Genomic DNA, 54,260 nt, shown 5'->3' on the forward strand with positions numbered 1-54,260 from the left:
GGCTCAAGGACTGGCGTCGCGTCGCCACCCGCTACGATCGATGCCCGACCGTCTTCCTGTCCGCCATCGCCCTCGCCGCTACCGTGCTCTTCTGGCTATGAGTCCTGAGCCTAAGCCGGGTGGTCGGCTGCTCATTTCGGTGCGCGACGGCTCCGGCTCGGCGGACCGTCCGATGTGGCCGGTCTCGACCGGCGAGCTCGAGGCGTATGCACGCTCTCAGGGCCTGATGATCCTGAACATCGCCCCAGGTCGTGACCTCCAGCAGCGCTCCGAGGTGCAGTGGACGACCTGCGCCCTGCAACTTCCAGACGATGGCGCGGGCGCCCTTCCGCTGCTCCGCGGCATCATCCTCAACGACGACAAGTCGGCGACTTACAAGCTGGGACTCCTCCGGGCCATCGCCCGGATTGCCGATACGGCGCCGGCCCTCGCAGTCGAACGATTCGACGAAGACGCTGTCGATCTTCCGCTGGGCGCTGTGGCCCTCAACTGGCTGCGCATGTACTTGCCCCTCGCGGCCGCCGAGCTGCCGCAACTCCCCGGCAACCGCGGCGCCGATCGCCTGGGCTTTGCGGGAGACGCTTTCCGCCAACTGCTGGCGGACAGGGTGTCCGGCCAGGATTTGCGGATCGGCGCCAAGTTCACTGGCGCGCGGGCCAACGCGGTGGCGCAAGCCGTAGCGGATGCGCGCTCGAACATCAGCCGCATGCCAGCGCACTTCACCCGCTACCCGAATTCGCAGAAGGCCGTCTTCGACGCCGCCCCGGCGCGAGCCCCACGCTTCAGAGGGGAGATCACCATGGACGCCGAGACACTTCGCGCCTTCGGGATCATCGGCGTTCCCGGCCCTGTCTGGCGCACCTTGCAGCGCTTGGGCGCCTGGATCGAACCAGTCCTCATCACGGAGTGGGCGCGGCTGATTCAAGGCTTCCCAGCGCCGCTTCAGCAGCGCCACCGCCGCATCGGCCAGCGGCACGACCTTGGCACCGGTCTTCGAGTCCGGCAGCCGCAGGCAGCTCTTGCGCCAGTCGACCCACGCCCACTCCAGGGTCAGGATCTCGCTCTTGCGGCAGCCGGTGAGCATCAGCAGGCGCACGGCGTCGGCCATCACCTCCATCCGCGGGTCCTCTCGCTCGAACTCCGCGATGGCCTCGCTGAAGCAGGCGACTTCCTTCTCCGATAGGTAGCGCTCCCGCCTGTTGATCTTGAAGGCCTTCACGGTCTTCGTCGGGTTGTGGCTCACGCGGCCGGTCTCGATCCCCCACTGATAGCAGGCCCCGAGGACCGCCACGGCCATCGAGGCGATGCGCTTGCCGCCTTTCACCATTGAGCGGCGGCGAGGTCCGGTCTTCTCGTTGCGGGCCGTCTTCCCCTTCGATATGTCGAGCTGCATCGTGGCGACGTCCACCTTCGTCACCTCCCGCGCGAGCATGCGCCCGATCAGCGGCTTGACGTGGTTCCTGAAGAGCCCGCGGTCGGTGTCCCAGCTCGACTGCTTCTTCTCCGGCTTCAGCGCCGGACCCAGTTCCAGGTAGAGATCGGCGAGCTCGGCGACGCTCAGGGCCTGGCGCTCCTCAGCCTTGGCCTCCTGCGGATCGACGCCGTCGCGCAGGCCCTTCAGGAGATCCTTCGCCCGCTCGCGCGCCTCCTTCACGCCATAGCCCACCCGCAGGGCGCCCATGGTGTGCTTGCGCTTCTTGCCGCCGCGCCGGTACATCAGGATGAAGCTCTTGGAGCCGGTGCGCTGCACGCGGACCCCAAGGCCAATCACCTCGCTGTCCCAGACCACATATTCGCGGTCCTGCGGCTGCAGCGCCTCGATGGATTTTTCAGTCAGTTTCGGCATCGGCGGGCTCATTTTGCGGTACCACCCAGGTACCAAACGGCGCGATTTCCGCCGCTTTTCGCCTGGGCTCACACTGTCGCTAAAACTCGCCCTTTCTTCAACTCCCACAATGACTTAGGAACAGATTGAACAGGCCTGCAAAGGCCTGAAAAACACCCCCCGGGGCACATGGCATTCAAGAGGTCAGGAGTTCGACTCTCCTTAGCTCCACCATGGAGGCCCGCAGTTAGCGCTGCGGGCCTTCGCCTTTTCCGGCTCAGCCCGGCATTCCACGATGAATGATACGGACGCCTTGTTCAGGCTGGGCGACGCCGCCCAGGACGCTGGCGACTACCACGCTGCGCGTAGCGCGTTCGAACAGGGCGCGGCGCTGGGCGACATGACCTGCCTCGAACGACTGGCGTTCCTGCATGACACCGGCCTGGGCGCGGCGCCCGACAAGGCCTTCGCCATGCGCGCCTATCAACGGGTCTGGCGGCGGACTCGCTCCACCGCCGCGGCGAACAACATCGCCATCCTCTATCGCGAACAAGGTCGCGCCGCGGCGGCCTTCCGCTGGTTCGCGCGGGCCGCGGAGCACGGCGATGGCGACGCCATGGTCGAGGTCGCCAAGCGCCGCCTCAAAGGCCACGGCGTGCGGCGTTCCACGGATCAGGCCCGTCGCATCCTGATGCGGGCCCTCGCGTCTCGGAACATCACCGAAGCCGGGCGCGAGGAGGCCGCGGCGCTGCTGGCCGCAGCGCCGCCCGGGACCTGACCCGCCTCACCATTTGTTGCGGCCGTCCACCTTCTCGACCTCGATCGCCGACCAGTCGAGGTCGTCCACCAGCCGAAGGTTCAGGCCGAGAATCCGCTGGCTCGGGAAGGCGCCGGCCTCGAAGCCCGGCTTGGGGGTTCCGTCGGCGTTGTAGACCGAGGCCCAGTCCGGAGAGTCGCCCCAGGTCTGCATGCCGCAGCGGCCGCAGAAGTGGTGCTGGTTCATGCCGCCCGGCGCATAGACCCGGTCGTCCTCCTGCGAGACCACGACCAGTTCGCTCGGCGCGTAATAGGCCCAGACCGCGCCTGTGCGCGCGCAGTAGGTGCAGTTGCATTGCTTGGCGGTGGTGGGGACCGGCGCCTCGATCTTCGTGGCGCCGCAGTGGCAGGAGGCGATCATGGGCATTGGGGGACTCCGAAAGGGCGATGGGATCTCCTGACTAACCCATCCTAGGCCCAGACATGTCAGCAGCATGGCGGCTGGTTCGAGCGCCGTTGAAATCGCGCTGCCGCATCCCACATGTGATCCAACCGGAGTCCCGCGCCGATGTCGGGCGGTGTTCCGGGGAGTCGCTTGAAGCTGAGGACTCTGGAATGAACCGCTCGCTCGTCTTCGACAGCCCCTTCCTGCTGGGCTTCGACCATACCCGCAGCCTCATCGAGCGCGCCGCCAAGGCCGCCGCCGAGAGCTACCCGCCCTATAATGTCGAGGACCGCGGCGAAGGCGCCCTTCGCATCACCCTGGCCGTGGCCGGCTTTACGCCGGACCAGCTCCAGGTGACTGTCGAGGACCGTCAGCTGGTCGTGGCCGGCAAGCGCGAAGGCGTCTCGGACGAAGCCTACCTGCACCGCGGCATCGCGGCCCGGGGCTTCGTGCGGACGTTCGTCCTGGCCGACGGCATGCGGGTCGAGGGCGCCACCCTGGCGCACGGCTTGCTGCACATCGACCTGAACCGTCCCGAGCCGGAGCGCCTCGTCCAGAAAATCCCCATCCGGACGGCCGGCTGAACCGGCGGCCGTTCGACGCGTTGAGTTTACGGAGGTGGTCCTTATGACGCCCAATCTTACGACTGAAGCTTTCGCCGCCCTCGGCGCCCCCGATCTCGTCTATGTGCGCCCGATCAAGGCGGCGGAGATCATCGCAAGTACGCCCGCGGCTCAGATCCAGAGCTTCGAGCTCGATCCCGAACAGGTCCTCTACGCAGTCCACCGCGCCGACGGCGAACGCCTGGCGGTGCTGACCGACAAGGACTCGGCCGTCGCCGCGGCCCTGGCCCACGAACTGGCGCCGGTGTCCGTCCACTAAATTCACGGCGAAGCCTGGAAATGCAAATGGCCGCCCCTCGGGGCGGCCATTTCTTTTGGGCACGTCAGGCGTGCCGGTTTCAGGCGGCCGCGGACGGCCGCTCCTGGACCAGCAGCGCGTGTATGGCGTCGGGCGTGCGGGCCTGGCGCAGATGCTCGCGCAGATCGCCCTGACGCAGCATGCGCGAGACGCGGGCCAGGGCCCGCAGATGCTCGGAACTGGCGTTCGGCGGCGCGAACAGCGCGAAGATCAGGTCGACCGGCTGTTCGTCGACCGACTCGAACTCCACCGGCACGTCCAGGCGCACGAACACCCCACGCATCCGGTCGAGACCCGCCAGCCGCGCATGCGGCACGGCCACGCCATAGCCGACGCCGGTCGAACCAGCGGCCTCGCGCTCGCTGAGCGCCTCGAGAATAGTCCCAGCGTCCAGTCCGAAATTGCGCGCGGCGATCTCGGCGACGGCCGTCAGGGCCTGCCGCTTGTTCGGCGCGCTCGCCCGCGCGGCGATAGCGCCGCGATCCAGTATGTCGCCAATCTGCATAATCTCGTGACGCCCAAACTCGACTGCTGCCCGAGGCACGTCCGGCTCGGGGGACGGCTGGAACTCCGCGCCTAGACGCTGGTTCCGTTCATGCCGTGCCCATTGAGCGTTTTCGTACGTTCAGGATCGATCCAGCCGATATTTCCGTCCGGCCGGCGGTACACCACGGACAAGCCCCCGTGAGCGGCGTTCCTAAACACGATTGTCTGAGATTCCGTCAAGTCCAACTCCATGACCGCCATGGAAACGGTCATCTCGCGGACGGGCTTTTCCGTCTCGGCGATCACCATGCCGGACGGCGGCGCATGGCCGGCGTGCGACGTTTCGCCGTCGTCCCAGTCGACGTCCTCGTCGCCTTCAGGCGCGCGGATCACGAAATAGGACGCGGTTTCGGCCTGCTTGGCGTTGGCGGCGGCCGAATGGCTCTTCAGCCGGCGCTTGTAGCGACGGATGCGCGTTTCGATCTTGGCCAGGGCCGCATCGAACGCGCCGTGGGCGTCGCTGCCCAGGCCGTGGGACTGCAACGACTGGCCTGAGGCCAGCTTCACCGCACAGTCGACTCGGAAGGAATGGCCCTCACGGCTGACCACGACGTCGGCGTCTCCGCCGCGTTCGAAATACTTGCCGATGGAACCGGTGATTTCGTCGGTGACCCGCTCCCGCAGGGCCTCCCCGACGGCGACATGCTTGCCAGAGACTAAGACTTGCATGAGGCAACAACGCGCCTCCGCGAGAGAGGTGTCAAGCACCGCTTAGCCAATTCACGAGAAGGCGAACGCCCCCGATCACGGCGTCGGCCGCGACGTACAGCAGGAAGGCGCTGAACCCGGCCAGGACATAGCCGGCGACCGCGAACAAACCGTCGCGCTGGAACAGGGAAAACCCAAAGATTCCAATGGTCAGGGCCGGCAGCAGGTTGCCCAGCGGTATGGGCAGGATCAGCACGAAGGCCAGCACCGAACAGATCGCCCCGATCATCCGCTGACCGAGCGGATTGAAGACCGGCGCTATGCGAGGCCGGGAGATTTTTTCGAACCGTTCGACCCAGGGCAGCAGCCGCCCGAACACGCGGCCGAGGTCGGCCCCGCTGATCCGCCGAGCGTCCACCGCCTTGGGCAACCAGGGCGCATCGACGCCGAACGCCACCTGCGGCGTCAGCAGCAGCAGCGGCGCCCCCAGTATGGTCGAAGAGCCCGGCGGCAGCGGCAGCAGGTTGGGCAGGGCGAAGATGAACAGCAGCGCCCCGAAGGCGCGGGTGCCGAACACGTCCACGATCTCGCCGATGCTCACGCTCTCGCGGGCGGTCAGGTCGCGGATGATGTGCGAAATGGAGGGGTGGTCGCTGTCGTCTTCCATTCCGCGCGTATGCGTCTCTCTCGCCATGGCCCCGCGTCAACGCGCGGCGCCGAAAATTGATCTGGTCTGCATTACGCCATTTACAAGCGGGGCCGTCTTGCCATATCGGAGCGCCATGCGTCGTTCGACCATTAAAAGCGCGATTAAAACCACCATGCCCGCGGGGCTTGGGGGTTCGCGCGCGCTCGCCGCGTAGACCCCAAGGACCCCGCCGGAAGGCCGGGGTCGCATCTCACCAAACGCGAAAGACCTCGGCCTCCGGACCTCACCCCACCGGAGACGATAGAGTCATGCTTTCCACCGAAGTCGCCCGCCCCGCCGGCCAGCGCCTGTTCAACGTCGCCATCGTCGGCGCCACCGGCGCCGTCGGCGTCGAGCTGATGGAGTGCCTCGAGCGCCGCAACTTCCCGGTCCGCTCGCTGAAGCTGCTGGCCTCGCCGCGCTCGGCCGGCCGCACCTACCAGTTCCAGGGCCGCCCCGTGGCGGTCGAGGCCCTGACCGCCGAGTCGTTCACCGGCGTCGACATCGCCCTGTTCTCGGCCGGCGCCACGATCAGCCGCGAGTTCGCCCCCATCGCCGCGGCCAAGGGCTGCGTGGTGGTCGACAACTCCTCGGCCTTCCGCATGCAGCCCGAAGTGCCCCTGGTGGTGCCGGAGGTGAACGGCGCGGCCATGGGCGAGCATCCGCGCATCGTCGCCAATCCGAACTGCGTGGCGGCCATCGCGGTCATGGCCCTGGCCCCGCTCAACGCCCGCAACCCGATCGCCCGGGTGATCGGCGCCACCTACCAGTCGGCCTCGGGCGCGGGCGCCGCGGCCATGGCCGAGCTGCGCGACTCCACCGCCGCCTATCTCGCCGGCGAGGCCTTTGAGCCGAAGGTGCTGCCGCACCCCTACGCCTTCAACCTGTTCAGCCACAACGCCGGCGTCGACGCGGACACCGGCTATAACGGCGAGGAGCTGAAGGCGATGGAGGAGATCCGCAAGATCATGTCCACGCCGGACCTGCGCCTGTCCTTCACCTGCGTGCGGGTGCCGGTGCTGCGCGCCCACTCCATGGCCCTGACGGTCGAGTTCGCGAACCCGGTCACCCCGCAGGAAGCCGAGGAATGGCTGGCCGCCGCCCCGGGCGTGAAGCTGGTCAACGACGCCCTGCGCAACCACTTCCCGATGCCGAACGAAGCCTCTGGCGCTGACGACGTCCTGGTCGGCCGCATCCGGGCCGACCTCTCCGACCCCACCGGCCGCACCCTCAGCCTCTTCGTGGTCGGCGACCAGCTGCTGAAGGGCGCGGCCCTCAACGCCGTCCAGATCGCCGAGGTCGTGGCGCGGTAGCGCCTTCAACAGGTGTCATCCCGGTTTCGGCGCAGCCGAAGACCGGGACCCATGAACACCGGATCGAGGGGAGCGCGGCTCGAACCGCGCCGCCCGCGGCCCCTTCATGCACGAATGGATCCCGGACAGCCGCAAGCGGCTTCCGGGATGACGCCAACCGTCAGAACGCCGGCTGCACCGCGCCCGAATAGGTCTTCTCGATGAAGGCCTTCACCTCGGGCCCGGTCAGCGCCTTGGCCAGCTTCTGCACGCGCGGGTCGTCCTTGTTGTCCTCGCGCGCCACCAGCAGGTTCACATAGGGGCTGTTCCCGTCCTCCAGGATCAGCGCGTCCTTGGCCGGGTTCAGCTTGGCGTCGAGGGCGTAGTTGGTGTTGATCACCGCCAGGTCCAGCTCGCCCAGCACCCGCGGCAGGGTGGCGGCCTCCAGCTCCTTGAACTTCAGCCCCTTGGGGTTGGCGACGATGTCGCCGAGGGTCGAGAGCGGGTTCTTCGGGTCCTTCAGGGTGATCAGCCCGCCTTTCTGCAGCAGCAGCAGCGCCCGGCCGCCGTTGCTCGGCTCGTTGGGGATGGCCACGCTGGCGCCCTGCGGCAGGTCGGCCAGCGACTTCACCTTGCGCGAATAGGCGCCGATCGGCTCGATGTGCACGCCAACCACCTTCACCAGGTGCGTGCCGCGGGCCTTGTTGAACTCGTCCAGATAGGGCGCGGTCTGGAAGTAGTTCACGTCCAGCTGCTTCTGGTCGACCTGCAGGTTGGGCTGCACGTAGTCGTTGAAGACCTTCACCTCCAGCTTCACGCCTTCCTTGGCGAGGATCGGGCGCACCACCTCCAGTATCTCGGCGTGCGGCACCGGCGTGGCGGCGATCACCAGGGTGTCGGAGGCCGCCGTGGCGGCCGGCTTCTGGCCGCAGGCGGCCAGCGCCAGGGCGGCGGCGGCCAGGATCAGGTTGCGCTTGTTGAGCATCTGGAAAACCTCTCGGCTCAGCGGCGGCTGAGCTTGATGACCAGGCGGTCGCCCGCCCATTGCAGACCCTGGACCAGGGCGAGCAGCAACAGCACCGTGACCACCATGACGTCGGTCTGGAACCGCTGGTAGCCGAAGCGGATGGCCAGGTCCCCCAGCCCTCCCGCCCCGACCACGCCGGCCATGGCCGTGTAGGAGACGAGCGCGATCGCCGTGACCGTTGCGCCGGCCACGATCCCGGGCAGGGCTTCCGGCAGCAGGGCGCCGAAAACGATCTGGCGCGGCGTCGCGCCCATGGCCTGGGCGGCCTCGATCACGCCCTTGTCGACCTCGCGCAGGGCGGTCTCGACCAGCCGGGCGTAGAAGGGCGCCGCGCCGACCACCAGCGGCGGGATCGCGCCCGCCACCCCAAGCGAAGTCCCGACCAGCAACATGGTCAGCGGGATCATCACGATCAGCAGGATCACGAACGGCACCGAGCGCAGCACGTTGACCGCGAAGGACAGCGCCCCGTGCGCCGCGCCGTTCTCCAGCAACTTTCCCTTGCCGGTCAGGAACAGGATCACCCCCAGCGGCAGGCCCAGCAGCACCGAGAACGCCAGCGACCCGCCCAGCATGACCAGGGTGTCGAGGCTGGCCTGGCCGATATCGGCCCAGTTGATGTTGGCGAACATGCCTTCAGGCCTCTTCGACATGGACGCCGGCGGCGCTCAGCCGCTCGCGCGCCGCGGCCACGTCGCCGCCGACCAGTGAGACCAGCAGCTGGCCGTAGGGCTCTTCGCGGATGCGGTCGATGCGACCGGCCAGGATCGAATAGTCGACGCCGGTGTCACGGGCGATCCGGCCCAGGATCGGCTCGAAGGTCGCAGCGCCGCGGAAGGTCAGCCGCAGGGCGCCGGGCGTGGCCGCCGCCCCCAGGCCCGCCGCGTCGGCCACCAGCGCCCGCGTCACCGCATGCTGCGGATGCAGGAAGACGTCGGCGACCTCGCCGCTCTCCACCACCGAACCAGCATCCAGCACCGCGACGCGATGGCAGACCCGCCGGATCACCTCCATCTCGTGGGTGATCAGCACGATGGTCAGGCCGAGTTCGCGGTTCAGCGCCGCCAGCAGGTCCAGGATCTGTTCGGTGGTCTGCGGGTCCAGCGCGCTGGTCGCCTCGTCGCACAGCAGGATCTTCGGCCCGTTGGCCAGGGCCCGGGCGACGCCCACCCGCTGCTTCTGCCCGCCGGAAAGCTGGGCCGGATACTTGTGCGCCTGGTCCGACAGCCCGACCCGCGCCAGCAGCTCGGCCACCCGCGGCCCGACCTGCGCGGCGGGAACGCCGGCCACCTTCAGCGGATAGGCGACGTTCTGCGCCACGGTCTTCGACGACAGCAGGTTGAAGTGCTGGAAGATCATCCCGACGCGCCGGCGCAGGCTGCGCAGCCCCGCCGCATCGAGCGCCCCCACGTCCTCGCCGTCGGTGACGACGCGTCCGGCGCTGGGCCGCTCCAGCCCGTTGATCAGGCGGATCAGGGTGGACTTGCCCGCCCCCGACTGGCCGATGACGCCAAACACCTCGCCCGCCGCGACGTCCAGCACGACGTCGCGCAGCGCCGGCGCCGGGGCGCGCGCAAAGGTCTTGCCGACGGATTGAAAGCTGATCACGGCGCATCCCTAGCTGTAGACTGGGGATGCTCAAGACAGTTTTTCTCGCAAAGCCCGCAGATCGGGGCGGGTTCTTGCCCTAGCCGCCCTACGCCGCCTTCGCCGTCTGCGCCGGACGATAGTTCGACGCGTCGCTGGTGAACTCGGCGTGGCCATAGCGGGCCAGCAGGCCCTTTATGCGCGAGATCAGCACGCCGTCGGCCAGGTCCCGCAGGCCGGGCAGGCGGCCGGCGGCGCGGAACAGCGCCGTCTGCACGCCCACGCCCAGCGCCACCAGGTAGAACACCGCCATGTCCAGCCCGCTGATCGGCACGCCCATCCGCTCGGCCGCCGCCCGGTCGCCCTTCAGGAACTGACGCAGGAAGAAGGCCTTGGCGAAGCGCTTCTCCAGCGCATTGTGCAGCCGCGCCCCCGGCGTGCGGTCGTTGGGCAGGTAGGCCGACAGGGTGGCGCGGACCAGGGCGCCGCAGGTCGCATCGTCGAAGCCGGCGCGCAGGGTGGTGTTGCGCGCGGTCATGATCCGCACGATCCCCTCGGGCGTCGTCGCCAGCAGCTCCTCGGGCAGGCCCAGCAGGAAGCAGCGATAGCGCGCCAGCTCCACCTGCGCCCGTTCGGCGGCGGTGAAGGTCGTGCAGCCCTGGCCGATCAGCCGGAAGGCCATCAGGAAGATCGGGATCAACCCGGCCGGCATCTGGTCGACCTGCGGGATCGGCACGCCGTAGACGGCGCTGTCCCAGCGGCCCGAGCGCAGGGCGTTGAACCGCACCATGGAGTGCATCAGCCGCACCATGGCCGCGGCCTTGAACCCCTCGCCGTAGCGTTCCAGCGCGCCGGGCAGAACCGTGGTCGCAAAGAAGGTCGCCGTCTCGTTGACCCGGCGCGCGGCGGTGTCGTTGCTGAGCGTCCCGGTCAGGGCCATCGGCAGGGCCGAGTACTTGTTGAGGAAGGTGGCGATGAACGCGCCGCGGATCGCGAACGGGGCGAGGATCGCGGTCGCCCGCCGGTCCTGCCGCGCCCCTTCGGCCACCTGCTCCATGTCGACCCAGTCCGGCGTCGCCTCCATGGCGCGGATGAAGGCGACCAGTTCGGGCGGGGCGTCCTCCACCGCCTCGACCCCGCGCTCGCAGGCGGCGACCAGCATGTCGACCAGCCGGCGGAACCCGTACTTCGGGATCAGCGCCGCATAGGCGTCGGCCACCGCGTCCCCCAGCAGGGTGTAGGCCCGCACCAGCGCCAGATCCTCCTCGGTCACCGCCACCCCGCCGGGCGCGCGGTCGCGGGTGACGGCGAACTGCGGGTCCTCGGTGAAACGCTCGGGCAGCCGCTCGAAGTCGATGGCCCCATACATCAGCGGCATCTGCGTCTTCTGGGCGGCGATGCGCTGGCGGGCGCGGTCGACGGCGGGGGTCATGAGCGGATCGAGCCTTCGGTTCCTTGACGTCCCGGGACGTTATGTAAGCAATGCTCATGTTCCTACTCGCGTTCGCGGCCAGGCTCGGCCGCCCGCTCGAAAGGCCGTAAGTGACTGAACGAAAACGCCGATCACCCCGGCAGGCGCGGGCCGAAGCCACCGTGGAGGTCATTCTCGACGCGACCCTTCAGCTTCTGGAGGCGCATGGGCCGGAAAAGCTGACCACCAATCACATCGCCGCGCGGGCGGGGGTCAGCGTCGGCACCATCTACCAGTACTTCCGCGACAAGAACGATCTCCTGGCCGCGCTGGCCGACCGCCGCGCAGGCGCGGTGCGCGACAGCATCGCCGAGTTGGTGATCAGCCCGCCTGGCGCCAACGCCGTGCGCGCCATCGTCCAGGCTTTGACCCGCAGTTTCGAGGACCTGCCGCGCGGTCGCGGCGCCCTGCTCGAAGCCATGCAGCGCGGCGGCGAGGGCGCGCTGCAGCGTCACCATCAGGCTTTCCTCGCCGCGATCGAGGGCAAGACCGACCTCGGCGGCATCGAACTGACGCCCGAACGGGCGTTCATCCTCACCCACGCCCCGATCAGCCTTCTGCGTGCGGCCGCCGCCGAGCCGGAACTCGGCCTCGATCCCGCCCGACTGGAAGACGAGCTGGTGCGTCTGCTTGAGGCCTACCTGGTCGCGCTACCTAGCCAGTCCCGCTGAGCACGCCGGCGAAGGTCGCCACCGAAAATCCGAAGAACAGGCCTGAAAAGGCCAGCAGCAGCACCATCGCCACCGCATACTCCGCGCTGCGCCCGGGCAGGCGCTCGACGCGATGCTCCCTGATCGTTTCCATGAGGAACGGCTCCGGTTGATCGTGACGATTCAACGCGGCGAGCGCGACGTCGTTCACGCGCCAGGTGTCATCCCCGTTTGCGAAGCAAGACCGGGATCCATGCGCGCGTGGGGATCGCCCCTAGACCGCTTCCTTCAGCATCCGCCGCCGCTCGACCGAGGACGGGATGCGCATGGCTTCACGGTACTTGGCCACCGTGCGCCGGGCGATGTCGACGCCGATCTCCTTGAGGATCTCGACGATACGGTCGTCGGAATGCACCTCGGCTTCGCTGCGCTCGCCGTCGATCAGCTGCTTGATCTTGTGGCGCACGCTCTCGGCCGAGTGGGCCTCGCCGCCCGAACTCGAGGCGATCGAGGAGGTGAAGAAGAACTTCAGCTCGAACATCCCGCGCGGCGTGGCGATGTACTTGTTCGAGGTCACGCGGCTGACGGTGCTCTCGTGCATGCCGATGGCGTCGGCCACGGTCTTCAGGTTCAGCGGTCGCAGGTGCTCGACCCCGAAGGCCAGGAACCCGTCCTGCTGTCGCACGATCTCGCTGGCGACCTTCAGGATGGTCTTGGCGCGCTGGTCCAGGCTCTTCACCAGCCAATTGGCGCTGGCCATGCAGTCGGCGACGAACACCTTCTCCTGATCGGTTCGCGCCCCGCCCGAGACCCGCGCGTGATAGCGCTGGTCGATCAGCAGCTTGGGCAGGGTGTCGGTGTTCAGCTCCACGTGCCAGAGGCCGCCCAGGCCCTCGCGCACATAGACGTCCGGCGCGACCGGCTGGCTGGGCTCGCCACCGAAGGCCGCGCCCGGACGCGGGGTCAGGCCGCGCAGTTCGGCGACCATGTCGCGCAGGTCTTCGTCGTCGACGCCGCAGACCTTGCGCAGAGCGTTCATGTCGCGGCGCGCCAGCAGCTCGAGATTGTCCAGCATAGCCATCATGGCCGGATCGCAGCGGTTGCGGTCCTTGAGCTGGATCATCAGGCATTCGCGCACGTCGCGGGCGAACACCCCCACCGGCTCGAAGCCCTGCAGCACGGCCAGCACGTCTTCGACGGCCGACGGCTCGCAGCCCAGGCGTTCGGCGGTTTCGGTCAGGTCGCAGCGCAGATAGCCGCCCTCGTCCACCCCGTCGATCAGCACCGCGGCGATGGCGTTCTGGGCGGGCGACAGGCGGGCGACGGCCAGCTGGTCGTGCAGGTGTTCGGAAAGCGTCTTCTCGCGGGTCAGGCGGCCTTCGAAGTCCTCGGTGTCCTCGAAGCTCCCCCCCTTGCCGGCGCGCGACCAGTCGACGGCGCCGCCAGCGTGCTGGGCCTCCTGGGCGTCGCCGGTGGCGTGCTCGCCGGGCGAGGCCTGGTCATGAGCCATGTCCATCTCTGCCGAGGCGGCATGGTCGGAGACGGAGTCGGCGGAAAAATCTTCCGCCTCGCGCGGGGTTTCCTCGCGCTCGGGCTCCGATTCGCGCTCGTCGCGCTGGAGCAGCGGATTGCGCTCCAGTTCGCCCTCGACGAAGGCCTCGAGCTCAAGGTTCGACAACTGCAACAGCTTGATCGCCTGCTGCAGCTGCGGGGTGATGACCAGCCCCTGCCCCTGACGAAGCTCTAACCGCGCCCCCAGCGCCAAATCCGCCTCCTGGCCTGAATCTTGCTCCAGGCTAGGGCCGGTTCCCCCACCGATTAGTTAACTTCCGCGAAGAGTCTTTCGCGGGAGCGATTTTCCATGAGCAGGGCCTCAGGCGGCCACCGCCTCGCGCGGGCTCGCGAGCGGCGTCCAGGCGAACTCCGGATAGACCCCGGCCATCATGCGGTCGACATAGGCGGTCAGGTTGGAAAAGCTCATCGCCCGGTCGCGGATCGGCGCATCGAAGAAGGGCGTCATCAGGCCGGCCAGCATGCCGAAGGCGATGGCGTCGACGCTGGTCGGCCGCTCGCCCATTACGAACGGCTTGTCGGCCAGCAGGGCCGACAGCGCCGCCAGGCTGCGCACGCCCAGGCCCAGGATCTCCGCATCGGTATGACGGCCCACGCCGCTCGCCTTCACGTTCTGCGCAACCCGCCCCTGGATGTCGCGACGCATGTCCTCCTGCATTTCCGGCGGCATGGCCGTGAAGAACTGCGCCGGGCCCTTGGCGTAGTTTTCCGGGATCAGCCAGCGGACATGGGCGATCGCCCAGTTGAAGTGGTTCTCCAGCATCCGTTCGATGGCCCAGGCCTGGGCGCGCTGGACGCTGCACAGGCCCTCGTCGAAATCGACGGCGTACTTCCGCTCCAGATGCAGGCGGATGAAGTGACTGTCGGCGACCAGTTCACCGTCGTCGTCCAGCCACGGCAGCTGGCCCTTCGGCGACAGGTGCGGCATGGAAAATTCCTTGGCGTAGGACAGGCCGGCCATGCGCAGGAACACCTCGGCCTTCATGACATAGGGGCTGGTCTCGGGCAGGCCGAACTTCTCGCCGGCGCCGTAGAGCGTGATCATGATGTCTCTCCCTGAAGGTCTGGGATTGGTGTAGGAACCTCCTGCTGCCACCATGCTGTCAGCATCGCCGGCCGATGCTGTCGCCCCATGAAACGGATCTCCATGCGTCGCGCCGACCGCCTGTTCCAGATCATCCAGATCATGCGCCGGGCGCGCGCGCCGATCACCGCCGACGCCATCGCCGAGGAGCTCGAGACCTCCAAGCGCACCGTCTATCGCGACATCGCCACCCTGATGGGCCAGCGGGTGCCGATCCGCGGCGAGGCCGGCATGGGCTATGTCCTCGACCAGGGTTTCGACCTGCCGCCGCTGATGCTGACGCCCGACGAGATCGAAGCCGCAGTGCTGGGCGCCCAGTGGGTCGCCAGCCGCGGCGACCCTTCGCTCGCCCGCGCCGCCCAGGACCTGATCGCCAAGATCGGCGCCTCGGTGCCCGAGCGGCTGCGCCCCTACGTGCTCGAGCCGGCCGGCCGCGCCGTGCCCGCCTGGCGCTCGGCGCCGCCAGACCAGCTCGACATGGCCCAGCTCCGCGCGTCCATCCGCGCCGGGCGCAAGGTCTCGCTGCGCTACCGCGACGAACAGGAGCGCGAGACCGAGCGGGTGATCTGGCCGATCACCGTCGGCTATCACGAGACGGTGCGCATCCTGGTCGGCTGGTGCGAGCTTCGCACCGCCTTCCGCAACTTCCGCACCGACCGCGTCGCCGCCTGCGAATTCCTGGACGACCGCTACCCCGAACGCCCCTCCATCCTGCGCGCCCGCTGGCGCGCCGAACGCGAGGAAGAGCACCGCCGGCACATGGCCGCGCGGGAGGCGGAGCTAAACCGTGACGTGCAGGACACACCGGCGACTTAAGTCTTCGGCGCCCTGGCGCGCGCTCAACGAACACTGTAATGCCCGCCCTCCCAAGAGGAGACCGACCATGGCCCTGCGGCCGACCCATCAGATGCTGCCCAGCCTGTTCGACCGACTGGTCGAGCAAAAGGGCGCGCGCGTCTGGGAGGGGAGGCAGGTCTAGGGTCGCCATCGATCTTGGGACTGTACGAAGGAACCCCTCCCGGCCCGGCCGGGAGGGGTTCCTCGTTTCAGGGACCGTTTCCAGCCGGCAAGCCGGGAGGGGCGGCAAGGAAAGGAGAACCCGATGAGCGGGTTCGAATACATCGAGACCACCGGCAAGCCGATCAAGGCCTGGACCCGCGGCGTTCCGCTCGAGGAGTCCGCGCGCCAGCAACTGCAGAACGTCGCCGGCCTGCCGTTCATCCACAAGCACATCGCGGTCATGCCCGACGTGCACTGGGGCATGGGCGCCACCGTCGGCTCGGTCATCCCGACGCTGGGCGCGATCATCCCGGCTGCGGTCGGCGTCGACATCGGCTGCGGCATGATGGCGGTGCGGACCTCCATCCGCGCCGAGCATCTGCCCGACTCGCTGCTCGCCCTGCGGACGGCGATCGAGGCGGCGGTGCCGCACGGGCGGACCGACAACGGCGGGCGCAACGACAAGGGCGCATGGGCTGACGAGCCGCCGGCCATCGCCCAGGCGAAGTGGGCAGCGCTGAAAGACGGCTACGACGACGTGGTGGCCCGCAACCCGAAGGCGGCGCACCCGCGCGGCCTCGGCCACCTGGGCACGCTCGGGACCGGCAACCACTTCGTCGAGCTCTGCCTCGACGAGGACGGCGCGCTCTGGGTGATGCTGCACTCGGGCTCGCGCGGCGTGGGGAACCGGTTCGGGACCTTCTTCGTCGAGCGGGCCAAGCACGAGATGCGGCGCTGGTTCGTCAACCTGCCCGACCAGGACCTGGCCTACTTCCCGGAGGGGACGGACGGCTTCGTCGACTATGTGCGGGCGGTCAGCTGGGCGCAGAAGTACGCGCTGGCGAACCGCGAAGTGATGATGGACCAGGTGCTCGGCGTGCTGCGTCAGGCGTTCCCGGACCTCGCGACGACGGAGATGGCGGTGAACTGCCACCACAACTACGTCAGCCGCGAACGTCACTTCGGCAAGGACGTCTTCGTGACCCGCAAGGGCGCGGTGCGGGCGGGCCTCGGCGACCTCGGGATCATCCCGGGCTCGATGGGCGCGCGCTCGTTCATCGTGCGCGGCAAGGGCAACGAGGAGTCCTTCTGCACCTGCTCGCACGGGGCCGGCCGGGCGATGAGCCGGGCCGAGGCCAAGCGTCGCTTCACGGTGGACGACCACGTCGCCGCCACCGCGGGCGTCGAGTGCCGCAAGGACGCCGACGTGATCGACGAAACGCCAATGGCTTACAAGGACATCGACGCGGTCATGGCGGCCCAGGCCGATCTCGTCGAGATCGTCCACACCCTGCGGCAGGTCGTGTGCGTGAAGGGGTGAGGAGCGCCCGAAGCGAGAGCGGGGCGCCGGGCGGGTCGAACGAGCGACCCGCCCGATCTCCTACTTGTACCGGTCGAACCAGGCCAGGATCGCCTGCGCCTTGGCGGCCGACTGCGAAGGCCGCGCGGCCAGGCCCCCGTGCGAGGCGCCGGGCACCCGGACGAAGGCGGTGGGCACGCCGCGCAGGCGCAGGGCCTGGTAGTACTGCTCGGACTCGCTGACCGGGGTGCGCAGGTCCTGGTCGCCGACCACCACCAGGGTTGGGGTCTTCACATTGCCGACCAGCGACAGCGGCGAGCGCGCCCAATAGCCCTGCGGGTCCTCCCACGGCATCTTCCCGAACCAGTAGGCGGCCATGAAGTTGGCGCCGTCGACGGTCAGCACCTGGCTGGTCCAGTTGATCACCGGCTTTTGGGTGGCCGCCGCGCGGAAGCGGTCGGTCTTGCCGACGATCCAGGCGGTCAGCAGCCCGCCGCCCGAACCGCCGGTCACATAGAGCCGCTTTGGATCGACGAAGCCCTTGGCGATCCCAGCGTCGACCACGCTCATCAGGTCGTCGTAATCGTGGCTGGGATAGGTCTTGTCGATCTCGTTGGCGAACGCGGCCCCGTAAGAGGTCGAACCGCGAGGATTGGAATAGACCACCACATAGCCGGCCGCCGCATAGAGCTGGTTGTCGGTCGAGAAGGTCGGGCCGTAGGCCGAGAACGGGCCGCCGTGGATCTCCAGGATCAGCGGATACTTTTTCGACGGGTCGAAGTTCGGCGGGGTGACGATCCAGGCGTCGATCGGCTTCTGGTCATAGGACGACGTCACCGCCAGCTTCTCGACCCTGCCCATGGTCTTGCCGGCGAAGAGGTCGGCGTTGAGCGAGGTCAGCCGCCGCACCTTGCCCCCGCTCGTCACGGCCAGCTCGACCGGCCGGTCGGGCGCGCCCTGCGTGAACGCCACCGCGCCGTCGCCCGCGACCGAGAAGGATCCGCCGGTGTAGGGGCGGTCGAGCTGCCCCGCTCCCAGGCCCTCGGCCAGCGGGCGGATCGCGCCGTCCAGCCCCACCCGCGCCAGCTTGGTCGCGCCGTGATCGTCGTACGACACCACCAGCGCCTTGCCGTCGCGCGTCCATTCGGCGGCGTCGATGCTGCGGTCCAGGTTCGCGGTCAGCGAGCGCGCGCCCTGCCCGTCCGGCCCCATGACATAGAGCTGCACGTTCTCGTAGCTGCGGCGCTTGTCGTCATAGCCGAGATAGGCGATCAGCCGCCCGTCCGGCGAGGCCTTGGGCGCGGCGTCCGGCCCGACCCGGCGGGTCAGCTGGGTCAGGGCGCCGTCGGTCGCCGAGACCTTGTAGATCTCGCTCTCGTTGGGATTGGCCTCCCAGTCGGCGTTGCGGTTGGCCGAGAACAGCACCGCGCGGCCATCGCGGGTCCAGGCCAGCGGGCCGTTGGCGTCGAACTTGCCGAAGGTCAGCTGGCGCGGCGTCCCGCCGTCGGCCGAGACCACGAACACCTGCGAGAAGCCGGGCTTCAGCTCGCCGTCGCCGTCCGCGCGCCAGGTCATGCGGCTCTCGACCTTCAGCGGCGCGGCCCACTTGGCGCCTTCGGGCGCAGCCAGCGGCGCGCCGAGCCGGGCCGGCTCGTCCGGAGTCAGCATCAGGATCGCCAGCGACTTGCCGTCCGGCGACCAGGCCAGGTCCCCCGGCGCCTGCTCCAGCACCGCAACCTGGGCCGAGCGGCCGCTGGCCATCCAGCGCACATGGATCTGTGCGCCGTCTGGGCCCGAGACCACATAGGCCAGTCGCTGGCCGTCCGGCGACCAGCGCGGGCGGCTGTTCGACCGTTCGTCGGCGACCAGCGGGCTCTGCGCTCCGGTCTTCGGATCGACCAGCCAGATCGAGCGCCGCCCGCGGTCGGTCATGATGTCGTTGGCGACCCGCACATAGGCGATGGCGCCGCCATCCGGACGAAACTGCGGGTCGGAGGCGTATTCCAGGCCGAACAGGTCGCGCGGGACCAAGGTGCGCGACGGCCCCTCGGCGACCTGGGCGAAGGCGGGCGGAGCCGCAGCGGCGGACAGCACGGCGCAGGCCGCCAGAATCGGACGAATCGAACGCATCGAGAGCGGTTCCCGAAAAACCGCTCCAGCGCGGCGCAACCATAGAAGGAAGTTGCGCCGCTCTTGTCCAGTCAGGGTGGATCCGCCTCAGCAGCGCGGCGATCGCGCAAACCCTCTGCGCGGGATCGGCCCGCAAGACAGGCATCGAAGTATATTTAACAAGCTATACCATTACACAATAAGTACATATTCACGTGTTTGCAGAATTCGAATTTCCCCATATAGGCGAATTCAGGCGTCACCGAGAACGCCGTTATTAATACTAATGGCGGACAGAGCCCCCGACTGACCGCATGGGAGAAAGCCAATGCCGCGTCACGGCGTCTATCCGCACGATATCGTCCCACCTCGCTCCAAATACTTCGACTCCGGCCGCTTCGGCCGCATGTTCGGCGATCTGCCGCCCTTCGCCTCGGACACTCCGGAGATCCGCGCCGCCCTGCTGGAGATCGGCAAGGTCGGCGGCGTCATGGACGCCAAGGACAAGCTGTCCGAAGGTCCGATCAAGCTGATCACCGACCCGCCGCTCTCGGCTAAGAACCCCAACAACCCGACCCTGACCGCAGGCTTCACCTTCCTCGGCCAGTTCATCGACCACGACATCACCTCGGACCCGACCTCCAGCCTGGAGCGGCAGGCCGATCCCGAGCAGATCTCCAATTTCCGCACGCCCAGCCTTGGGCTCGACAACGTCTATGGCGCCGGTCCCGGCGGCAGTCCGCACCTCTACGACCAGAGCCCCGCCGGCCAGGGGATCAAGTTCCTGCTGGAACAGACCGGCACGCCCGGCAAGTTCGACGTGCCGCGCAACAGCCAGGGCGTGGCCCTGATCGGCGACCCGCGCGACGACGAGAACCTGATCATCTGCCAGCTCCAGGTCGCCTTCCTGAAGTTCCACAACGCCGTGGTCGACCATGTGAAGGCCAAGCTCGGGCTCACCCGTCCGGACGCCATCTTCGCCGAGGCACAGCGGATCGTGCGCTGGCACTATCAGTGGATCGTCGTGCACGAGTTCCTGAAGAAGACCTGCGGGGCGGCGATCGTCGACGACGTGCTGACCGGCGGCCGCAAGCACTACAAGTGGAACAACGAGCCCTACATCCCGGTCGAGTTCTCGGTCGCGGCCTACCGGTTCGGCCACAGCCAGGTGCGACCGTCCTATCGGGCGAACTTCACCGGCAATCCGGGCAGCCAGCCGTTCTTCGGCATGATCTTCACGCCGACGCCCTCGAACCCGCTCGACCCTGACGATCTCTCGGGCGGCTGCCGGGCGGCGCGGCGGTTCGTCGACTGGCCGACCTTCTTCGACTTCGGCGACGGCCAGGTGCGGCCAAACAAGAAGATCGACACCACCCTGTCGACCGCCCTCTTCAAGCTGCCGGGCTCGGTGGTCGCCAACCCCGACGCCCAAACCAACCCCTCGTCCCTGGCCCAGCGCAACCTGCTGCGTCACCTGACCTTCTCGCTGCCCTCGGGGCAGAAGGTGGCCAAGGCCATGGGACTGACGCCGCTCTCCAAGGGCGACCTTTCCGACCTGAAGCCGCACGGCCTCGACGACCGCACTCCGCTCTGGTTCTACATCCTGCGCGAAGCCCAGGTGGTCGAGAACGGCGAGCGCCTGGGCCCGGTCGGCGGGCGCATCGTCACCGAGGTGTTCCTCGGCCTGCTGGAGGGCGATCGCGGCTCGTACCTGTCGCAGGAGCCGGAATGGCAGCCGACCCTGCCGACGGTCGACCCGTCGAAACAGGGCGACGACTTCAGCATGATCGACCTGCTGCGGTTCGCCGGCGTGGCGTAAACCTCAAAGGGGCGGTCGGCATGGCCGCCCCTACGGCTGTCATCCCGGTTTCGGCGCAGCCGAAGACCGGGACCCCTTCGCGCTTGGGTCTGAAGAATGGGGCGCGGCCCCGCCGCATGCCGATCCATCCGGTGTACATGGGTCCCGGTCTTGCTTCGCAAACCGGGATGACACGCAGCTTCCGGCGCCGCTCCCTATTCCTGGCCGAAGCGTTCGCCCAGATAGACGCGGCGCACTTCGGGATCGTCGACGATCTGGTCGGGCGTGCCCTCGAACAGCACCTCGCCCGCATGGATGATCGAGGCGCGGTCGATGATGTCGAGGGTCTCACGGACGTTGTGGTCTGTGATCAGGATGCCGATGCCGCGGCCCTTCAGGTAGGTGATCACCTCGCGGATGTCGGCGATGGCCAGCGGGTCGATGCCCGCGAAGGGTTCGTCCAGCAGCATGAACGACGGCTCGCTGGCCAGGGCGCGCGCGATCTCGACGCGTCGCCGCTCGCCGCCCGACAGCGAGATGGCCGGCGAGTTGCGCAGATGCTCGATGCGCAGTTCCTGCAGCAGCTCGGTCACGGTCTGCTTGGCCCGGGCCTGGCTGCGCTCGCGCAGCTCGACCACCGCCATCACGTTCTCCTCCACGGTCATGGCGCGGAAGATCGAGGTTTCCTGCGGCAGGTAGCCGACGCCCATGCGGGCGCGCTGGTACATCGGCTGGCGGGTGATGTTCTCGCCGTCCAGGTAGATCGAGCCGTAGTCGGCGGGGATCAGGCCGGTGATCATGTAGAAGCAGGTGGTCTTGCCCGCCCCGTTGGGGCCGAGCAGGCCGGCGACCTCGCCCCGCGCCAGGCGCAGGGAGACGCCCTTCACCACCGGGCGCTTGCGGAACGACTTGCCGATATTGTCGACGACCAGCCCGTCGAGCGGCAACGTCTCGGTCGTCTCGGAACGGTCCGGCTTCAAGGGAACCCCTAGCGCCGCGAGGCGGTCTGGCCCGCCTGCTGGTTCGGATAGATCACCGCGCGCGGCCGCGCCTTGCCGGGGCCCTTGGCGCCCGATTCCATCTGCGCGTCGCCGGTGTTGGAATTGACCACCAGGCGCGAGCCGCGGATCACGTTCTGGCCCGACACCGCGACCACGTCGCCGGTGATGACGATGCGCTCGGCGCTGACGTCATAGACCGCGTTGTCGCCGCGAACCTTCTGCTGGGGCGTCACGTAATAGACGTTGCCGATCGCCTCCATGCGGTCCAGCGCGCCGCAGGCGGCCTGGCCGCCCGGCTTGCCCGCGCCCTTCTTCGAGAAGGTCTTGATCACGTCGGCGCGCAGCCGCGTACGGTCCTGCAGCGCCTCGGCCGAGCCGCTCCAGATCGACATGCACTGGTTGTTGACCACCTCCAGCGCGTCGGCGGTGATGTCGACCGGGGCGTCGGAGCTGCCCGCGATCTGCGCCGCGGCCGGTCCGGCCAGGGCCAGCGTCAAGGCCGCGACGGCCGCCAGCTTCGTCATTTCAAGCCCGCTCATGCTCATGAAGCCCATCTGGGAAGCCCGGTCGAAAAGGTCGAGTGCGAAAGTCCAAGTAGAAAGCTCTACCTCGAATCAATGCGCCCGCGCACCCCGCCCTTGAAGACGAGCCGCTCGCCCTTGTCGTACACGCCATAGGACTTCGCGGTGATTTCGCCAAGCGACGACGAGCCGGAGATCTCGCCCTGGCCCTCCAGTTCGCCGGTGGCGGTGTTGAAGATCGACGAGAGCGTGTCGAAGGTCGTGTCCTGGCCGCTCATGGTCACGCCGCCGTCCAGGTTCAGCACCCGCCGGTCCTCGCGATAGACGCCGGACTTGGCGGTGACGCGGGTCGGGTTGATCCCCTCGGCGTCCAGGATCAGCGCCGGCTTGTCCAGCAGCACGCGCTGATAGTCGTTCTCGTCGCGCACCGCCGTGGCGGCGGTCAGCACGAAGGCGCGGCCCTTGTCGTCCTTGCCCACGAACCGAGGGTTCACCAGCTGGATCGGCGCGTCGGCCTCCCGCGGCGCAGCGTCGCGGCCCAGGAAGGTGGTGTGCAGGATGAAGCCGGCCATGGTCGCCAGAATCAGGCCGATCAGCGACGGCAGGATCACCCGCAGACGGCGGATCATCCGCGAGCGGCGGCGCCAGCGCTCGAAGTCCCGCCCGTGCGGTGGCGCTGGAGCGGCGACGGCGGCCAGGCTCATGACCGCCTCAGGAATGCGCGAAGATGTCGACCTCTTCCCAGCCCCGCACGTCCAGCAGGGCGCGGTGCGGAAGGAAGTCGAAACAGGCGCGGGCCAGGCCGTCACGGCCCTCGCGCACGAGCATGGCGTCCAGCTTGGCGCGCAGGGCGTGCAGATGCAGCACGTCCGAGGCCGCATAGGCGATCTGGTCGTCCGACAGCTTGGCCGCGCCCCAGTCCGAGCTCTGCTGGGCCTTGGACATGTCCACGCCGAGCAGTTCGCGGCTGACGTCCTTCAGGCCGTGGCGGTCCGTATAGGTCCGCGCCAGCTTGGAGGCGATCTTGGTGCAGTAGACCGGAGCCGTCATCACCCCCAGATGGAGGTGGAACATGGCGATATCAAAGCGGCCGAAGTGAAAAATCTTCAGGATCTTCGGATCGGTCAGCACGCGCTTCAGGTTCGGCGCGTCGTAGGTCGAGCGATCCAGCTGCACCAGATGCGCATCGCCCTTGCCGTCCGAGAGCTGCACCACGCAGAGCGGATCGCGCCCGAGGGCCAGGCCCATGGTCTCCGAATCGACCGCGACCGCGTCAGCGTCCGCGAAGAGGCCGTCGGGAAGATCGCCGATATGCAGGAAATTGGCCAAGGGCCTCGCGCTCCGAACTCGTTTTTACGCCTCCATATCGGAGGGAAGGAATGGTGCCCAGGAGAGGACTCGAACCTCCACGACCTTTCGGCCACTGGCACCTGAAGCCAGCGCGTCTACCAATTCCGCCACCTGGGCCCGTTCCCTTCGGATCGGGAGGGCGCTCTTTAGGGCGCCGAAATGCGTCGGTCAACGCCCTCTATGACAGATATTCGAGTCACGTTGCGGCGGCGGGCGGCTTCGTCTATCCGAGCGGCTGCAAACCCTTTGTTTTTCTTCACGGGCGGACGGCATGCAGGATCTGGTCACGGTCTTCGGCGGATCGGGCTTCATCGGAACCCAGATTGTGCGGGCGCTGGCCAAGCAGGGCCTGCGCATCCGCGTGGCGGTCCGCCAGCCGCATCTGGCCCACACCATGCGCCTGATGGGCGACGTGGGCCAGGTCGAGGTGGTCCAGGCCAATATCCGCGACGAGGCCTCGGTCCGCCGCGCCCTGAAGGGCGCCCAGGCCTGCGTCAACGCCGCCGGCATCCATCATGAGACCGGCCGCCAGAAGTTCGTCGGCGTCCATGTCGAGGGCGCGGCCAACGTCGCCCGCGTGGCGCGCGAGCTGGGCGTCGCCCGGCTGGTGCTGATCTCCGGCATCGGCGCCGACGCGCCGGACGCCGACGGCTATGTCGGCTCAAAGAGCCGCGCCGAGCGGGTCACGCGCGAGGCTTTCCCCGACGCGACCATCCTGCGCCCGTCCGTGGTCTTCGGCCAGGGCGACAAGATCCTCAACAACTTCGCCGAGATGGCGGTGTTCAGCCCGGTCCTGCCGCTGATCGGCGCCGAGACCAGGCTCCAGCCTGTGTTCGTCGGCGACCTCGGCCGCGCGGCGGCCAACGCCGTGCTCGATCCGGAAGCGGCCGGCCGCACCTACGAGCTGGGCGGGCCGGGCGTCTACACCATGCGCGAGATCCTGGAATACGTGATCGCCCAGACCGGCCGCCGCCGTTCGCTGGTCGCCCTGCCGTTCCCGGTGGCCGGCCTCATCGCCAAGCTCTGTGCGCCCATCGGCCTGCTGACGCCCATCGCCCCGCCGATCACCCCGGGTCAGGTCGAGGTGCTGAAGCGCGACAACGTCGCCAATCCCGAACTCCCCGGCCTGGCCGACCTGGGGATCGCCGCCCCGACGACGCTGGAGGCGGTCGGCCCGACCTACCTCTACCGCTTCCGCAAGGGCGGCCAGTTCGCCGACCAGGCCCTCACCGCGGCCTGAGGCGCCGCCGGTCCTGCGCGTGTCGTCCCGGTTTCGGCGCAGCCGAAGACCGGGACCCATTCGCGTTTGAGTCTGAAGAATGAGATGGGGCCGAGCCGCGTCCGCCCCATCCGGCGCTAGTGGATCCCGGTCTTGCTTCGCAAACCGGGATGACATCTGAGGCGCAGCGAACGAGGCCCCGGCCCGTTCGCGTTTCGCGCCCCTAGTGGCCCATGTACAGCACGCCCAGCCCGACCAGGCCGGCGGCGATGCGCCACCAGCCGTAGGGCGCCAGGCCGAAGCGGTTGATGAAGTCGAGCATGGTCTTCACGACCACCAGGCCCGACACGAAGCTGACCACGAACCCGATCGCGATGATCCCCAGGTTGTCCGAGGTCAGCACGTCCTTGTTCTCCCAGAAATCGAGGACGAAGGCGCCGACCATGGTCGGGATGGCCATGAAGAACGAGAACTCCGCCGCCGCCCGCCGGTCCACCCCGATCAGCACCCCGCCGACGATGGTCGCGCCCGAGCGCGAGACGCCCGGCACCATGGCCAGGCACTGGAATATCCCCATGCCCAGGGCGCGCTTCCACGACATCTGCATGGCGTCGTCCTCCTTCGGCGCCGGCGCCCAGCGGTCGATGACCAGCAGGACGATCCCGCCCAGGATCAGCATCACGCAGATCAGGCCGATGCTCTCGAACAGCACGGTCTTGATGAAGTCATGGGCCAGGAAGGCGATCCCCATCGAGGGGATGATCGACAGGATCACGCTGGCCGCGAACCACCGCGCCTTCGGATCGCTGGGCAGGCGGATGAACATCCCCCAGAGCCGCTGGAAGTAGAGCACCACCACCGCCAGGATCGCGCCCAGCTGGATCATCACGCTGAAGGTGTCCCAAAAGCCGCTGGGCAGGCCGAGCAGCTTCTTGGCCAGCAGCAGGTGGCCTGTCGACGAGACCGGAATGAACTCCGTCAAGCCTTCGATCAGGCCGAGGATGACGGCTGCGATCCAGTCCGACACGGGCGACTCCATGGGATGAGATTGAGGGATCAAGGGCGATGAACAGGGTAAATTTCCAGTTCATCCATTTTTAGGACTATATTTTGCGATAGCTTCGCAAACTGGCGCGGCAAAAAGACGGGACGGATTCATTTAGTCTTATAAATTGACCATCAACTTTCAGCCTCTCGCTTTCGCCGCTACAGGAGTCCCCGCCTGACACTCGGGTGTGGAGGATTTGCGGCCATGGCCGAGCGGATGCTGAAGTTCACGACGGTCGAACGGACCACGCCGGCGAAGCGTGGGGCCGAGACCCGTTCCGGCGACTTCCACGAGATCTACGCCGACTTCATCGACGCCAAGGCGGCCGAGCAGGCCTCGCGCTGCTCGCAATGCGGCATCCCGTTCTGTCAGACCCATTGCCCGCTGCACAACAACATCCCCGACTGGCTGCGGATGACCGCCGAGGGCCGGCTGCAGGAGGCCTACGCCCTCTCCCAGGCGACCAACTCGATGCCCGAGATCTGCGGCCGCATCTGCCCGCAGGACCGGCTGTGCGAGGGATCCTGCACCATCGAGCAGTCGGGCCACGGCACCGTCACCATCGGCGCGGTCGAGCGCTACCTGACCGACAAGGCCTGGGAGGAAGGCTGGGTGGAGCCGCTGCGCGCGGCCCCCGACCTAGGCGCCTCGGTGGGGATCGTCGGCGCCGGTCCGGCCGGCCTGGCCGCCGCCGAGCGCCTGCGCGAAGCGGGGTACGCCGTCACCGTCTACGACCGCCACGACCGGGCCGGCGGCCTGCTGATCTACGGCATCCCCGGCTTCAAGCTGGAAAAGGACGTCGTCGAGCGCCGCACCGCGCGCCTGGCCGAGGGCGGGGTCGAGTTCAAGCTCGGCTTCGAGGTCGGCCGCGACGCCAGCCTCGCCGACCTGCGCGCCCGCCACGACAGCGTGCTGATCGCCACAGGCGTCTATGCGGCGCGCGAGCTGGTCGCCCCCGGCTCCGGCTCGGCCGGGGTCACGCCGGCGCTCGACTACCTGATCGCCTCCAACCGCATCGGCCTGGGCGACAGCGTCCCGGCCTATGACAGCGGCGAGCTGAACGCCGCCGGCCGCGACGTCGTGGTGGTCGGCGGCGGCGACACCGCCATGGACTGCGTGCGCACCGCCGTCCGCCAGGGCGCGAAGTCCGTCACCTGCCTCTATCGCCGCGACCGCGCCAACATGCCGGGCTCGGTGCGCGAGGTCGCCCATGCCGAGGAAGAAGGCGTGGTGTTCGAATGGCTGGCCGCGCCCCGCGCGGTGCTGGGCGAGGCCGGGGCCGCTGACGGCCTGCGCGCGGCCCGCATGCGGCTCGGCCCGGCCGACGCCTCCGGCCGCCAGGCGCCCGAAGAGGTCGAAGGCGGCGACTTCGACCTGCCCGCCGATCTGGTCATCAAGGCCCTCGGCTTCGACCCGGAAGACCTGCCGACCCTGTTCGGCGCGCCGGATCTGGCCGTCACCCGCTGGGGCACGCTGAAGGCCGACTTCCGCACCCAGCAGACCAGCCTCGAAGGCGTCTTCGCCGCCGGCGACATCGTCCGCGGCGCCTCGCTGGTGGTCTGGGCCATCCGCGACGGCCGCGACGCCGCCGACGCCATCCACCAATACCTCTCGCAGCGCACGCTGCTGGCCGCGGAGTGAACTCGATGAGCGACCAACACTTTCCCGCTCATCCTGGCGCAAGCCGGGATCAAAACGGCCTCGAAACCACGCACGCCATGCCGACCCAGACCTCGGCTTGGGCCCCGGCTTTCGCCGGGGTGAGCGACGAGTTGGACCGCTATGCGGCCAATCGCGCCGCCCTCACCGCCGCCCACGCCTATTCCCCGGCCGACGAGCGCGACGCCTGCGGCGTGGGGCTGGTCTGCGCGGTCGACGGCAAGCCGCGCCGCGAGGTGGTCGAGCTCGCCATCACCGCGCTCAAGAGCGTCTGGCATCGCGGCGCGGTCGACGCCGACGGCAAGACCGGCGACGGGGCCGGCGTGCTGCTGAGCGTGCCCCAGGACTTCTTCGCCGATCAGGTGGCCCGGATCGGCCACACCCTGCGTCCCGGCCCGATCGCCGTCGGCCAGGTGTTCCTGCCGCGCAACGACCTCGGGAACCAGGAAGCGGCCCGCACCATCGTCGAGGCCGAGGCCCTCCGCTTCGGCTTCTACATCTACGGCTGGCGCCAGGTGCCGGTCGACACCTCTGTGATCGGCGAGAAGGCCAACGCCACCCGCCCCGAGATCGAGCAGATCATGCTCTCCCCGCCCGCCGGCCTGACCGGCGAGGCGCTGGAGCGCGCGCTCTTCCTCTGCCGCAAGCGGATAGAAAAGCGCGTCGCCGCCGCCGGCATCCAGCACTTCTACCTGTGCTCGTTCTCGGCCCGGCAGCTGATCTACAAGGGCATGTTCCTGGCCCAGCACATCGACGAGTTCTATCCCGACCTGCGGGACGAGCGCTTCGCCGCCGCCGTGGCGATCTTCCACCAGCGCTATTCGACCAACACCTTCCCGGAATGGCGCCTGGCCCAGCCCTTCCGGATGCTCGCCCACAACGGCGAGATCAACACCAAGAAGGGCAACGTCAACTGGATGAAGTCGCACGAGATCCGGATGGCGGCCGACGCCTTCGGCGAGATGGGCGACGACGTGAAGCCGGTCATCCAGGACCCGCACGGCTCGGACTCCATGGCCCTCGACAACACCTTCGAGGTGCTGGTCCGCGCCGGCCGCGACGCGCCCATGGCCAAGGCCCTCTTGATCCCCGAGGCCTGGAACGCCCGCTCGGACGAGCAGATCAAGCCGGCGCACAAGGCGCTCTACGCCTATTGCAACGCGGTGATGGAGCCGTGGGACGGCCCGGCCGCCGTCTGCGCCAGCGACGGGCGCTGGGTGGTGGCCGGCAAGGACCGCAACGGCCTGCGCCCGCTGCGCGTGGCCTATACCGACGACGGCCTTCTGATCATGGGCTCGGAAGCCGGCATGTGTCGCGTCGACGAGGCCCGGATCGTCAAGAAGAGCCACATCGCGCCCGGCCGCATGCTGGCCGTCGACCTCGCCGAAGGCCGGCTCTATGGCGAGGACGAGATCATCGACCACCTCGCCCAGCGCCACCCCTACGACCAGTGGCTCGGCAACATGGTCGATCTCGAGCGCGAGATCGGCGAAGGCCCCGAGCCGCGCGCCTATTCCCGCGAGGAGCTGGTCCGCCGCCAGGTCGCCGCCGGCCTCAGCCTGGAAGATCTCGAGCTGATCCTCGCCCCCATGATCGAGGACGGCAAGGAAGCCGTCGGCTCGATGGGCGACGACACCCCGCTCGCCGTGCTCTCGGAAGAGTACCGGCCGCTGTCGCATTTCTTCCGCCAGAACTTCAGCCAGGTGACCAACCCGCCGATCGACTCGCTGCGCGAGACCTCGGTGATGAGCCTGAAGACGAGGTTCAAGAACCTCGGCAACATCCTGGCCCAGGACGAGGCCCAGACCGACGTGTTCGTGCTGGAGAGCCCGGTGCTCACCACCGGCATGTACCAGCGCGTCATCGGGGTGATCGGCGAGAAGAACGTCGCGACCATCGACTGCACCATGCCGATCCCGGCGGCCGAGAGCCGCCCGGGCGATGCGCTGCGCGCCAATCTCGACCGCATCCGCGCCGAGGCCGAGGACGCCGCCCTGCGCGGCTGCGCCACCATCGTCCTGACCGACGAGGGCGCGGGTCCGGATCGGGTCGCCCTGCCGATGATTCTGGCCACCGGCGGGGTGCACTCCTCGCTGGTCGCCAAGGGCCTGCGCTCGTACGTCTCGCTCATCGTCCGCTCCGCCGAGTGCCTCGACACCCATTATTTCGCGGTGCTGGTCGGGGTCGGGGCGACGGCGGTGAACGCCTACCTGGCCCAGGAAAGCTTCCAGGACCGCATGGAGCGCGGCCTGACCGGCGACCTGGCGCTGCGCCAGGTGTGCCTGAACTTCAAGCACGCCATCGAGGGCGGCCTGCTCAAGATCATCGCCAAGATGGGCATCGCGGTGATCTCGTCCTATCGCGGCGGCTACAACTTCGAAGCGCTCGGCCTCTCGCGGGCCCTGGTCGCCGAGTTCTTCCCGGGCATGCCCTCGCGCATCTCCGGCATCGGCCTGGCCGGCCTGGAAGCGAAGGCCGTCGAGCTGCACCGCAAGGCCTGGGGCGGCGCGCTCGCCCTGCCGGTCGGCGGCTTCTACAAGGCGCGCCGCTCGGGCGAGGCCCACGCCTTCGAGGCGCGGATGATCCACACGCTGCAGCGCGCCTGCGACACCGGCAGCTACGCCGCCTACAAGGCGTTCTCGGACGGCATGCGCCGGATGCCGACTATCCAGCTGCGCGACCTGCTCGACCTGCGCTCGTCCGAGCGCCCGGTCAGCCTGGACGAGGTCGAAAGCGTCAACGAGATCCGCAAGCGCTTCCTCACCCCCGGCATGAGCATGGGCGCGCTCTCACCTGAGGCGCACGGCGTGCTCAACATCGCCATGAACCGCATCGGCGCGAAGAGCGTGTCGGGCGAGGGCGGCGAGGATCCGGCCCGCTACAAGCCCCTGCCCAACGGCGACAACCCGAACTCGGCGGTCAAGCAGATCGCCTCGGGCCGCTTCGGCGTCACCGCGCAGTATCTCAACGAGTGCCGCGAGATCGAGATCAAGGTGAGCCAGGGCGCCAAGCCCGGCGAGGGCGGCCAGCTGCCCGGCTTCAAGGTCACCGAGCTGATCGCCAAGCTGCGCCACTCCACCCCCGGCGTGATGCTGATCTCGCCGCCGCCGCACCACGACATCTATTCGATCGAGGACCTGGCCCAGCTCATCTACGACCTCAAGCAGATCAACCCCGAAGCCCGCGTCTGCGTGAAGCTGGTGGCCATGACCGGCATCGGCGCCATCGCCGCGGGCGTCGCCAAGGCCAAGGCCGACGTGATCCTGATCTCGGGCAATGTCGGCGGCACCGGCGCCTCGCCCCAGACCTCGATCAAGTACGCCGGCGGGCCCTGGGAGATGGGCCTGTCGGAGGCCAACCAGGTTCTGACTCTGAACAACCTGCGCCACTCGGTGCGCCTGCGGGCGGACGGCGGCATGCGCACCGGCCGCGACGTGGTCATCGCCGCCATGCTGGGCGCCGAGGAGTTCGGAATCGGCACGGCCAGCCTGATCGCCATGGGCTGCATCATGGTCCGCCAGTGCCATTCCAACACCTGCCCGGTGGGGGTCTGCACCCAGGACGAGGCCCTGCGCGCGAAGTTCTCCGGCAGCCCGGAGAAGGTCATCAACCTCTTCACCTTCATCGCCGAGGAGGTGCGCGAGATCCTGGCGAGCCTTGGCTTCCGCAGCCTGACCGAGATCGTCGGCCGCACCGACCTCTTGCAGCAGGTCAGCCGCGGCGGCGAGCACCTCGACGACCTCGACCTCAACCCGCTGCTGGTGCGCGCCGACCCCGGCCTGCACGCCCCGTTCTGTACGGTCGAGGGCCGCAACGAGGTGCCCGACACCCTCGATGCCCAGATCGTCCGCGACGCCGCCCCGCTGCTCGAGCGCGGCGAGAAGATGCAGCTGACCTACACCGTGCGGAACACCGCCCGGGCGATCGGTGCGCGCACCTCCTCCCACATCGTGCGCAAGTTCGGCATGGACGGCCTGCCGCCCGGCCACCTGACCGTCCAGCTCAAGGGCTCGGCCGGGCAGAGCCTCGGCGCCTTCGCCGTGCAGGGCCTGCGCATCGAGCTGACCGGCGAGGCCAACGACTATGTCGGCAAGGGTCTGTCGGGCGCGACCCTGGTCATCCGCCCCTCGCCGGGCCTGGCGGCGGCCGAGTCCAACGCCATCCTCGGCAACACCGTGCTCTATGGCGCGACCAGCGGGCGGCTGTTCGCCGCGGGCCTGGCCGGCGAGCGGTTCGGGGTCCGCAACTCCGGCGCGCTCACCGTCGTCGAGGGCTGCGGCGCCAACGGCCTGGAATACATGACCGGCGGGACCGCCGTGATCCTGGGTCCGGTGGGCTTCAACTTCGCGGCCGGCATGACCGGCGGCATGGCCTACGTCCTCGACCTGCATGACCGCTTCCTGACCATGCTGAACACGGACAGCGTCGTGGTCGAGCGGATCGGAACCCGCCACTGGGAAGCCGAGCTCAAGGCCATGGTCGAGGAGCACGCCCGCGAGACCGGCTCGGCCTTCGCCGAAGGAATTCTCCGTGACTGGGACCGCCATCTGCCGAAGTTCTGGCAGGTGGTCCCCAAGGAAATGGTCCACCGCCTCGACCAGCCCCTCGCCGAGGAAGAAGCCGTGCATCACCGGGCCTGACTTCCCCTCTCCCCATTCATGAGTGTCATCCCGGCTTCCGCGGCTTCGCCGCTCCATCCGGGATGACACATTGGCCTACCCCGCCTCCACGCCCACATACCGCGCTCGCGGTCGGATCAGCGCTCCGGTCTGACCCTGTTCGATGGCGTGGGCGATCCAGCCGGCGCAGCGGGCGACGGCGAACAGGGCGAACGGCGCGTCGTCCGGCAGCCGCATCGCTCGCGACATCGCGACCAGGGCGAAGTCGACATTGGGCGCCAGGCCGGTCATGGCGCCCACCGCCCCCTGCAGCCGCGACAGCTCGGCCGGCGGCTCGAACCGCTCCAGCAGCGCCGTCGCGCGCGGATCGCCGTCCGGATAGAGGTTGTGGCCGAATCCCGGAATCGCCCGGTCCTCGGCCAGCCGCGCCTGCACCGCCGCCCGTGGGCCGATCTGCGCGGCCTCCCGCGCCAGGCTCTGGACCGCCGCGGCCGCCCCGCCGTGCCGCGGCCCCGACAGCGCCGACAGGCCCGCGAGCGCCGAGGCCGCCAGCGAGGCCCCCGTCGAGGCCGCCACCCGCGCGGCGAAGGTCGAGGCGTTCAGCTCGTGGTCGGCCAACAGCACCAGGGCCCGCCGGATCAGGTCCGCCCCGGGGCCGCCCGGCCCCTGGCCCCAGGCCAGGGCCAGCCGGTTGGCGATCGCCCCGCCGCCGACCTGACCGGCCACCGCATCGGTCAGCACGTCCAGCAGGGTGGCGGCCTCCACCGCCAGGGCCAGCGGGTTGCGGCCCCGCGCTGGCGGCTCCTCGCCCGCGCGCGCCGCCAGCGCCAGGAACGCGCGCGAGCGCATGTCGGCCCCCTGCGGCGGAGCCGGCCGGTCGGTGCGCTTCAGCGCCGCCCCGTGTCCGCCGCGCAGCAGCCGCGCCACCGCCTCCAGGGTCTCGGTGTCCGCCAGCTCCACCGCGTCCCGCCCGCGATAGAACAATCGCCCGCCCGAGACCGTGGTGATCGCCGAAGCCAGCACTGGCTCGCCCCAGGCGATGGCGCCTGCCGCCACCTCGGCCACCTTGCGGCTGCGGCGCTTGCGGTCGCTCAGGGCGGCGATGTCGGCGGCTCGGTAGAGGCTGCGCCGCGGGTCCTGCGGATCGGGCCGCACCTGCAAACGGCCGCGGCTGACATAGGCGTAGAGGGTCTGGGAGCGCACCCCCAGCCGCTCGCGCGCCTCCTCGGCGGCGATCCATTCCGGCGTTCGGGCGACGGCCTGCGGGCTCATATATTGATTATATTGATCAAGATTGACGCCTCAAGCTTGCGGGCAAATATCGCGGTGAGCAAGAGGAGTTTCCGCCATGTCCGATGGCCTTGAAGGCGTCGTCGCCGCCAACACCGTGATGTCCGAGGTCGACGGTCAGCGCGGCCTGCTGATCATCCGCGGCCATTCGCTGGACGAACTGGCCGGCCAGACCCGCTTCGAGGACCTCGCGGGAATGCTGTTCGCCGGCTTCTTCGACGATCTGCCCGCCGATCTCGCCCCGGCCCTGGGCGCGGCTCGCGCCGAGGTGTTCGGCGAGGTCGCCGCCCTCGACACCGGCCTGCTCGACCTTGGCCCGGTCGAGGCGATGCGCGCCCTGACCGCGCGCCTGGCCGACGGCGACGACCTGCCGACCGCCCTGCGACTGCTGGCCGCTCCCGCCGTCTTCACCGCCGCGGTGATCCGCGCCCAGAAGGGCCTGGCCCCCGTCGCCCCGGACCCCGCCCTGGGCCACGCCGCCGACACCCTGCGCATGCTGCACGGCCATGCTCCCGCCAAGGCCCAGGCCGACGCGCTCGACACCTATCTGGTCACGGTCAGCGACCACGGCCTCAACGCCTCGACCTTTGCAGCCCGGGTCATCGCCTCGACCCGGGCCGGCCTGACCTCGGCCGTGCTGGGTGGGATCAGCGCCTTGAAGGGCCCACTGCACGGCGGCGCGCCCGGCCCGGTGATCGAGATGCTGGACGAGATCGGCGAGCCCTCGAACGCGCGCGCCTGGATCGAGCAGGCGCTGGCCCGTGGCGATCGCCTCATGGGCTTCGGCCACCGGATCTACCGGGTCAGAGACCCGCGGGCGGACGCGCTGAAGGCCGCCGTCCGCCGCCTCGACGACGGCTCAAACGTCCGTCCCGGCCGCATCGCCTTCGCCGAGGCGGTCGAGGCCGCGGCCCTCGCCATCCTCAAGGCGCACAAGCCGGACCGGGCGCTGGACACCAATGTCGAGTTCTACACCGCGCTGCTGCTGGAGGCGCTCGACTTCCCGCCCAGCGCCTTCACCTGCGTCTTCGCCATGGGCCGGGTCGCCGGCTGGATCGCCCACGCCCGCGAACAGGTCGCCGGCGGGCGCCTGATCCGCCCGCAGTCGGTCTACATCGGCCCCGCCCCGCTCAAGGCGGCGTAGGCCGCGTTACAAGTTCCTTCCCCGCTGGGGGAGGGCTGATCGCACATGGTTGGGGCGGTTTCCTTCTCCCCTTGCGGGAGAAGGGCAGCGGCGGCGAGGCAGAGCGCGCCTGCAAACGGAAGTATCATCCCGGTTTGCGAAGCAAGACCGGGACCCATGAACACAGGATGGATCAGGATAGGGTTCGGCCGCGCCCCATTCTCACACTCACACGCGAATGGGTCCCGGTCTTCACCTGCGGCGAAACCGGGATGACGCTCCAAGAGGAGCCCTCCCCCTACCCCAGCGCCGTCCAGCTCGTCGCGTCCTGGTCCAGCAGGTTCGCGCTGGTCCTATAGAGCGAGCGCGACACGAACGCGCTCGTGGTCTGCGCCAGGGTGCGGCAGAGCTCGGCCTTCAGCCGCCGCGCCTCGACCGCCAGCGGCTCGCCCGCCGGCCCGCCGGCGATCAGGTCGATCACATGCAGGGCCAGTTGCGCCTCGCCCGCCTGCGCCAGTTCCTGCGCCCGCCCCAGCACCCTGGCCGGATCGATCGCCGACCAGACCGCCGCAGCGGCCGCCGCCTCGCTGGCCGGATGCAGGGTGGTGGGATTGCGGTCCCACCAGCCGTTCTCCTCGCGATAGAGGTCGCGCACGATGTACTCCGGCGCGCCATAGGTCGGGGCCATCCACGGCTTGTCGAAGATCGCCGGCGGATAGCTCATGTCGGCCAGGATCTCGCGCTCGTTCATCCCGGCGTTCAGCCGCCGCACCACCTCCTCCCGCAGCCAGCGCAGGGCGTCGGCCGTCGAGATCAGCCATTCGCGCACCGCCGCGCGGCCCTCGATCAGCGGCCCGAACTCGGTCAGCAGCCGCTCGGCCTCCAGGGCCGCCAGCCGCTCCAGGGTCTGCGCCCAGCGGATCGTGTAGCGCTGGGTGCGCAGCGGCGTGCCGATGTTGGGAATGGTCGTGCCCGGCGCGGCCGCGCCCGCCGCCAGCAGCCCGTTGTCGGGCAGCCACAGGGCGAGGGCGTCGTCGACCTCGGACGGGGCGTGAATCAGCTCCACCCGCCGCCCAGCCGTGGTGACCACCATCGTATCTTCGAAAGTCTCGGTCGGGTCGTGCAGGCCGAAGGTCGCGCCGATCTCCGCCACCGTGCGCCGGGCCGGGAACTGCATGGCCGCCATCCGCGCCTGCAGCTCGGCCGTCTCGCGATAGCGGGCGTAGCGGGCCGGCAGCAGCCGGTGCGCGATCCGCCGCGCCGGCGGCTCGCCGCGCTCGGCGTTGTGCGCGTCCCAGACGTCGACCGCAGCGTTGTAGCCGTTGTGGCCGTGCGAATAGACGATGGCGTGGACCGGGGCGTTCGTCCGGTCGCGCAGCTCGGCGATCATGCCGGGCGCATGGGCGTGGCCGCTGGCGTCCAGCAGCACCACCCCGTCGCCGGTCTCGATCGCCAGCGAATTGCCCTGGCCCGGCAGCACGAACAGCCCCTCGCCGACCGTTTCCCCCGCCAGCTCGCCCATCAGCACGCCCTTCGCCTTGGCCATCGCCGCCTCCTCCCTGGTTTTCGGCGATCCTAAGGATGCGGCGCTGCAGCGGCCACGCTGCGGAACAGCGCGAAGCCATAGACTGGATGCATGGGTGATCTCCTCTCCGCCCCAACCGATGTCATCCCAGTTTGCGAAGCAAGATCGGGAACCATGAACACCAGATGGGGCGGAATGAGGCGCGGTCGCGCCTCGTCCTCAACGATCAGGCGGCAATGGGTCCCGGTCTTCCGCTACGCCGAAACCGGGATGACGCACGGTTTTCGCGACCCGGACCTAAGCCGCTCCCAGCCGCGCCCCCGCCGCCTTCGCCACCTCGGCCATCGCCTTCATCTCCGGCGCCCGCCAGCGCTCGCGCGAGACCAGCATCCAGCACTCGTAGAGCCCGTCCCAGGCCAGCGGCGCGGCCTCCAGCACGCCGCGGGCGACGTCCTCGCTGAACACGAAGGCCGGCGCGACCGTCACGAAGTCCCCGGTCAGCAGCCGGTCGCGAATCAGGTCGTAGGAGTCGGTGCGGAACCCCGCCAGGTTGTCGGCCGCCGTCTCCTGCACCGGCCCGATCCAGTCGAGGAAGGCCGCGCTCGGCGGACAGGCGGCCATGCGGTGCGCCAATAGCCGCTGCGGCGTCACCGGCCCGCTCGCCAGCATCGGATGGCCGGGCCGCGCGACGGCGACGTGGGGGCTTAGCAGCACCCGGATGCGCATCAGGTCCTTGAACGGCGCGGCCGCCTCCTGGTGCACGAACACCGCGTCATAGACCCCGGCGGCCAGGTCGCTGACCAGTCGCGGGGCGTTGTCCTGGGCGGTGCGGATCGAAAGCTCCGGATAGCGCTCGGCCATGGCGGCGATGATCGGCGAGAGCAGGCCGTGCCGCGGCGCCGGCCCGACCCCGATCCGCAGCCGCCCGCGCTCGCCGTGCAGCAGCCGCTCGAAGTCGCGGTTCAGGGTCTCGACCTCGCCCAGCACCGCCTCGCCGCGGCTGGCGAGGAACCGGCCATAGGGCGTCGGCTGCGCCGCCCCGCCCTCGCGCGTGAAAAGCTCCACCCCGAGCTGCGCCTCCAGCCGGGCGATGTTCTTGCTCAAGGTCGACTGGGCGATCCCCAGCCGCCGCGCCGCGCCGCTGAAGCCGCCGAACCGGCTGATCGCCACGATCTGTTCGAGGTGCTTCAGATTCATGGCGCCGAGGCTAGGACGGGGCCGGCGCGACGATCAAGGCAGCCGCGAGTCGTTCGCGCTGGGGTTGGCGCGCGCACGCGGCTAGAACCCTGGCATGGCCGCCGCCGTCCAGCCCCGCCTCGCGCCCGCCGAGGCCGCCGCCCTGACCCGCCGCATCACGCTCGCCTCGACCTGCGTGGCCGGACTGCTGGTCGCGATCAAGGCCGCGGTCTGGGCGATCAGCGGCTCGGTCGCCCTGCTGGCCTCGGCCGCCGATTCCGGGCTCGACCTGCTGGCCTCGCTGCTGACCTTCTTCGCCGTGCGCTACGCCGCCGCGCCGCCCGACGCCGAGCACCGCTTCGGCCACGGCAAGGCCGAGGCCTTCGCCAGCCTGATGCAGGCGGGCCTGGTCTTCGCCTCGGCCGCCCTGGTCGGACGCGAGGCGATCCACAATCTTCTGGAGCCGCACGAGGTCCGCCAGGAAGGACTGGCCGTCGCAGTCATGCTGGTCTCCACCGTCATGACCGCCGGCCTGATCGCCGCCCAGGGCTATGTGCTGAAGCGCACCAGCTCGGTCGCGGTGGCCGGCGACCGCGCCCACTATGCGACCGACCTCGCCTCCAACGCCGTCGCCCTGCTCGGCATCGGCGCAACGGCCCTGATGGGCTGGAACGGCCTCGACGCCCTGGCCGCCCTGGTCGTCACGGCCCTGCTGCTGTGGGGCGCGGTCAGCGTGTTCCGCGAGGCGGCGAGCCAGCTGATGGACCGCGAACTGCCGCCGGCCGAGCGCGCCCGCATCGTCGAGCTGGTGACCGCCGATCCGTCGCTCACCGATGTGCACCAGCTGCGGACCCGAGCCTCGGGTCCGTACGTTCACATGCAGATGCACGTCGACCTCGACCCCGCCCTCTCGCTCCAGCAGGCCCACGCCGCCGTCGTCGCGGCCGAGAAACGCATCCTCGCCGAGTTCCCCAGCGCCGACATCATCATCCACCCCGACCCGCGCGGCGCGGCCGAGCCGCATGGTGGAGCCTTTGCGGAGACGCCGCTCGGTAAACGTGGCCTTAACGAGGACCTGAGAGACTAAGTCGCCTGATGAGTCTCGACCTCACCCTTCACCACTTCCCGCTCGACCCGGCTTCGCGCCAGGTCCGTCTCGCCCTGGGCGAAAAGCGCCTGCCCTTCGCCGAGGAGCAGGTCCGCTACTGGGAGCGACCGGCCAGCCTGGTGAAGATGAACCCGTCCGGCCTGACGCCGGTGCTGGTCGCCGCCAATGGCCGCGACAACCTCGTGCTCTGCGAGGCCCGCGCCATCCTCGACCACCTCGAGGAGACCTATCCCGAACCGCCGCTGCTGGGCCGCGACGCCGCCGAGCGCGCCGAGGCGCGGCGCCTGCTGCAATGGTTCGACCGCAAGTTCGACTACGAGGTCGGCGGCTTCCTGCTGCACGAGAAGATGGAAAAGCGCCTGCTCGGCCTCGGCGCTCCGGACCTGGCCGCCATGCGGGCCGGGCGCGAGGCGCTGCGCGCGCACCTGGTCTATGTCGAGACCCTGCTGGCCGGGCGCGAATGGCTGGCCGGCCGCCGCCTGTCCCTGGCCGACTTCGCCGCCGCCGCGCACCTCTCGGTCATCGACTATTTCGGCGACGTGCCGTGGAAGGACTTCCCGGCCGTGAAGACCTGGTACATGAAGCTGAAATCGAGGCCGTGCTTCCGGCCGCTGCTGGCCGACCGCTGGCCCGGCCTCGCGCCGGCGCAGCACTATGACGACCTCGACTTCTGACCCCCGCACCACAGAGCTGATCCGAAGGCGCGCCGCCGAACTCGGCTTCGACGTCTGCCGTTTCGCCGACGCCCGGGGCGCCTGGGAGGCCGAGGCCCGCCTGCGCGCCTTCGTCGAGGCCGGCCGACACGGCGAGATGGGCTGGATCGCAGAGACGGAAGGCCGCCGCCGCCATCCGACCGCGATGTGGGCCGGCGCACGCTCGGCGATCATGCTGGGCGTCAACTACGGTCCTGATCGTGACCCGCTGGAGGCCCTGAACGCGAAGGACCGCGGCGTCATTTCGGTCTACGCCCAGGGCGACGACTATCATGAGCTGATCAAGGGCCGGCTGAAGCAACTCGCCTCCTTCGTCGCCTCCCGCTTCGGCGGCGAGCTGAAGGTCTTCGTCGACACCGCGCCCCTGATGGAGAAGCCGCTGGCCGAGCGCGCCGGCCTCGGCTGGCAGGGCAAGCACACCAATCTGGTCAGCCGCGAGTTCGGCTCCTGGCTGTTCCTCGGCTCCATCCTCACCGAGCTGGAGCTGCCGGCCGACGACGGCGCGGGCGGCTCCTGCGGCCAGTGCCGCGCCTGCCTCGACATCTGCCCGACGAACGCCTTCCCCGCGCCCTACCAGCTCGATGCGCGCCGCTGCATCTCGTACCTGACCATCGAGCTGAAGGATCCCATACCGCGCGATCTGCGCCCGCTGCTCGGCAACCGCATCTATGGCTGCGACGACTGCCTGGCGGTCTGCCCGTGGAACAAGTTCGCCAGCGCCGCGCATGAGCTGCGGCTGCAGCCGCGAGAGGCGCTGCGCGAGCCGGCCCTGGCCGCGCTCGCCGCCCTCGACGACGCCGCCTTCCGCGCCCTCTTCGCCAAGAGCCCGGTCAAGCGCATCGGCCGCGACCGCTTCGTCCGCAACGTGCTCTATGCGATCGGCAACAGCGGCGATCCCGCCCTGACGCCGCACGCCGAGCGCCTGCTCTCCGATCCCTCGCCCCTTGTGCGCGGCGCCGCGGTCTGGGCGCTGTCGCGGCTGCTCGACGCCGCGGCGTTCGCACGCCTGCGAGCCGCCACCCCCGAGACCGATCCCGACGTCCTGGCCGAGTGGGCTGGCTAGTCCAAAGGTGTCATCCCGGTTTGCGAAGCAAGACCGGGACCCATGAACACCGGAGCGACCGACAGGTCGCCCAATCGCGATTCATCCTGCCGACGCGGCGCGAATGGGGCCCTTTTTGGCTTCGTCAGGTTCCTGCGAGCCCGGCCGCTAAACCTGCCAATCAGGGGGTCCATCGGCGGCCTGGGCGGCCTTGGCCTGCCGATAGCCGTCGCGGTCCTGGAGCCGGGCCCAATAGGCGGCGACCGCCGGACTGAAGCGCTCGGAAAGCCCCAGCGTCTGCGCGAGCAGCAGCGCATAGCCCACCGAGATGTCGGCGGCCGTGAACCGGCCCCCCACCAGATAATCCCGTGTTTCCAGCGCCTTATCGACCGATCGCAGCCGCGCCATGAACCATTTGGCGTAGTCCTCGGCCACCTGCGGATTGCGCCGCTCCTTCGGCTCCAGCCGCGAATATCGCAGCACCAGGGTCTGCGGGAAGGTCAGGGTCGCCTCGCCGAGATAGAGCCAGTTCAGCCACGCGCCGTACTCGCTATCGTCAATCGGCAGGTTCAGCGTCCCGCCCTGCCGATTGGCGAGGTACTGGAGGATGGCCGAGGATTCGGTCATCCTCGTCTCTCCGTCCACGAAGAACGGGATGGTCCCCAGCGGGTTGACCTCCAGGTATTCCGGCGCCCGCACCCGCGGCGGAAACGGCAGCAATTTCAATTCATAAGGCAGGCCCAGCTCCTCCAGCGCCCAGAGGACGCGGAACGACCGGGCGTCGGCGCAGTGATAGAGCGTGACCATCAGTCGGCGTAGGCGGCGGGCCGCTTCTGCATGTTCGACAGCACCGCCTCGATCTGGTTGGGCGAGCCGATCAGGGCCGCCTGCTCGGCGCTCTCGGCCTTGAGGATGGCGTGCTGGTCGCCGTCCTGCACCAGCTCCAGCAGCCGCTTGGCCGCGCGGATCGCGCTCGGGCTCTTGCCGGCGATCTCGGCGGCGACGGCCAGGGCGTCGGCCCGCGGATCGGCGCAGACCCGGGTCGCCAGGCCCAGCCGCTGCGCCTCCTCGCCCTCGAAGATGCGGCCCGTATAGGTCAGCTCGCGCAGCACGTCGTCGCGCACCAGGCCCCGCGTCAGCACCATGCCCGCCATATCGGGCACCAGGCCCCACTTGATCTCCATGACCGACATCTTCGCGTCCGGCGCCACGAAGCGCATGTCGGCGGCGAGCGCCAGCTGGAAGCCGCCGCCGAAGGCCACGCCGTGCACCGCGGCGATCACCGGAACCGGTTGCTCGCGCCAGACCATCACCGCGTGCTGGGCGCGGTTCGACCCGCCGGGCGTGCGGTTGTCTGTGACCAGCGAAGACCCGGTCGAGGACTTGCCGCCATCGCGCTCGCCCGAGGCCATCTTGCCGAAATTGCCCATGTCCAGCCCGGCGCAGAAGGCGCGGCCCTCGCCCGACAGCACGATGGCGCGCACGCCCTTCTGAGTCTTCAGCCGCTCGCCGGTTTCGACCAGGGCGGCGAACATGGCGTCGTCCAGGGCGTTCATCTTGTCGGTGCGGACCAGGCGCACGTCGGCGACCCCGTCCTTGAGTTCGACGGTAATGCGATCGGTCATGGCGCGGTCCTCTCTCGGCTCTTTGGCCTTACGCTGTCACGGATCTGGCGCGCCGCCCACCGTGACCTCGCGTCAGCCGCGGCCCTCGGGCGGCACGGCGATCGCCGGCTCGGTCCCAAAGGTCTCCAGGATCGGCGCCTCGGCGTAGAGCGCGTCGCGCTCCTCCAGCTGTCGGCGGATCTCGGCGTGCTTCTTGGCGTCGAGCTTCCAGCCCAGCACGCAGGCGCCGCCCAGCATGACGAAGACGATCGGCCCGATGATGAACGCCATCTCCAGTCCGGTGATCGCCTGCGGCGTGTTCACCGCCCCGTCCTTGGCGACGTAGCCGATGGCGTCGAGCAGCGGGAAGGTCAGGCCGATCGCGAAGGCCGCAGCGATCTTGTAGGCGAGCGCGTTGAGCGCATAGATCAGGCTCAGCCGCTCCTGGCCCTGCTCCAGCCGCACCTCGTCGGCGACATCGGCCAGCATGGCGCGGATCATCAGGTCGAAGCCGGCGGCCATGAAGCCCTGCCAGAACATCATCGGGATCGCCCAGGCGACGCTGGCCTTGGGCAGCAGCATCACCGTGCAGAGGCCCAGCGAATAGGCCGTGGTGGTGACCATCAGCGTGCGGTGCTTGGAGAACCGCATGGCCATGCGCGCCGTGAACGGCGCCCCGACGATCCCGGCCACCACATAGACCAGCAGCAGAATCGAGGCCTGCTCGGCGCTGAACCCGCGCGAGTCGGTAAAGAAGAACATGTAGAGCGCGCTCATCCAGCCGGGGCCGAGGGTCAGGGCCATCTGGGCGAGGAACAGGCGCAGCAGGTCGGGCTTGGTGATCAGCGAGAGATAGTCGCGCAGGGCGAAGTGCTCGGGTGCGGTGCGCACCACCTGCTCGGGCGTGACCAGGCAGGCGAGCCCCACAACGAGCGGCGTGATCGCAAAGATGAACCAGCCCTGGGTCCGCACGCCCTGGGCCGGATCCATGCCGACGTGGGCGGTGGCGATCGGGATGACCAGCAGGATCACCGCCCCGACCACGCCGGCGGCCGCCAGGATGCCGAACATGCGCGAGCGCTGGTGGTACTCGGTGGCCAGCGTCGCGGCCCAGGCCGAGTGGCCGAGCGAGAGGATCGAGTTGCCGAGATAGAAGATCAGCAGCCACACGATCAGATAGGCCGCCCCGATTCCTGACGAGGCCTGGAACAGCGCATAGACCGCGGCCATCAGGATCGGCCCGCCGAGCATGATCCAGACCCGGTAGCGGCCGATGCGAGTCCGGGTGCGGTCCATGACCAGGCCGAGCACCGGGTCGACCCCGAGATCGAGCATCCGCACCGTCGCGAACGCCAGACCCACGGTCGCAAGGGGCACCCCCAGGTGAGCCGAGAAGTGCGGCGGAAGGTAGACCGCCACGGCCACGGCGAGCGCGCCGAGCGGCAGGGCGATGGTCGAGAAGGCGAGCGCGGTCGGGGTGGCGAGCGGCCTTGCGGCCGGCGCGGCTTGGGTCACGGACGGGCTCCCTTCGCGCCGCGCTGGCCGCGGCGCTGTTCTTGATTGATGGCGAGCGGCCGGCGCAGCGCAAGAGTCGGTCCCCGTCGGACGACCAGAAAATCATCCCGAACGCCGTTCGACACGAAAAGATATTCAAACGCGCGTTTGCAAGCCCGCGAAGTTCCGGCAAGGTCGCGCCGCTGCAGGGAGGAACGTGCGCCATGAAGGACGCCGCCGAGTTCGACATCATCGTCTATGGGGCCACCGGCTTCACCGGCCGCCTGGTCGCCGAGCACCTGGCCGCGCGCTACGGCGTCGGCGGCGAGGTCAAGTGGGCCATGGCCGGGCGCAGCCTGGAGAAGCTGGAAGCCGTGCGCGACGAGATCGGCGCGCCCACGGACACCCCGCTGGTGGTCGCCGACGCCGCCGACCCGGAGTCGCTGAAGGCGATGGTCGGGCGAGCCAAGGCCATCCTCACCACCGTCGGCCCCTACCAGCTCTACGGCTCGGACCTGGTCGCCGCCTGCGCCGCGGCCGGGACCGACTATCTGGACCTGTCGGGCGAGCCGAACTGGATGGCGCGGATGATCGTCGAGCACGAGGCCGCGGCGAAGGCCAGCGGCGCGCGCATCCTGTTCTCCTGCGGCTTCGACTCCATCCCCTTCGAGCTGGGCGTGTTCTTCGCCCAGGAGACCGCCAAAGCCAAGCTCGGCGGGGTGGTCCCGCGCGTGAAGGGCCGCATGCGCCAGCTGAAGGGCGGCCTTTCGGGCGGCACCGCCGCCAGCGGCCGGGCCACCATGGAGGCGATCCAGAAGGATCCCAGCCAACTCATGCTGATGATCGACCCCTTCGCCCTCACGCCGGGCTTCAGGGGCCCCGAGCAGCCGCGCGGCGACGCCGTCGAGCACGACGAGGACCTGGGGGCCGACGTCGGCCCGTTCATGATGGCGGCCATCAACACCAAGAATGTCCACCGCTCGAACTTCCTGCAGGGCCACGCCTATGGGAAGGACTTCGTCTATGACGAGATGGCGGTGGTCGACCCCAAGGCCCCCGCCAGCTTCGCCCTCGACCCCGCCAATTCGCCCAAGCCCGGCGAAGGCCCGAGCAAGGAAGAGCGCGAGAGCGGCTTCTACGACGCCGTCTTCGTCGGGCTGGCCGCCGACGGCCGCAAGGTCCGCGTGGCGGTGAAGGGCGATAAGGACCCTGGCTACGGCTCGACCTCGAAGATCATCGCCGAGACCGCGATCTGCCTGGTGAACGCTCCCGACGTTCCCGGCGGGATCTGGGTTCCCGGCGCCGCCCTTGGGAACCGGCTGATCGAGCGCCTGCAGAAGAACGCCGGCCTCTCCTTCGAGGTGGAAGCATGACCGACCTCTTCTCGCCCCTGACGTTCGCCCACGGGCCGGCCATGAAGAACCGCTTCATGCTGGCGCCACTGACCAATCTGCAGAGCCATCCGGACGGCACGCTGTCGGACGACGAGTTCGCCTGGCTGACCTACCGCGCCGAAGGCGGGTTCGGCCTCACCATGACCTGCGCCGCCCACGTCCAGGCCGCCGGCCAGGGCTTCCCCGGCCAGCTCGGCGTCTTCGGCGACCAGCACCTGCCGGGCCTCTCGCGCCTGGCCGCCGCCATCAAGGCGCACGGCTCCATCGCCTCGGTCCAGCTCCATCACGCGGGCATGCGCTCGCCCAAGGAGCTGATCGGCCAGGCGCCCCTCTGCCCCTCGGAGGACGCCGAGACCGGCGCGCGGGCCCTGACCCTCCCCGAGGTCGAGCAGCTTCGCGACGACTTCATCGCCGCCGCCGTCCGCGCGGAGACCGCCGGCTTCGACGGCGTCGAGATTCACGGCGCCCACGGCTACGTGCTGTGCCAGTTCCTGTCGCCGACCATCAACCGGCGCGAGGACCGCTATGGCGGCTCGCCCGAGAACCGCGCCCGCATCGTGCGCGAGATCATCGACGGGATCCGCAGCGCCTGCCGCCCCGACTTCCATCTCGGAATCCGCCTCTCGCCCGAGCGCTTCGGGGTGGAGCTGGCCGAGATCCGCGACCTGGCCCAGGGCCTGATGGCCGAGGGCAAGATCGACTATCTCGACATGTCGCTGTGGGACGTCGCCAAGGAGCCGGTCGAGGCGGCGTTCCAGGGCCGCACCCTGATGTCCTACTTCACCGAGCTCGACCGCGGGAACGTCCGCCTGGGCGTCGCCGGCAAGATCATGTCGGCGGCCACGGCGCGCGCGTGCCTGGAAAACGGCGCGGACTACGTGCTGATCGGCCGCGGGGCGATCCTGCACCACGACTATCCGCAGAGGGTCGCGGCCGATCCGGATTTCGTTCCGATCGCCCTGCCGGTGACCCGCGAGCATCTCCGGAACGAGCGACTGGGGCCCGCCTTCGTGGAGTACATGAACACCTGGAAGGGCTTCGTGGTGCAGGAAGAAGCGGTCCAGGGATGATCTCGCACGTCTTCATCGGCACCGACGACCTCGACGCGGCGCTGGCCTTCTACGGCCCGGTGATGGAGACGCTCGGCAATCCGCTGAAGTTCGTCGACCGCGATCGCGGCTGGGCCGTCTGGACCGCGCCTGGCGGCGGCCGGCCCTTTATCCTGGTCGGCCGGCCGTTCGACGGGGAGGCCGCCCCCGGCAACGGCCACATGACCGCGCTGCTGGCGCCGGCCCGCGCCGCGGTCGACGCAGCCTACGCCCTGGCGCTGGCGAACGGCGGGACCGACGAGGGCCCGCCCGGCCTGCGCCCGCAGTACCATGCGAACTACTACGGGGCCTATGTCCGCGACCCCGCCGGCGCGAAGCTCTGCTTCTGCTGTCACGAGGCCGAGCCTCGCTGACGCCGAGCGTCATCCCCCTACCGATACCGGATCAGGGCTTCCTGGGTCGCCGAGGCGACCAGCTTGCCGGTGGAATCGAAGATCGAGCCGCGGTTGAAGCCGCGCCCACCCGAGGCCGAGGGGCTGTCCTGGACATAGAGATGCCAGGTGGTGAAGTCGCTGGGGTGGTGGAACCAGAGGGCGTGGTCGAGGCTGGCCACCTGCAGCCGCCCTTCGCTCCACGGGATGCCGTGCGGCCGAAGCGAGGTGTCCAGCAGGGTCATGTCGGTGGCGTAGGCCAGGGCGCACTGGTGGATCATCGGATCGTCGCCCAGCGGGGCGCGGGCGCGGAACCAGACCGCGTGCTCGGGATCCATCACCGGCGCCGTGCCATAGGGCGGGGGGTCGACCGGGCGGACCTCGATCGGCCATGTCCGGCGCTGTTCGGTCTCGCCGCCGGCCTTGCGCAGCTCGTCCTCGTCCAGCAGCCCGTCGGGGCCGGGGACGGACGGCATCCCGATCTGGTGCTCCAGGCCCTGCTCGGGGGCCTGGAACGAGGCCGAAAGGTTGAAGATCTGCTGGCCGTGCTGCAGGGCGGTGACCCGGCGCATGGTGAAGCTCCCGCCGTCGCGCACCCGCTCGACCTTGAGCAGGATCGGGATCTTGGGGTCGCCGCCGCGAATGAAGTAGCAGTGCAGCGAGTGGCAGACACGGCCCTCGACCGTGCGGTAGGCGGCGGCCAGCGACTGGGCCACCACCTGGCCGCCATAGATGCGCCGGGTCTCGCCCTCGGGCGTGCGCCCGCGGAACATGTCGAGGTCGATGGCCTCGATGTTCAGGATGTCGACCAGCTCGCTCTTGTCAGCCACGTCCGCCAGAGCCCCTACCTAAAACGCCGGAACCGGCATGTCCTTCAGCCGCGGCGCGATCCTGTCCTTGTCGGACAGGATGACCTCGCCGTCCCACGGCCACTCGATACCCACGTCCGGATCGTTCCAGATCAGCGAGCCTTCGGTCTGCGGCGCATAGAGCCCGTCGACCTTGTAGAAAAGCTCGCAATCGTCGACGAGGGTCACATAGCCGTGCGCAAAGCCGCGCGGCACCAGCAGCTGTTCGCCGCCGGCCGCCGTCAGCCTGGCGCCGACCCACTGGCCGTAGGTCGCCGATCCGGCCCGCACGTCGACGGCCACGTCGAAGATCTCGCCGCGCAGCACCCGCACCAGCTTGGCCTGCGGATGCGGCGACTGCTGGAAGTGCAGGCCGCGCACCGTGCCGGCCTTGGCGTTGAAGGCCTGGTTGTCCTGCACGAAGTCGTGGTCGACGCCCCCTTCCGCCAGGGTCCGGCGGCTCCAGGTCTCGGCGAACCAGCCGCGCGCATCGCCATGGCGCTTGGGCGTGATAAGCAGGACCTCAGGAATGGAAAGCGGCGTGATCGACGTCATGACTGCCCCGAGTTTGGAAACCGCCACCGCATGAACGACCCCGCGCCGGAACACAAGCCGCCAGCGCCGAAGATCACCGTCTGCGTCATCGCCTACAATTCGGGGCCTACCCTGCGCACCTGCCTCCGGCACCTGGCGGCGCAGACCTTCACCGACTTCGAGACGCTGGTGATCGACAACGCCTCGCCTGATCCCGGCGACCGCCAGATCGCGCGCGAGTTCCCGTTCGTGCGCCTGATCGAGAACAGCGAGAACCTGGGTTTCGCCGGCGCCGGCAACCAGGGCGCGCGACTGGCGCGCGGCGATTGGTATGTACTGCTGAACCCCGACGCCTACGCCCGCCCCGACTGGCTGCAGACGCTGATCGACGCCGCGGCGAGACACCCCGCCGTCCGGTCCTTCACCTCCCGCCAGGTGATGGCCGAGGACCCCGCCCTGCTCGACGGCCTGGGCGACATCATGTCGATCTACGGCATCCCCTATCGCGGCGGCTATCTCTCGCCGGATCCGGGCGACACCGCCGAGGGCGAGGTGTTCTCGCCCTGCGGCGCGGCGATGATGATCGACCGGGCGCTGTTCCTGGAACTGGGCGGCTTCGACGAGTTCTTCTTCTGCTATTCCGAGGACGTCGACCTGGGCTACCGGCTGCAGTTGGCCGGGGAGCCGACCCTGCTGGTCCCGGCCGCGGTCATCGAGCATGTCGGCTCGGCCTCCAGCGGCGGGCGCAAGTCGGAGTTCGCGGTGTTCCACGGCACCCGCAACCGCTTCTACGTCGTCTACAAGGACACGCCCTGGCCGCTGCTGCCGCTGGTCGTGCCGCTGCACCTGGCCTCGGTGGCCTACATCTCCAGCCGCCGCGACAACCACCACCACGCGCCGCTGGTCTGGAAGGCGTTCAAGGAGTCGCTGAAGGGCCTGCCAACCATCCTGAGGAGCCGGCGGCGGGTTCAAGCTCGGCGGCGCGCCTCCAGCCTCGACATCGCCCGGGCCATGACCTGGAACCCGCGCGACCTCTTCCATCGTCGCCCGGTCATTCGCCCGCTGCGGCCCACTCGATGAGCCGGGCCATGAAGGCCGCGCCCCGCTCCAGCTGAACCTGGTCGACATATTCGTTGGCCTGGTGGGCCTGGTCGATGGAGCCGGGACCGCAGATCACGGTCGAGAAGCCGGCCTCCTGGAACTGCCCGGCCTCAGCCGCATAGGGCACCACCCGGGCCGGGCCGTTGTCGCCGGCCAGTCGCCGGGCGAACGCCTCGGCCGCCCCGTCCTGCTCGGGCGCCAGCGGCGGGGTGTTGGAGCGCTGGACGATCTTCGCGCCCGCCTCCGGAAACTGCGCCTTCAGCCGCCCGTCCAGCTCATGCACCTGTGCGACGAACGGGGCGATCACCGCACGCGGGTCCTGGCCCGGCGGACAGCGCAGGTCGAACTGGAAGCTGCACTCGCGCGCCAGGATGTTCCCGGCGGTGCCGCCGTTCAGCAGGCCGACCGTCAGGGTCGCGTGGCGGGGGAGGAACGGGGAGGCGGGGTCGGCCTCCTCCTCCAGCCGCCGCGCCAGGGCCTTCAGCGAGGCCAGCAGCGGGATCGCCTCCATGATCGCCGAGACGCCCAGATAGGTCTGGCTGGAATGGGCCTCCTTGCCGTTCACCGTGACGGTGAAGGTCGAGATGCCCTTATGGCCGCTGACCGCCTCCATCATGGTCGGCTCGCCGACCACCACCAGCGCCGGGCGCGGCAGCTCGCGAGCGATCACCGCGATCATGTCCGGCGCGCCCAGGCAGCCGATCTCCTCGTCGTACGAGAACGCCAGGTGCACCGGCTTCTTCGGCTCTGTCGCCGCCAGCTCGGGCACGGCGGCAAGGGCCAGGGCCAGGAAGCCCTTCATGTCGCAGGTCCCGCGGCCATAGATGCGCCCGTCGTCCTTCGGCGTCAGCACGAACGGGTCGGTGACCCAGGCCTGGCCGTCGACCGGCACCACGTCGGTGTGGCCCGACAGCACCACCCCGCCGGGCGCGGCCGGTCCGACGGTGGCGATCAGGTTCGACTTGGTCCCGTCCGCATTCGGCACGCGCCGGTGCGCCACGCCGTGAGCGTCGAGGTAGCGCTCCACCCACTCGATCAAGGCGAGGTTGGAGTTGCGCGAGGTGGTGTCGAACGCCACCAGTTGGGCGAGGACGTCCAGGGCGCGCGGCGTCAGGATTTCAGACGAGGACATGGGCCCGAGCCTAGCCCCGGGCGCACCCGGCCTCCAAGCCGCATCGCCAAAAGCTTGACGGATTGATCAGGAATGCGCCCTACAGCGCCATCATGATCCTGACCCTCTCCTGTCCCGACCAGCCGGGCATCGTCGCGCGCGTCTCGGCCTTCCTGTTCGAACGCGGCGCCAACATCCTCGACGCCCAGCAGTACGACGACCAGGAGACCGGCAAGTTCTTCATGCGCGTCGTGTTCGACGCCAAGAGCGCCGACGTCGCGGCCCTGCGCGAGGACTTCGAGGCCCTGGCCAAGGGCTTCTCGATGCGCTGGGCGCTGCGCGACCCGAAGGTCAAGCGCAAGGTCATGATCCTGGCCAGCCAGCAGGACCACTGCCTGGCCGACCTGCTCTATCGCTGGCGACGCGGCGAACTGCCGATGGAGATCGCCGCCGTGGTCTCCAACCACCCGATCGAGACCTATGCCAATCTCGACCTCTCGGACGTGCCGTTCCACCACCTGCCGGTGACCCGCGCCACCAAGCTGGAGCAGGAGGCGGCGATCTGGAAGCTGATCCAGGAGACCGACACCGAGCTGGTGGTCCTCGCCCGCTACATGCAGGTGCTGTCCGACGGCCTGGCCGCCAAGCTGGAGGAGCGGTGCATCAACATCCACCACTCGTTCCTGCCGGGCTTCAAGGGCGCGCGGCCCTATCATCAGGCGCACGAGCGCGGGGTGAAGGTGATCGGCGCCACCGCCCACTACGTCACCGCCGACCTCGACGAAGGCCCGATCATCGAGCAGGACGTCGAGCGCATCAGCCATCGCGACACCCCCGCCGCCCTGATCCGCAAGGGCCGAGACATCGAGCGCCGGGTGCTGGCGAGAGCCGTCCGCTGGCGGCTGGAAGACCGGGTGCTGCTGAACGGCGCCAAGACCGTGGTGTTCACCGACTGACCCACACGCTCGTCATCCCGGGCCGGAGCGCAGCGCAATAATGAGGACCCATGGACTCGGCGCTCGCAAAGCCAAGCTCGGCGTGTATGGGTGGCCGGGACAAGCCCGGCTATGACGAACGGAGGTTGACCGCCCCATGTCCCTCGACGTCTTTGCGGTCGTCCTGCTCGCGGCCCTGCTGCACGCCAGCTGGAACGCCATCGTCAAGGGCGCGAGCGACAAGCTGCTGACCACCGTGCTGGTCGCCGCCGGCTCGGCGGTGATCGCGATCGCCGCCCTGCCGTTCCTGCCGCAGCCGACTCTGGAGAGCTGGCCCTACTTGGGCGTCTCGGCCATCCTGCAGCTCGGCGCCTACCTGCTGCTGGCCCGCGCCTATCGCGGCGCGGACATGAGCCAGATCTATCCGTTGATGCGCGGGACCGCGCCGATCCTCGTCGCCCTGGCCGGGACCTTCGCGCTGGGCGACCACCTGCCGCCGATCGCCTGGATCGGGGTCGTGCTGATCTGCGCTGGGGTGCTCAGCCTGGCGCTGGGGGCGCGCGAGACGGGCATGGCCGGCGTGCGGCTGGCCCTGCCCAGCGCCCTGGTCATCGCCGCCTACACCCTGATCGACGGGGTGGGCGTGCGGCTGTCGCAGGCGGCGATCGCCTACAATCTCTGGCTCTGCCTGCTGACCGGCGCACCGCTGCTGGCCTGGGCGCTGGCGAGGCGCCGGGCGGAGTTCCTCGCCTATGCACGAGCCAACGCGTTCTACGGCGCGGTCGGCGGATTCGGCACGCTGGCCGCTTACGGCCTGGCGCTGTGGGCCATGACCAAGGCGCCAGTGGCTGCAGTTGCGGCCCTGCGCGAGACCTCGATCCTGTTCGCCGCCGCCATCGCCGCGGTTTTCCTGCGCGAGCGCATGACCCCTGTCCGCATCCTCGCCTGCGTAATCATCGCCGCAGGCGCGGCCGTTCTGCGGTTGGCATGAGGCGGCTCGAATTACTATTTACATCGTAAATTAATCGCGCCACTCTGACGGAGCAATCCAATGAGAGGCCCGCCGTGACCGACCTTGTCCTGACCATCGCCCACCACCTGCTGGTCTTCAGCCTCGCCGCGATCCTGGCGGCCGAGCTGGCCATGATCCGGCCGGGCCTGTCAGGCGCAGGCCTGAAGCGCGTGGGGGTTCTCGACCTGCATTACGGGGCCATCGCCACGGCGGTCCTGGCGGTCGGGTTCGCGCGGGTCTACTGGGGCGCCAAGGGACCGGAGGCATTCCTGGGCAACTGGGCGTTCTGGAGCAAGATCGCCGCCTTCGCCGTGGTCGGCCTGCTGTCGGCGCCGCCGACCCTCCGCATCCTGCAATGGCGCAAGCGGGCGCGCAGCGAGCCCGACTTCGCCCTCTCGGTCGCCGACGTCGCCGCCGTGCGGCCGTTCATGCTCGCCGAGGTCGCCGTCTTCGCATTGATCCCAATCTTCGCCGCCATGATGGTGCGCGGGTTCGGGCAGTAGGTCGCGTCAGTCCGGCGCCTTCGCCCAACGATAGGCGTCGACCTCATCGGCAAAGACGACGATCTCGGGCGGCTGGATGCTGAGAAATTCATAACAAATCTCTCCGCCGACCAGACAGAAGTGCCTTAGGCGACGCTCCAGCGGGTCGATCTCGGCATGGGCCTTGAGCCAAAGCGAGCCCTGAGCTTCCTTCAGATAGACACCGCCATCGTAGCGCAGCCCTTCGCCGTGCGAAGCGACCGAGTAGAGCATCTCGTCGTAGGCGGCGTAGGCGATGCACATGGCGGCGACCCCATACGCCCGGCGCCCGGGCGGCGGCTCCACAACGGCCAGACGGCGCTCTCCACGCCAGACGCCGCCGTCAAGCACGAACGGCGACAAGACGCCGTCAATTTCGCTGGGCAAGGGCCGCCAGACGATGGTGGGATCAGGGAACATGCGACTACCCGATCCGGGTCGACATGCCGCCGTCGACGAACAGCACCGTGCCGGTGATGAACCGCGCCTCGTCGCTGGCCAGGAACAGGGCGGCATAGGCGGTGTCCCAGGCCGTGCCCATCTTGCCGCCCAGCGGTACGCGGGCGTTGCGGGCTTCGCGAACGGCCTGTTGCTCCTGACCGCTGGCCGCGGCGATGCCGGCCACGGCCATAGGGGTGTCCAGCAGGCCCATGGCCACGGCGTTGCAGCGCACGCCCTTGCCTGCATTGGCCTGGGCGATGCTGGTCGTGAGGCGGTTCACCGCCGCCTTGGAAATTTCGTAGGCGGCCTGGTTTCCGCCGGCGATCGAGGCCAGGGACGAGATGTTGACGATCGATCCCGCGCCCTGCTCTCGCAGGGTCGGCAGCACCGCCTTGGCGACCTGCCAGGCGCCCTTGAGATTGACCGACAGGATCCGGTCGAAGGCGTCCTCGGTCAGCTTGTGGGCCGGACCGTCGCCGCCCCCGCCGATCCCCACGTTGTTGACCACGATGTCGACTGCGCCGAACCGGGCCTTGGCCGCGTCGACCATGGCCGCGCAGTCCTCCGCCCGCACGATGTTCGCGGCGAAAGCCGCGGCGCGTCCGCCCTCGGCCTCGATCATCGCCACCGTCTCCTGCGCGCGCTCCAGCACGCGGTCGACGCACAGCACGTCGGCGGCTTCGCGCGCGAACAGCAGGGCGATGGCCCGGCCGTTGCCGACGGTTTCCCCCGGCGTCTGGCCTGCGCCGACGACGATGGCGGTCTTCCCGGCGAGCCGCACGGCTAGAAGCCCTTCAGGTCGGGATCGAGGGTCTGGCCGGCGTCGAGCTGCACCCCGAACGAATTCAGGATCATCGAGACCTGGGTGTACTGGCCGGCGGTGAACACCACGTCCATGCACTGCTTGTCGCTGAAATGGGTCTTCAGCGCGGTCCAGGTCGGCTCGGTGATGAACTGGTCGTGGTGCAGTTCGTCGGCCGCGCGCAGCAGCGCCTGGTCGGCCGCGCTCCAGCCGGCGGCGTCGGCGCCGGCCTTGATGCGGACCACCTCCTCGTCGGTCAGGCCCGCGCGCTGGCCGATCGGCAGGTGCTGGGTCCACTCGTAGCCCGAGCGGCAGAGATAGCCGATGCGCAGGATCACGATCTCCCGCTCGCGCGCCGGCAGGTCGTTCTTCTTGGAGAGTACATAGTTGCCCCAGGCCAGGAAGCCCTTCGCCGCCTTCGGGGCCTGGACCATGGTGCGGAAGATGTTCAGCACCCGATCGCCCATCGGGGCGAGGATCTCCTTCTGCTCGTCCGAGAGGTCGGCGTCCTGGACCGGCGCGATCCGGGGCTTGGCGAGGCGCATAGGGCGTTTCCCGTAGATTGTTTTCTGTCTGGTTTGGCCCGCAGCAAAGCCTGCCCGCGCGGACCGCGCAAGCTTTCGAGGCGCCGGTATGGCGCTCAGGCCTCGAGATCACCCTTCAGCCGTTCCAGCACCGTCACCGCCCGCTCTGCATAGGGCCCGATCCAACGGTCGTGGATCTGCTTGATCGGCATGGAGTTGAGGTGGTTCCAGCGCTCGCGCCCCTCGCGCCGGGCGATCACCAGGTCGGCGCCCTCCAGGACCTTAAGGTGCTGCATGACCGTGCAGCGGTCGAGCTCGGGGAACCGTTCGCACAGGTCGCCCGTGGT

52 protein-coding genes, 1 tRNA gene and 2 pseudogenes (1 of these 55 running past the window's edge) are annotated in these 54,260 nt (G+C 69.3%); 23 read left to right on the top strand and 32 right to left on the bottom strand.

Annotated elements, in window-relative coordinates:
• Positions 1 to 101: pseudogene (locus ACE3T2_RS17180) on the top strand (IS5/IS1182 family transposase); the annotation flags it as partial.
• 845 nt (positions 102 to 946) lie between these two features.
• Here the strand turns inward: ACE3T2_RS17180 and ACE3T2_RS17185 are convergent.
• Positions 947 to 1,858, bottom strand: a pseudogene (locus tag ACE3T2_RS17185) (tyrosine-type recombinase/integrase); the annotation flags it as partial.
• A gap of 262 nt (positions 1,859 to 2,120) precedes the next feature.
• Here ACE3T2_RS17185 and ACE3T2_RS17190 point away from each other — a divergent pair.
• Entirely contained in the window at positions 2,121 to 2,603 is a 483-nt protein-coding gene (locus tag ACE3T2_RS17190) for a hypothetical protein (RefSeq protein ID WP_374659560.1), read from the top strand.
• 6 nt (positions 2,604 to 2,609) lie between these two features.
• On the opposite strand, the gene ACE3T2_RS17195 is transcribed toward ACE3T2_RS17190, so the two are convergent.
• Positions 2,610 to 3,008, bottom strand: a complete 399-nt coding sequence (locus ACE3T2_RS17195; RefSeq protein WP_374659562.1) for a GFA family protein — start codon at positions 3,006 to 3,008, stop codon at positions 2,610 to 2,612.
• 188 nt (positions 3,009 to 3,196) lie between these two features.
• Between ACE3T2_RS17195 and ACE3T2_RS17200 the strand changes: the two genes are divergently transcribed.
• Positions 3,197 to 3,610: an Hsp20 family protein gene (locus tag ACE3T2_RS17200; protein WP_374659564.1), complete on the top strand. Its 414-nt coding sequence runs from the start codon at positions 3,197 to 3,199 to the stop codon at positions 3,608 to 3,610.
• Between the two features lie 43 nt (positions 3,611 to 3,653).
• The gene (locus ACE3T2_RS17205; protein ID WP_374659566.1) at positions 3,654 to 3,908 is read left to right on the top strand and encodes a DUF1150 family protein; all 255 of its coding nucleotides are present in this window, start codon (positions 3,654 to 3,656) and stop codon (positions 3,906 to 3,908) included.
• 79 nt (positions 3,909 to 3,987) lie between these two features.
• Here ACE3T2_RS17205 and ACE3T2_RS17210 read toward each other — a convergent pair whose 3' ends face one another.
• The 3 genes from ACE3T2_RS17210 to ACE3T2_RS17220 all read right to left on the bottom strand — a co-directional run bounded on the left by ACE3T2_RS17210 (position 3,988) and on the right by ACE3T2_RS17220 (position 5,808).
• The gene (locus ACE3T2_RS17210; RefSeq protein ID WP_374659568.1) at positions 3,988 to 4,452 is read right to left on the bottom strand and encodes a PTS sugar transporter subunit IIA; all 465 of its coding nucleotides are present in this window, start codon (positions 4,450 to 4,452) and stop codon (positions 3,988 to 3,990) included.
• Between the two features lie 71 nt (positions 4,453 to 4,523).
• On the bottom strand, positions 4,524 to 5,162 hold the full coding sequence (gene hpf / locus ACE3T2_RS17215) for a ribosome hibernation-promoting factor, HPF/YfiA family (protein WP_374659696.1): 639 nt from the start codon (positions 5,160 to 5,162) through the stop codon (positions 4,524 to 4,526).
• Positions 5,163 to 5,193: 31 nt separating this feature from the next.
• A complete protein-coding gene (locus ACE3T2_RS17220) occupies positions 5,194 to 5,808 on the bottom strand; it encodes an exopolysaccharide biosynthesis protein (RefSeq protein WP_374659570.1) in 615 nt (204 codons plus the stop codon).
• Between the two features lie 290 nt (positions 5,809 to 6,098).
• Between ACE3T2_RS17220 and ACE3T2_RS17225 the strand changes: the two genes are divergently transcribed.
• A complete protein-coding gene (locus tag ACE3T2_RS17225) occupies positions 6,099 to 7,142 on the top strand; it encodes an aspartate-semialdehyde dehydrogenase (protein WP_374659572.1) in 1,044 nt (347 codons plus the stop codon).
• 160 nt (positions 7,143 to 7,302) lie between these two features.
• Here the strand turns inward: ACE3T2_RS17225 and ACE3T2_RS17230 are convergent, their stop codons facing one another.
• The 4 genes from ACE3T2_RS17230 to ACE3T2_RS17245 all read right to left on the bottom strand — a co-directional run bounded on the left by ACE3T2_RS17230 (position 7,303) and on the right by ACE3T2_RS17245 (position 11,167).
• Entirely contained in the window at positions 7,303 to 8,106 is an 804-nt protein-coding gene (locus ACE3T2_RS17230; protein WP_374659574.1) for a MetQ/NlpA family ABC transporter substrate-binding protein, read from the bottom strand.
• Positions 8,107 to 8,123: 17 nt separating this feature from the next.
• On the bottom strand, positions 8,124 to 8,780 hold the full coding sequence (locus ACE3T2_RS17235; RefSeq protein WP_374659576.1) for a methionine ABC transporter permease: 657 nt from the start codon (positions 8,778 to 8,780) through the stop codon (positions 8,124 to 8,126).
• Positions 8,781 to 8,784: 4 nt separating this feature from the next.
• Positions 8,785 to 9,756: a methionine ABC transporter ATP-binding protein gene (locus ACE3T2_RS17240; protein WP_374659578.1), complete on the bottom strand. Its 972-nt coding sequence runs from the start codon at positions 9,754 to 9,756 to the stop codon at positions 8,785 to 8,787.
• Between the two features lie 88 nt (positions 9,757 to 9,844).
• Positions 9,845 to 11,167, bottom strand: a complete 1,323-nt coding sequence (locus ACE3T2_RS17245; protein WP_374659580.1) for an oxygenase MpaB family protein — start codon at positions 11,165 to 11,167, stop codon at positions 9,845 to 9,847.
• Between the two features lie 161 nt (positions 11,168 to 11,328).
• Here ACE3T2_RS17245 and ACE3T2_RS17250 point away from each other — a divergent pair, with 161 nt between their 5' ends.
• Positions 11,329 to 11,877 carry a TetR/AcrR family transcriptional regulator gene (locus ACE3T2_RS17250; RefSeq protein WP_374659582.1) on the top strand — a complete coding sequence of 183 codons (549 nt, stop codon included), beginning with the start codon at positions 11,329 to 11,331 and terminating at the stop codon, positions 11,875 to 11,877.
• Here ACE3T2_RS17250 and ACE3T2_RS17255 read toward each other — a convergent pair.
• The 3 genes from ACE3T2_RS17255 to ACE3T2_RS17265 all read right to left on the bottom strand — a co-directional run bounded on the left by ACE3T2_RS17255 (position 11,861) and on the right by ACE3T2_RS17265 (position 14,473).
• The gene (locus ACE3T2_RS17255; RefSeq protein WP_374659584.1) at positions 11,861 to 12,067 is read right to left on the bottom strand and encodes a hypothetical protein; all 207 of its coding nucleotides are present in this window, start codon (positions 12,065 to 12,067) and stop codon (positions 11,861 to 11,863) included. The two genes, ACE3T2_RS17250 and ACE3T2_RS17255, sit on opposite strands and share 17 nt — an antisense overlap.
• A 63-nt stretch (positions 12,068 to 12,130) precedes the next feature.
• Positions 12,131 to 13,621: an RNA polymerase factor sigma-54 gene (gene rpoN, locus ACE3T2_RS17260; protein ID WP_374659586.1), complete on the bottom strand. Its 1,491-nt coding sequence runs from the start codon at positions 13,619 to 13,621 to the stop codon at positions 12,131 to 12,133.
• A gap of 108 nt (positions 13,622 to 13,729) precedes the next feature.
• Positions 13,730 to 14,473: a glutathione S-transferase family protein gene (locus tag ACE3T2_RS17265; protein WP_374659588.1), complete on the bottom strand. Its 744-nt coding sequence runs from the start codon at positions 14,471 to 14,473 to the stop codon at positions 13,730 to 13,732.
• A 102-nt stretch (positions 14,474 to 14,575) separates the two neighbouring features.
• On the opposite strand from ACE3T2_RS17265, the gene ACE3T2_RS17270 reads away from it, so the two are divergent.
• Both ACE3T2_RS17270 and ACE3T2_RS17275 read left to right on the top strand, forming a co-directional pair.
• Positions 14,576 to 15,328: a helix-turn-helix transcriptional regulator gene (locus ACE3T2_RS17270; RefSeq protein ID WP_374659590.1), complete on the top strand. Its 753-nt coding sequence runs from the start codon at positions 14,576 to 14,578 to the stop codon at positions 15,326 to 15,328.
• Positions 15,329 to 15,614: 286 nt separating this feature from the next.
• Complete coding sequence (locus tag ACE3T2_RS17275) at positions 15,615 to 16,832, top strand: RtcB family protein (protein ID WP_374659592.1); 1,218 nt, start codon at positions 15,615 to 15,617, stop codon at positions 16,830 to 16,832.
• A 60-nt stretch (positions 16,833 to 16,892) separates the two neighbouring features.
• On the opposite strand, the gene ACE3T2_RS17280 is transcribed toward ACE3T2_RS17275, so the two are convergent.
• Complete coding sequence (locus tag ACE3T2_RS17280) at positions 16,893 to 18,941, bottom strand: prolyl oligopeptidase family serine peptidase (RefSeq protein WP_374659594.1); 2,049 nt, start codon at positions 18,939 to 18,941, stop codon at positions 16,893 to 16,895.
• Positions 18,942 to 19,248: 307 nt separating this feature from the next.
• Between ACE3T2_RS17280 and ACE3T2_RS17285 the strand changes: the two genes are divergently transcribed.
• The gene (locus ACE3T2_RS17285; RefSeq protein WP_374659596.1) at positions 19,249 to 20,739 is read left to right on the top strand and encodes a heme peroxidase family protein; all 1,491 of its coding nucleotides are present in this window, start codon (positions 19,249 to 19,251) and stop codon (positions 20,737 to 20,739) included.
• A gap of 194 nt (positions 20,740 to 20,933) precedes the next feature.
• On the opposite strand, the gene lptB is transcribed toward ACE3T2_RS17285, so the two are convergent.
• The 5 genes from lptB to ACE3T2_RS17310 all read right to left on the bottom strand — a co-directional run bounded on the left by lptB (position 20,934) and on the right by ACE3T2_RS17310 (position 23,707).
• Positions 20,934 to 21,665, bottom strand: coding sequence for an LPS export ABC transporter ATP-binding protein (gene lptB, locus ACE3T2_RS17290; RefSeq protein ID WP_374659699.1), 732 nt, complete (start codon positions 21,663 to 21,665; stop codon positions 20,934 to 20,936).
• A 41-nt stretch (positions 21,666 to 21,706) separates the two neighbouring features.
• The gene (locus ACE3T2_RS17295; protein ID WP_374659598.1) at positions 21,707 to 22,243 is read right to left on the bottom strand and encodes an LptA/OstA family protein; all 537 of its coding nucleotides are present in this window, start codon (positions 22,241 to 22,243) and stop codon (positions 21,707 to 21,709) included.
• Positions 22,244 to 22,323: 80 nt separating this feature from the next.
• Entirely contained in the window at positions 22,324 to 22,944 is a 621-nt protein-coding gene (gene lptC / locus ACE3T2_RS17300; protein WP_374659600.1) for an LPS export ABC transporter periplasmic protein LptC, read from the bottom strand.
• 7 nt (positions 22,945 to 22,951) lie between these two features.
• Positions 22,952 to 23,569, bottom strand: coding sequence for a ribonuclease D (locus ACE3T2_RS17305; RefSeq protein ID WP_374659602.1), 618 nt, complete (start codon positions 23,567 to 23,569; stop codon positions 22,952 to 22,954).
• 51 nt (positions 23,570 to 23,620) lie between these two features.
• Positions 23,621 to 23,707: transfer RNA gene (locus ACE3T2_RS17310), tRNA-Leu, on the bottom strand.
• Positions 23,708 to 23,861: 154 nt separating this feature from the next.
• Here ACE3T2_RS17310 and ACE3T2_RS17315 point away from each other — a divergent pair.
• Positions 23,862 to 24,830, top strand: a complete 969-nt coding sequence (locus ACE3T2_RS17315; protein WP_374659604.1) for a complex I NDUFA9 subunit family protein — start codon at positions 23,862 to 23,864, stop codon at positions 24,828 to 24,830.
• Between the two features lie 202 nt (positions 24,831 to 25,032).
• On the opposite strand, the gene ACE3T2_RS17320 is transcribed toward ACE3T2_RS17315, so the two are convergent.
• Positions 25,033 to 25,836, bottom strand: coding sequence for an undecaprenyl-diphosphate phosphatase (locus tag ACE3T2_RS17320; protein WP_374659606.1), 804 nt, complete (start codon positions 25,834 to 25,836; stop codon positions 25,033 to 25,035).
• Positions 25,837 to 26,061: 225 nt separating this feature from the next.
• Here ACE3T2_RS17320 and ACE3T2_RS17325 point away from each other — a divergent pair, with 225 nt between their 5' ends.
• Together ACE3T2_RS17325 and gltB are read left to right on the top strand one after the other, a co-directional pair.
• Positions 26,062 to 27,498, top strand: coding sequence for an NAD(P)-dependent oxidoreductase (locus tag ACE3T2_RS17325; RefSeq protein WP_374659608.1), 1,437 nt, complete (start codon positions 26,062 to 26,064; stop codon positions 27,496 to 27,498).
• 77 nt (positions 27,499 to 27,575) lie between these two features.
• Positions 27,576 to 32,156, top strand: a complete 4,581-nt coding sequence (gene gltB, locus ACE3T2_RS17330) for a glutamate synthase large subunit (RefSeq protein WP_374659701.1) — start codon at positions 27,576 to 27,578, stop codon at positions 32,154 to 32,156.
• 75 nt (positions 32,157 to 32,231) lie between these two features.
• Here the strand turns inward: gltB and ACE3T2_RS17335 are convergent, their stop codons facing one another.
• Complete coding sequence (locus ACE3T2_RS17335) at positions 32,232 to 33,407, bottom strand: citrate synthase (RefSeq protein WP_374659610.1); 1,176 nt, start codon at positions 33,405 to 33,407, stop codon at positions 32,232 to 32,234.
• A gap of 76 nt (positions 33,408 to 33,483) precedes the next feature.
• Here ACE3T2_RS17335 and ACE3T2_RS17340 point away from each other — a divergent pair, with 76 nt between their 5' ends.
• On the top strand, positions 33,484 to 34,569 hold the full coding sequence (locus ACE3T2_RS17340) for a citrate synthase/methylcitrate synthase (protein ID WP_374659612.1): 1,086 nt from the start codon (positions 33,484 to 33,486) through the stop codon (positions 34,567 to 34,569).
• A 277-nt stretch (positions 34,570 to 34,846) separates the two neighbouring features.
• On the opposite strand, the gene ACE3T2_RS17345 is transcribed toward ACE3T2_RS17340, so the two are convergent.
• Positions 34,847 to 36,094, bottom strand: a complete 1,248-nt coding sequence (locus ACE3T2_RS17345; RefSeq protein WP_374659614.1) for an alkyl sulfatase dimerization domain-containing protein — start codon at positions 36,092 to 36,094, stop codon at positions 34,847 to 34,849.
• A gap of 276 nt (positions 36,095 to 36,370) precedes the next feature.
• Positions 36,371 to 37,270 (bottom strand): LysR family transcriptional regulator, encoded by a 900-nt coding sequence (locus ACE3T2_RS17350; RefSeq protein ID WP_374659616.1) that lies wholly within the window; start codon positions 37,268 to 37,270, stop codon positions 36,371 to 36,373.
• 94 nt (positions 37,271 to 37,364) lie between these two features.
• On the opposite strand from ACE3T2_RS17350, the gene ACE3T2_RS17355 reads away from it, so the two are divergent.
• Genes ACE3T2_RS17355 through queG form a run of 3 tightly spaced genes read left to right on the top strand, consistent with a single transcriptional unit; the run spans position 37,365 to position 40,133 of the window.
• The gene (locus ACE3T2_RS17355) at positions 37,365 to 38,336 is read left to right on the top strand and encodes a cation diffusion facilitator family transporter (protein WP_374659618.1); all 972 of its coding nucleotides are present in this window, start codon (positions 37,365 to 37,367) and stop codon (positions 38,334 to 38,336) included.
• Between the two features lie 8 nt (positions 38,337 to 38,344).
• Positions 38,345 to 39,031 carry a glutathione S-transferase family protein gene (locus ACE3T2_RS17360; protein ID WP_374659620.1) on the top strand — a complete coding sequence of 229 codons (687 nt, stop codon included), beginning with the start codon at positions 38,345 to 38,347 and terminating at the stop codon, positions 39,029 to 39,031.
• Positions 39,012 to 40,133 (top strand): tRNA epoxyqueuosine(34) reductase QueG, encoded by a 1,122-nt coding sequence (gene queG, locus ACE3T2_RS17365; RefSeq protein WP_374659622.1) that lies wholly within the window; start codon positions 39,012 to 39,014, stop codon positions 40,131 to 40,133. The genes ACE3T2_RS17360 and queG overlap by 20 nt, the downstream gene beginning before the upstream one ends.
• A 147-nt stretch (positions 40,134 to 40,280) precedes the next feature.
• Here the strand turns inward: queG and ACE3T2_RS17370 are convergent, their stop codons facing one another.
• The 3 genes from ACE3T2_RS17370 to ACE3T2_RS17380 form a co-directional block, all read right to left on the bottom strand.
• Positions 40,281 to 40,919: a glutathione S-transferase family protein gene (locus ACE3T2_RS17370; RefSeq protein WP_374659624.1), complete on the bottom strand. Its 639-nt coding sequence runs from the start codon at positions 40,917 to 40,919 to the stop codon at positions 40,281 to 40,283.
• Positions 40,919 to 41,737 (bottom strand): crotonase/enoyl-CoA hydratase family protein, encoded by an 819-nt coding sequence (locus tag ACE3T2_RS17375; RefSeq protein ID WP_374659626.1) that lies wholly within the window; start codon positions 41,735 to 41,737, stop codon positions 40,919 to 40,921. Before ACE3T2_RS17375 ends, ACE3T2_RS17370 begins: the two co-directional genes overlap by 1 nt.
• 72 nt (positions 41,738 to 41,809) lie before the next feature.
• The gene (locus ACE3T2_RS17380) at positions 41,810 to 43,231 is read right to left on the bottom strand and encodes an MFS transporter (RefSeq protein WP_374659628.1); all 1,422 of its coding nucleotides are present in this window, start codon (positions 43,229 to 43,231) and stop codon (positions 41,810 to 41,812) included.
• 203 nt (positions 43,232 to 43,434) lie between these two features.
• Here ACE3T2_RS17380 and ACE3T2_RS17385 point away from each other — a divergent pair, with 203 nt between their 5' ends.
• From ACE3T2_RS17385 to ACE3T2_RS17395, 3 genes are read left to right on the top strand one after another with little or no spacing between them, the layout of a single operon-like run.
• Positions 43,435 to 44,583, top strand: coding sequence for a trans-acting enoyl reductase family protein (locus tag ACE3T2_RS17385; protein ID WP_374659630.1), 1,149 nt, complete (start codon positions 43,435 to 43,437; stop codon positions 44,581 to 44,583).
• Entirely contained in the window at positions 44,580 to 45,674 is a 1,095-nt protein-coding gene (locus ACE3T2_RS17390) for an NADH:flavin oxidoreductase (RefSeq protein WP_374659632.1), read from the top strand. The genes ACE3T2_RS17385 and ACE3T2_RS17390 overlap by 4 nt, the downstream gene beginning before the upstream one ends.
• Complete coding sequence (locus ACE3T2_RS17395) at positions 45,671 to 46,066, top strand: VOC family protein (protein WP_374659634.1); 396 nt, start codon at positions 45,671 to 45,673, stop codon at positions 46,064 to 46,066. Before ACE3T2_RS17390 ends, ACE3T2_RS17395 begins: the two co-directional genes overlap by 4 nt.
• A gap of 17 nt (positions 46,067 to 46,083) precedes the next feature.
• Here the strand turns inward: ACE3T2_RS17395 and ACE3T2_RS17400 are convergent, their stop codons facing one another.
• Together ACE3T2_RS17400 and rfbC are read right to left on the bottom strand one after the other, a co-directional pair.
• The gene (locus tag ACE3T2_RS17400) at positions 46,084 to 46,857 is read right to left on the bottom strand and encodes an acyl-CoA thioesterase (RefSeq protein ID WP_374659703.1); all 774 of its coding nucleotides are present in this window, start codon (positions 46,855 to 46,857) and stop codon (positions 46,084 to 46,086) included.
• 75 nt (positions 46,858 to 46,932) lie between these two features.
• Positions 46,933 to 47,487 (bottom strand): dTDP-4-dehydrorhamnose 3,5-epimerase, encoded by a 555-nt coding sequence (rfbC, locus tag ACE3T2_RS17405; protein WP_374659636.1) that lies wholly within the window; start codon positions 47,485 to 47,487, stop codon positions 46,933 to 46,935.
• 30 nt (positions 47,488 to 47,517) lie between these two features.
• On the opposite strand from rfbC, the gene ACE3T2_RS17410 reads away from it, so the two are divergent.
• A complete protein-coding gene (locus ACE3T2_RS17410; protein ID WP_374659638.1) occupies positions 47,518 to 48,546 on the top strand; it encodes a glycosyltransferase family 2 protein in 1,029 nt (342 codons plus the stop codon).
• On the opposite strand, the gene argE is transcribed toward ACE3T2_RS17410, so the two are convergent.
• Positions 48,518 to 49,699 carry an acetylornithine deacetylase gene (gene argE, locus ACE3T2_RS17415; protein ID WP_374659640.1) on the bottom strand — a complete coding sequence of 394 codons (1,182 nt, stop codon included), beginning with the start codon at positions 49,697 to 49,699 and terminating at the stop codon, positions 48,518 to 48,520. The two genes, ACE3T2_RS17410 and argE, sit on opposite strands and share 29 nt — an antisense overlap.
• A 92-nt stretch (positions 49,700 to 49,791) precedes the next feature.
• On the opposite strand from argE, the gene purU reads away from it, so the two are divergent.
• From purU to ACE3T2_RS17430, 3 genes are all read left to right on the top strand, one after another.
• Positions 49,792 to 50,634, top strand: coding sequence for a formyltetrahydrofolate deformylase (purU, locus tag ACE3T2_RS17420; protein WP_374659642.1), 843 nt, complete (start codon positions 49,792 to 49,794; stop codon positions 50,632 to 50,634).
• Positions 50,635 to 50,770: 136 nt separating this feature from the next.
• The gene (locus ACE3T2_RS17425) at positions 50,771 to 51,604 is read left to right on the top strand and encodes an EamA family transporter (protein WP_374659644.1); all 834 of its coding nucleotides are present in this window, start codon (positions 50,771 to 50,773) and stop codon (positions 51,602 to 51,604) included.
• Between the two features lie 74 nt (positions 51,605 to 51,678).
• Positions 51,679 to 52,128, top strand: a complete 450-nt coding sequence (locus tag ACE3T2_RS17430; protein ID WP_374659646.1) for a DUF2214 family protein — start codon at positions 51,679 to 51,681, stop codon at positions 52,126 to 52,128.
• A 6-nt stretch (positions 52,129 to 52,134) separates the two neighbouring features.
• Here the strand turns inward: ACE3T2_RS17430 and ACE3T2_RS17435 are convergent, their stop codons facing one another.
• The 4 genes from ACE3T2_RS17435 to ACE3T2_RS17450 form a co-directional block, all read right to left on the bottom strand.
• Entirely contained in the window at positions 52,135 to 52,566 is a 432-nt protein-coding gene (locus ACE3T2_RS17435; protein WP_374659648.1) for a hypothetical protein, read from the bottom strand.
• Positions 52,567 to 52,570: 4 nt separating this feature from the next.
• Positions 52,571 to 53,368 (bottom strand): SDR family NAD(P)-dependent oxidoreductase, encoded by a 798-nt coding sequence (locus ACE3T2_RS17440; RefSeq protein ID WP_374659650.1) that lies wholly within the window; start codon positions 53,366 to 53,368, stop codon positions 52,571 to 52,573.
• 2 nt (positions 53,369 to 53,370) lie between these two features.
• Positions 53,371 to 53,934 (bottom strand): carboxymuconolactone decarboxylase family protein, encoded by a 564-nt coding sequence (locus tag ACE3T2_RS17445; RefSeq protein ID WP_374659652.1) that lies wholly within the window; start codon positions 53,932 to 53,934, stop codon positions 53,371 to 53,373.
• 95 nt (positions 53,935 to 54,029) lie between these two features.
• Positions 54,030 to 54,260 carry the 3' portion of an ArsR/SmtB family transcription factor gene (locus ACE3T2_RS17450; protein ID WP_374659654.1) on the bottom strand. It continues 93 nt past the right edge of the window, so 231 of the gene's 324 nt are visible here — the last part of the coding sequence; its start codon lies beyond the right edge, outside the window; the stop codon is at positions 54,030 to 54,032.

This window comes from Phenylobacterium sp. (assembly GCF_041919955.1).
Taxonomy (GTDB): Bacteria; Pseudomonadota; Alphaproteobacteria; order Caulobacterales; family Caulobacteraceae; genus Phenylobacterium.

Coding starts and splice junctions, on each gene's coding strand:
- ACE3T2_RS17200 (WP_374659564.1), top strand. CDS start 3,197: ATGAACCGCTCGCTCGTCTTCGACAGCCCCTTCCTGCTGGGCTTCGAC.
- ACE3T2_RS17325 (WP_374659608.1), top strand. CDS start 26,062: ATGGCCGAGCGGATGCTGAAGTTCACGACGGTCGAACGGACCACGCCG.
- ACE3T2_RS17245 (WP_374659580.1), bottom strand. CDS start 11,167: ATGACCCCCGCCGTCGACCGCGCCCGCCAGCGCATCGCCGCCCAGAAG.
- ACE3T2_RS17270 (WP_374659590.1), top strand. CDS start 14,576: ATGCGTCGCGCCGACCGCCTGTTCCAGATCATCCAGATCATGCGCCGG.
- ACE3T2_RS17285 (WP_374659596.1), top strand. CDS start 19,249: ATGCCGCGTCACGGCGTCTATCCGCACGATATCGTCCCACCTCGCTCC.
- ACE3T2_RS17385 (WP_374659630.1), top strand. CDS start 43,435: ATGAAGGACGCCGCCGAGTTCGACATCATCGTCTATGGGGCCACCGGC.
- ACE3T2_RS17400 (WP_374659703.1), bottom strand. CDS start 46,857: ATGTTCCGCGGGCGCACGCCCGAGGGCGAGACCCGGCGCATCTATGGC.
- gltB (WP_374659701.1), top strand. CDS start 27,576: ATGCCGACCCAGACCTCGGCTTGGGCCCCGGCTTTCGCCGGGGTGAGC.
- ACE3T2_RS17210 (WP_374659568.1), bottom strand. CDS start 4,452: ATGCAGATTGGCGACATACTGGATCGCGGCGCTATCGCCGCGCGGGCG.
- ACE3T2_RS17220 (WP_374659570.1), bottom strand. CDS start 5,808: ATGGAAGACGACAGCGACCACCCCTCCATTTCGCACATCATCCGCGAC.
- ACE3T2_RS17295 (WP_374659598.1), bottom strand. CDS start 22,243: ATGACGAAGCTGGCGGCCGTCGCGGCCTTGACGCTGGCCCTGGCCGGA.
- ACE3T2_RS17395 (WP_374659634.1), top strand. CDS start 45,671: ATGATCTCGCACGTCTTCATCGGCACCGACGACCTCGACGCGGCGCTG.
- ACE3T2_RS17350 (WP_374659616.1), bottom strand. CDS start 37,270: ATGAATCTGAAGCACCTCGAACAGATCGTGGCGATCAGCCGGTTCGGC.
- ACE3T2_RS17280 (WP_374659594.1), bottom strand. CDS start 18,941: ATGCGTTCGATTCGTCCGATTCTGGCGGCCTGCGCCGTGCTGTCCGCC.
- ACE3T2_RS17375 (WP_374659626.1), bottom strand. CDS start 41,737: ATGACCGATCGCATTACCGTCGAACTCAAGGACGGGGTCGCCGACGTG.
- ACE3T2_RS17205 (WP_374659566.1), top strand. CDS start 3,654: ATGACGCCCAATCTTACGACTGAAGCTTTCGCCGCCCTCGGCGCCCCC.
- ACE3T2_RS17235 (WP_374659576.1), bottom strand. CDS start 8,780: ATGTTCGCCAACATCAACTGGGCCGATATCGGCCAGGCCAGCCTCGAC.
- ACE3T2_RS17360 (WP_374659620.1), top strand. CDS start 38,345: ATGAGTCTCGACCTCACCCTTCACCACTTCCCGCTCGACCCGGCTTCG.
- ACE3T2_RS17315 (WP_374659604.1), top strand. CDS start 23,862: ATGCAGGATCTGGTCACGGTCTTCGGCGGATCGGGCTTCATCGGAACC.
- hpf (WP_374659696.1), bottom strand. CDS start 5,162: ATGCAAGTCTTAGTCTCTGGCAAGCATGTCGCCGTCGGGGAGGCCCTG.
- ACE3T2_RS17275 (WP_374659592.1), top strand. CDS start 15,615: ATGAGCGGGTTCGAATACATCGAGACCACCGGCAAGCCGATCAAGGCC.
- argE (WP_374659640.1), bottom strand. CDS start 49,699: ATGTCCTCGTCTGAAATCCTGACGCCGCGCGCCCTGGACGTCCTCGCC.
- ACE3T2_RS17195 (WP_374659562.1), bottom strand. CDS start 3,008: ATGCCCATGATCGCCTCCTGCCACTGCGGCGCCACGAAGATCGAGGCG.
- rfbC (WP_374659636.1), bottom strand. CDS start 47,487: ATGACGTCGATCACGCCGCTTTCCATTCCTGAGGTCCTGCTTATCACG.
- lptC (WP_374659600.1), bottom strand. CDS start 22,944: ATGAGCCTGGCCGCCGTCGCCGCTCCAGCGCCACCGCACGGGCGGGAC.
- ACE3T2_RS17345 (WP_374659614.1), bottom strand. CDS start 36,094: ATGGCCAAGGCGAAGGGCGTGCTGATGGGCGAGCTGGCGGGGGAAACG.
- ACE3T2_RS17435 (WP_374659648.1), bottom strand. CDS start 52,566: ATGTTCCCTGATCCCACCATCGTCTGGCGGCCCTTGCCCAGCGAAATT.
- ACE3T2_RS17230 (WP_374659574.1), bottom strand. CDS start 8,106: ATGCTCAACAAGCGCAACCTGATCCTGGCCGCCGCCGCCCTGGCGCTG.
- ACE3T2_RS17340 (WP_374659612.1), top strand. CDS start 33,484: ATGTCCGATGGCCTTGAAGGCGTCGTCGCCGCCAACACCGTGATGTCC.
- ACE3T2_RS17335 (WP_374659610.1), bottom strand. CDS start 33,407: ATGAGCCCGCAGGCCGTCGCCCGAACGCCGGAATGGATCGCCGCCGAG.
- ACE3T2_RS17445 (WP_374659652.1), bottom strand. CDS start 53,934: ATGCGCCTCGCCAAGCCCCGGATCGCGCCGGTCCAGGACGCCGACCTC.
- ACE3T2_RS17390 (WP_374659632.1), top strand. CDS start 44,580: ATGACCGACCTCTTCTCGCCCCTGACGTTCGCCCACGGGCCGGCCATG.
- ACE3T2_RS17425 (WP_374659644.1), top strand. CDS start 50,771: ATGTCCCTCGACGTCTTTGCGGTCGTCCTGCTCGCGGCCCTGCTGCAC.
- queG (WP_374659622.1), top strand. CDS start 39,012: ATGACGACCTCGACTTCTGACCCCCGCACCACAGAGCTGATCCGAAGG.
- ACE3T2_RS17410 (WP_374659638.1), top strand. CDS start 47,518: ATGAACGACCCCGCGCCGGAACACAAGCCGCCAGCGCCGAAGATCACC.
- purU (WP_374659642.1), top strand. CDS start 49,792: ATGATCCTGACCCTCTCCTGTCCCGACCAGCCGGGCATCGTCGCGCGC.
- ACE3T2_RS17265 (WP_374659588.1), bottom strand. CDS start 14,473: ATGATCACGCTCTACGGCGCCGGCGAGAAGTTCGGCCTGCCCGAGACC.
- ACE3T2_RS17225 (WP_374659572.1), top strand. CDS start 6,099: ATGCTTTCCACCGAAGTCGCCCGCCCCGCCGGCCAGCGCCTGTTCAAC.
- ACE3T2_RS17190 (WP_374659560.1), top strand. CDS start 2,121: ATGAATGATACGGACGCCTTGTTCAGGCTGGGCGACGCCGCCCAGGAC.
- ACE3T2_RS17355 (WP_374659618.1), top strand. CDS start 37,365: ATGGCCGCCGCCGTCCAGCCCCGCCTCGCGCCCGCCGAGGCCGCCGCC.
- ACE3T2_RS17370 (WP_374659624.1), bottom strand. CDS start 40,919: ATGGTCACGCTCTATCACTGCGCCGACGCCCGGTCGTTCCGCGTCCTC.